This is a genomic window from Agrobacterium sp. 719_389 (assembly GCF_900188475.1).
In the GTDB taxonomy this organism is placed as follows: domain Bacteria; phylum Pseudomonadota; class Alphaproteobacteria; order Rhizobiales; family Rhizobiaceae; genus Agrobacterium; species Agrobacterium radiobacter.
In genome coordinates, this window is sequence record NZ_FYEM01000010.1 from 114,871 (window position 1) to 171,737 (window position 56,867).

Consider the following 56,867-nt stretch of genomic DNA (forward strand, 5'->3'; position numbering starts at 1 on the left):
CCACCATGGCCGCGTCGGCGTTGCCATCGGTTACAACGAACCGCTCTCGCATCTCATGCAGGCGGGCTGCGACGCAATCATCATTCCCTCGCGTTTCGAACCCTGCGGCCTCACCCAGCTTTACGCGCTGCGTTATGGCTGCATCCCGGTCGTCGCCCGCACCGGCGGCCTTGCCGACACGGTGATCGACGCCAACCATGCCGCCATCGCCAATAAATCGGCGACAGGCGTGCAATTTTCACCCGTCACGCTTGATGGTCTGAAACAGGCGATCCGCCGGACCGTCCGTTATTACCACGACCCGAAACTGTGGACACAAATGCAGAAACTCGGAATGAAATCCGATGTTTCCTGGGAAAAGAGCGCCGGCCTTTACGCCGCGCTATATAGCCAGCTTATTTCGAAAGGCCATTGAAACAATGATCAAGACCATCAAGACGACCCCCTTTCAGGACCAGAAGCCGGGCACATCCGGCCTGCGCAAGAAGGTGCCGGTCTTCGCCCAGGAAAATTACGCCGAGAATTTCATCCAGTCGATCTTCGACGCGCTTGAAGGCTTTCAGGGCCAGACGCTGGTGATTGGCGGCGATGGCCGTTATTACAACCGCGAAGTCATCCAGAAGGCGATCAAGATGGCCGCCGCTGCCGGTTTCGGCAAGGTTCTGGTCGGTCAGGGCGGTATTCTTTCCACACCCGCCGCCTCGAACGTCATCCGCAAATACAAGGCCTTCGGCGGCATCGTTCTTTCCGCCAGCCACAATCCCGGCGGCCCGACCGAAGATTTCGGCATCAAGTACAATATCGGCAATGGCGGCCCCGCACCTGAAAAGATCACCGATGCGATCTATGCCCGCTCGAAAGTCATCGACAGCTACAAAATCTCTGACGCCGCCGATATCGATCTCGACAAGGTGGGCAGCTTCAAGGTGGACGAGCTGACGGTCGAGGTGATCGATCCGGTCGCAGATTATGCCGCCCTGATGGAAGAGCTGTTCGACTTCGACGCCATTCGCGCGCTCATCGCCGGCGGCTTCAAGGTCGTGGTTGATTCCATGAGCGCCGTCACTGGCCCCTATGCCGTCGAGATCATCGAAAAGCGCCTCGGCGCGCCGAAGGGCTCCGTCCGCAACGCCACACCGCTGCCGGATTTTGGCGGCCATCATCCCGACCCGAACCTTGTCCACGCCAAGGAGCTTTATGACGATGTCATGAGCCCGGAAGGCCCCGATTTCGGCGCCGCTTCCGATGGCGACGGCGACCGCAACATGGTCGTCGGCAAGGGCATGTTCGTCACGCCATCAGACAGTCTGGCTATCATCGCCGCCAATGCCAAACTCGCCCCCGGTTATGCGGCCGGCATTTCCGGTATCGCCCGCTCCATGCCGACAAGTGCGGCAGCGGACCGTGTCGCCGAAAAGCTCGGCCTTGGCATGTATGAGACGCCGACCGGCTGGAAATTCTTCGGCAACCTCATGGACGCCGGCAAGGTGACGATCTGCGGCGAAGAGAGCTTCGGCACCGGCTCCAACCATGTGCGCGAAAAGGATGGCCTCTGGGCCGTGCTCTACTGGCTGAACATCGTCGCCGCGCGCAAGGAAAGCGTGAAAGACATCGTCACCAGGCACTGGGCCGAATATGGCCGCAACTATTATTCGCGCCACGACTATGAGGAAGTGGATTCGGATGCGGCGAACACGCTGGTCGCCACCCTGCGCGAAAAACTCGCGACGCTTCCCGGCACCAGCTACGGCAATCTGAAGGTCGCGGCGGCGGATGATTTTGCCTATCACGATCCGGTCGATCAGTCCGTCAGCAAAAATCAGGGCATCCGCATCCTCTTCGAAGGCGGTTCGCGCATTGTGCTGCGCCTTTCCGGCACGGGTACTGCGGGCGCAACGCTTCGCCTTTATGTCGAGCGTTACGAGGCGGATGCGGCCCGTCATGGCATCGAAACGCAGGAAGCGCTTTCCGACCTGATTGCCGTTGCCGATACGATCGCCGGCATCAAGGCCCATACCGGCCGCAACGCCCCGAGCGTTATTACGTAAGGGCTTGTCGCCCGCTCATGAGGGACGCACTGAAAGCGTCCCTCATTCGGCCTAGCCTCCCTTTTCCGTTCTGGAAGAGAAACACCATTCCCCGGAGAGACAGACCATGCAGATACCTTCCGTTTTCCCCAAAGGCGCAATCCAGATGGAAAACGGAACGGAATTCACGGTCTATTCCAGGCATGCCTCCCAGATCGATCTCTGCCTTTTTGATAAAACCGGCGAAAAAGAAACGGCGCGCCTGCCGATGGTGCGCGGCGAAGACGACATTCACAGATTAACCGTCGCCGACGCCAGCCCCGGCACGCGATACGGCTTTCGCGCTCACGGCATTTACGCCCCTGAACATGGCCTTTGGTTCGATCCTGCAAAGCTGCTGCTCGACCCCTATGCCACGGAGATCGACCGCCCCTTCCGGCACGATCCGGCGCTTTACGCCTTTGGCGCGGAGACCGGCGGGATCATGCCGAAGGCGGTCCTTTCCCAATATGAGCCGGTCAAGCGCCATCAGCCGCTTTTTGCCGAAGGCGGGCTGATTTATGAGCTTGCCGTCAAATCCTTCACGCAATTGCATCCCGATGTGCCGGAAGAGATCAGAGGCACCGTCGCGGCACTTGCCCATCCCGCCATTATCGAACACCTGAAAAAAATCGGCGTCGATGCGGTGGAATTGATGCCGATCACCGCATGGATCGACGAGCGCCACCTGCCGCCTCTCGGCCTTTCCAATGCCTGGGGTTACAATCCCGTCGGCTTCATGGCGCTCGATCCGCGCCTCTGCCCCGGCGGCGTGCGGGAATTGCGAGATACGGTTGCGATGCTGCATGCGGAAGGCATCGGCGTCATTCTCGATCTTGTCTTCAACCATACGGGTGAAAGCGATATCGAGGGCTCGATCCTGTCGTTGCGCGGGCTCGACAATCTCACCGCCTTCCGCCACCCACAGGGAAAACCGGGCGTGCTGGTCAACGATACCGGCACCGGCAATACGGTTGCCTGCGACCATCCCTATATTCGCCAGCTCATCATCGATTCCCTCAGGCATTTTGTTCTCAGCGCCGGCGTGGACGGCTTCCGTTTCGATCTCGCGCCCGTGCTCGGGAGAACGGCCGCCGGTTTCGACATGGCGAGCGAGACGCTGGCCGCCATGCATTCGGACCCGGCGCTTTACGACCGGATATTGATCGCCGAACCCTGGGATATCGGTCCCGGCGGATATCAGCTCGGCAATTTCCCTGAGAGTTTCCTCGAGTGGAACGATCGCGCCCGCGACGACATGCGCCGTTTCTGGCGTGGTGATGCCGGCACGACCGGAGCGCTGGCCAATGCGCTGTCCGGTTCCTCGCCGATCTTTTCCCGGCATGGCCGCGCCAGAAGCCGCAGCGTCAATTTCCTTGCCGCCCATGACGGCTTTACCCTGTTCGATCTCGTCAGCCATGAACGCAAGCACAACGAGAGGAACGGTGAGAGCAACCGCGACGGCCACAATGACAACCATTCCTGGAACAATGGTTTTGAAGGCCTGACCGATGATCCCGCCATTGTCGCCGCCCGGCTTGCGGATGTGAAAGCGCTGCTTTCCTCGCTTTTTGTCAGCCGCGGCGCCTTGATGCTGACGGCGGGCGACGAGGGCGGCCGCAGCCAGCAGGGCAACAACAATGCCTATTGCCAGGACAATGATATCAACTGGGTCAACTGGTCATCGCTTGTCCCCGAACTGATCGACCACACGGCCTTTCTTAGCGCATTACGCAAACGTTTCGGCGTGTTTTCTGAGACAGGCTTCTTCTCCGGCCGGGGCGACGTGACATGGCTTGCCCCCGCTGGAGAACCGATGACGACAGCAGACTGGGAAAGACCGGATGGGCAGGCCTTCGCCATGCTGCTTTCCACCCCGGACCGGGAGACCGGCGAGGATGCCGAGCTTGCCGTTCTCATCAATCGCGGCCGCGAGATCGTTCCCTTCACCCTGCCCGGCGATGGCTGGCGCGCCATCGGCACGGATTTCGGCAATCCCGCCTTCCTGCCCGCCCGCTCGGTGGTGTTTTATCTGCGCAGTTGATCCCTTCGCGTTACGAGCCGTATAAGTCGCGGGAAACAATGCGGACGAGGTAACATGACAAAAGAAATCGCGCTGGCGGAAATGAAGGATCGCGTCGGCACTGAAATGGGCGTTTCCGACTGGATCACCGTTGACCAGACGATGATTGATGCCTTCGCAAAAGCAACGCTGGACGAACAGTTCATCCACACCGACCCGGAACGCGCCAAAGCGGAAAGCCCCTTCGGCGGCACCATCGCCCATGGCTTCCTGACGCTCTCCCTGCTTTCGGCCCTGAATTATGATGCCCTGCCCCGCATTCGCGAGCAGACCATGGGCATCAATTACGGCTTCGATGCCATCCGTTTCGTCACGCCGGTCAAAAGCGGTGCGCGGGTGCGTGGCCGTTTCACGCTGGCGGAGGCACGTTTTCGCGGAGCCGCCATGCTGATGACGACTTATGACGTGACGGTGGAAATCGAAAACGAAAAAAAACCGGCGCTTACTGCACGCTGGACCACCATCAGCCAGTTCAATCCGGAGGACAGGCCGCAAGACGCCTGAAACCACCGCAAGGGAGAGAGCGCATGCATGACGACGCCGTAAGGAATGCGTTTCTCGTGCAGGCAAAAGCCTGCGACAGCCTCGGCTCGCCCTTTACCGCACGGCTATGCCGCGCGGTGGCGGCAAGGCTTGACCGCCAGACGGAGGTGGGCGAGCGGATTTTATCCTGGCCGGGCGATGTCGGCCCCTCCGGCGATTCCGTTCCCCTGCGGCTGGCGGGTGCGCTCCATGCGCTTGCCATCAAGGAAAAGATCGCGCCGCTTGTCGATGTCCCGCCGGAAGACGACGAGGCTCTCTGGCAGGCTTGCGCCAGCGCCCTGCGTTTTCATTCCGCCTTCATCCTTGAAAGGTTGAAATCACCACCGCAGACCAACGAGGCTCGCCGTTCCGCCGTTCTGCTGCCGGGCTTTCTTTCGATTGCGGCATTGACCGGTAAACCGCTGGTGCTTTCCGAAGTGGGAGCCAGCGCCGGCCTCAACCTGCAATTCGACCGTTACCAGTATCGCCTCGGCGAACTCATCTGGGGCGAACAATCCGATGTTATCCTGTCACCAGAATGGCGCGGCAATACCCCATCCCATGAGCGGATCGAGGTTATCGAGCGCGCCGGCTGCGATCTCAACCCGCTTGATCCGTCATCCGTTGAAGACCGTCTGCGGCTGATGTCATATATCTGGGCCGACCAGACCGACCGGCTGGAGCGCACCGCCGCCGCGTTACGGATCGCGGTGGAGAACGGCCTGCAGGTCGAAAAGGCCGACGCCATAGACTGGCTGAAACGCCGCCTTGCCACACAATATCCGGGTACTGCCCACGTCGTCTATCATTCCGTCGCCTGGCAATATCTCCCCGATGGCTTGAAACAGGCAGGCGAAGCCCTGATCGCCGAGGCCGGAACCCGTGCGACGCCGGAGGCCCCGCTTGCCCGCCTGCAAATGGAGACGGATACGACATCCGGCAGTGCCGCCATTACCCTGCAAATCTGGCCGGGCGGCGGAAAACAGGAAATCGGCCGCGCCGATTTCCATGGGCGATGGGTGGAATGGCGGGGCTGGATGGCGGGTTAAACCGCCACGTCCTCAGCCGCCTCCAGCAGCAGCCCGCCGACATATTCGGCAAAGGAGCGCCAGCACTCCACCCGGAACGTATCGTCCGCGGTGCGCAGCAGCACCACTTCCGCCTTGCCGAAGACGGTGCGTGAGCAAGCGCCGACAGGGAATTTTGCTTGAGAAAGGTCCTGCGGGCAGCCGGCATTGAGCGCTGCTTCCGCGCCAGCGCCGGAGACGATGACGGCCGTGTTGCGGTGGGAAACATCGGTTGCCGAAAACAGACCCGAAACATTGGCGAGTGCTGCCATCAGGTCGCTTTCGCCCTGATCGATCACCAGCCATTCATCCGGCCCGATCCACAGGGCGGAACGCAGGCCCGAGGTGACGGAACTCTTCGGGCTGGTGGGCAGCGCAAGACCGAGCGCTTCGGACAGAGCCGGTACGGCGCTTTCCCGCGCCCGCAGCGACAGCCGCGCGGCGGAAGCCGCTGGCTTCAGCGATACGAAGGGTGAGCCGCCGTGAAAATCCTCAAGCACGGATTTGCGTTTTGCGTGCAGCATGTCAGCCATTGAGACGGGCTCCTTCCTTGTCGAGGAAGACCATGTCGGTCACTTCGACGGCAATGGTTTTATCGGCAAGCGGAATGTAAAGCGTTTCGCCGATGCGCGCCCTGCCATCCGCCACCAGCGCGAATGCGATGGAATGGCCGAGATTTTCCGACCAGTAGGCTGAGGTGACATGGCCGAGCATGGTCATCGGTTTCGGCTGGTTCGGATCGGCAACGATCTGGCCGCCCTCATCCGGAACGGTCAGCCGGTCCTTCGTCTTCAGTCCCACAAGCTGCTTGCGGCCGGCGCGCATGAGATCGGGGCGTTTCAGGCCACGAATGCCGACGAAATCCGTCTTCTTTTTCGAAACGGCCCAGGCAAGCCCGGCATCGTCAGGTGTCACCGTTCCGTCCGTATCCTGTCCGACGATGATATAGCCCTTCTCGGCACGCAGGATATGCATGGTTTCGGTGCCATAAAGGCAGCCGCCGACAGCTTCCGCCCTTTCGCGGATCGCATTCCAGACGGCTGGGCCATAGTCGGCCGGCACATTGATTTCGAAGCCGAGTTCGCCGGTGAAGGAGACGCGGAAGAGGCGCGTCGGCACACCGCAGAACTTGCCTTCGGCCACCGCCATATGCGGGAAGGCCTCCGGCGACAGATCGATGCCCTCGACGAAAGGCGCAATCACGTCGCGCGCCTTCGGCCCCTGCACGGCAATGACAGCCCACTGTTCGGTTGCCGAGGTGAGCCAGACGTTGAGATCGGGGAATTCGGTCTGGAGATAATCTTCCATGTGTTGGAGAACGCGCGGCGCGCCGCCCGTCGTGGTCGTGACATGGAACCAGTCTTCGGCAAGACGGCCGACGACGCCGTCATCGTAAACGAAACCGTCTTCACGGGTCATGATGCCGTAGCGGCAGCGGCCGGGTTTCAGCGTATCCCAGGCATTGGTGTAGATGAGGTTGAGGAACTTCGCCGCATCCGGGCCAACCACCTCGATCTTGCCGAGCGTGGAGGCATCGAACACGCCGACGCCCTCACGCACCGTCTTGCATTCGCGGTTGATCGCCTCATGCATGTCCTCACCCGCCCGCGGGAAGAACCAGGCGCGTTTCCAGTTGCCGACATCCTCGAACACCGCGCCGGCCGCCAGCTCTTCCTCGTGCATCGGCGTCTTGCGGGCGGGATCAAACAGCGCGCCGCGCGAATGGTTGATGAGCGTGCCGAAGGTGACCGGTGTATAGGGCTGGCGGAAGGTGGTGAGGCCGACCTTGGGCAAATCCCGGCCAAGCGCCTCCGATGCGATGGCGAGACCATGCATGTTGGACATCTTGCCCTGATCCGACGCCATGCCATTGGTGGTGAAGCGTTTGATATGCTCGACCGAATGCATGCCCTCGCGCACGGCAAGGCGAATATCCTTGGCGCAGACATCGTGCTGGAAATCGATGAAGGCCTTGACGCCGGTGCCCTCACCCGCGCCTTCGGCCGCACCGATCATGCCGCCTGTCCAGGTCCTGGCGTTCTCGCCGGAAAACTCCACGACGCCGCCACCGGCAGCCGCAGCCTCGGCAATCAGCGCGGAAAGATCGTCCGTGCCGTTGCAGGCACCGATGGAAACACCGTTCTGCACATGGATATCCGGCAGGAAACGCTGGTTAGCCGCGTCAAACTTCAGCTTGCCGCGCGATTGCGAGAAAAGATGCACCGAAGGTGTCCAGCCGGCGGAAACGACAAGCGCATCAATGGCGATCCTGCGCTTGTTGGAGCCGCCATTGCGGCCAACGGTCATGGAAGACACGCGCAGGCGACCGGCGGTGTTGTAAACGCTGTGGCCGGCCAGCACCTCGATGCCGAGCGCCCGCGCCTCGTCCAGCAGGCGCTGATCCGGGTTCTCCCGGCAATCAACGATGGCGGCGATCTTCACCCCCGCCTTCTTGAGATCGAAGGCCGTCTCATAGGCCGAATCATGGGCGGTGTAGACCCCGACATTGTGGCCGACGGCCACACCATAATGGTTGAGATAGGTGCGGGCGGCCGCAGCCAGCATGATGCCCGGCCGGTCGTTATTGGCGAAGACCATGTGGCGCTCAATCGCCCCTGCCGCCAGCACGACTTTCTTGGCGCGCACTTGCCACAGCCGCTCACGCGGCTGGTGTCTGGCGGGCGTGGCGAGATGGTCGGTCACGCGCTCGGCCAGCGCCACGAAATTGTGGTTGTAATAACCAAAGGCGGTGGTGCGCGTCAGAACCCGCACATTGGGCAGAGATTTCAGTTCGGCGAAGACCTTCTGCGCCCATTCATAACCGGAAAGACCGTCGATGACCGCACCGGTATCGAAGCGCAGCGCACCGCCGACTTCGGCATTCTCGTCCACCAGAATGACGCTTGCGCCGGTTTTTGCAGCAGCGAGCGCCGCCGTCAGGCCGGCAACGCCGGCGCCGGCGACGAGCACATCGCAATGGGCATAACGGCCGGAATAATGATCCGCATCCGGTTCGCCCGGCGCCTTGCCGAGACCGGCGGCGCGGCGGATCAGCGGTTCGTAAATCCTGTGCCAGGCGGCCTTCGGCCACATGAAGGTCTTATAATAAAAACCGGCCGCGAACATCGGCGACAGAAGATCGTTGATAGCGCTCAGATCGAAGGACAGCGACGGGAAACGGTTCTGCGAGGCGATGATCGCGCCGTCGAAAACCTCCTGAACCGTGGCGCGCACATTGGGCTGCTTGCGCAGGCTGTCACGCGAGACGTCGATCAGGGCGTTCGGCTCTTCCGGCCCGGCAGACAGAAAGCCGCGCGGGCGGTGATATTTGAACGAGCGGCCGATCAGATGCACGCCATTGGCCAGAAGCGCTGACGCGACGGTATCGCCCTCCAGCGCCGGATAGATCTTGCCGTCGAAGGTGAAGCGTGCGGTTCTGGCTGGCGTCAGGCGGCCGGCGCCCTTGATACGATAATCGCCGCTCATTGCCCGGCTCCCTTTTCTGCGGAAAGGACCGTTTCGGTATCGGGTTTCGGTTCACCCGCCTTGTAGGTCATCAGGAATTTGTCGCTCACCGAATCACGGGCGGCGTTGAAGAAGCGGCCGCAGCCGTGAATGTGACGCCAGCGCTCGAAAACGAGGCCCTTGTCATTGTCGCGGATGAAGAAATACTCCGCGAAGGCCTCGTCGGAGATATCGGCGATGTTTTCCGGCCGGGCAATGTGAGCTTCGCCCGCCCAGCGGAATTCCAGTTCGGAACGGTCTTCCCCGCAATAGGGGCAATGGATCAGAAGCATCGTCGCTCCACCTAGAGAGAATTTTCCGGAAGCGCTGTTCCGGCGGGTTGGTCACACAGCCGTCTGCCCATCGAAACGAACGGAGAAAGCCGCTTTAAAAGTTGCTCGAAATTATCGAATGGCCGCAGCGCCGAGGCCCGGCCCATATTGACGATGGCAACCGCCATCATGTCGGTGTCGATCGCGAAGGGGTAGTCCTGCTTGCCGTCCTCCTGCTCGCCGACGAAATAAACCATCTTCGTCGTAAGGTTGGGCGCGCAGAGAAGCAGGCCTTTTTCCGCCACGAAGGGCCAGTCTTTCTCACCCTGCATTTTCGCAATCTTCTGGCTGCGAAAATCCCTGGCCTCAGGGATGAAGCTGCCGGCGGGCACGGCTGCAGCCGCGCCAGATATATTGAGCGCAAGCACAGCCGCCGCCAGCATCAATGCGCCACCGCGGCAGCGGCAGCCTCGTCGATGAGACGGCCGGTACGGAAACGGTCAAGGGTCAAACCGGCCGCCAGGCGATGCGGTTCGCCACGGGCGATGAGATGCGCGAAGAGATTGGCCGAACCCGGCGTCGCCTTGAAACCACCCGTGCCCCAGCCGCAATTGACGAAGAGGTTCTGCACCGGCGTCACGCTCTGGATAGCCGAGCGGTCGGGTGTGTTGTCGGTGATCCCGCCCCATTGGCGCATCATCTTGACGCGGCGGAAGATCGGGAACAGCTCGCAGATGGCGTCGAGCGTGTGGATGATGATCTGCAGACCGCCGGTCTGCGAATAGGAATTATATTGATCGGTGCCTGCGCCGATAACCAGCTCGCCCTTGTCGGACTGGGAGATATAGGCATGCACCGTGTTCGACATGACGACACAGGGGAAGATAGGCTTCAGCGGTTCCGACACCAGCGCCTGCAGCGGGTTGGAATGCAGGGGAACACGCACGTCAGCCATCTTCATGATGACGGAGGAATGACCGGCGGCGGAAACCCCGATTTTTTTCGCGCCGATAAAACCACGATTGGTCTCCACACCCGTCACCGCGCCATCAGGTCCGCGGCGAATGCCCGTGACCTCACAATTCTGGATGATGTGCACGCCGCGGTCTGAAGCCGCGCGCGCATAACCCCAGGCCACCGCATCATGGCGGGCCGTGCCGCCGCGGCGCTGAAGGGCAGCGCCGTTGATCGGGTAACGCGCATTGCCTGATATATCGAGCGGCGGGCAATAGGCTTTCGCCTGCTCCGGCGTCAGCCATTCATTGTCGATGCCGTAAAGACGGTTGGCGTTGATATGGCGGCTGAAGGACTGCCGGTCATGGATATTGTGCGACAGCATCATCACGCCGCGCGCCGAATACATGACGTTGTAATTGAGATCCTGGCTCAAGCCTTCCCACAGCTTCAGGGAATGCTCGTAAATATCCATGCTCTCTTCATAGAGATAATTGGAGCGGATGATGGTGGTGTTACGGCCGGTATTGCCGCCGCCGAGCCAGCCTTTTTCCAGAACGGCGACATTGGTAATGCCATGTTCCTTGGCAAGGTAATAGGCCGCTCCGAGCCCATGCCCGCCGCCGCCGATGATGATGACATCATAATCCTTGCGCGGCTCGGGTGAAGCCCATTGCGCATCCCACCCTTTATGACCCCGCAACGCCTCACGCGCCACGGCAAAAACGGAATATTTGCGCATTCGCAGTCTGCTCCTCAAGAACCGGCCAGAGGCCGTAAACATAGTCCCGGCCCGTATCATACACATGGCAAATCGGGATGGGAGGCAATATCCATTTTGCGACGCCGCAATGATTTTGTTTCGACATCGCAGGCGGAATTCCGGGTAGGCCGCATTTTGCTGGTTGATTATGCGCTAGCGGCTGGACTTGCTGCAAATGATCTGTTATTGCACGTCACCAATCGCCCAGCTCGACAGCCGGACGAACCATTTTTTGTTTGCGTGTGAATGCCTTTATTCACACAGCAAGATAACCAAACTAAAGGAACGGGTTTAACGTGCAGGTACTAGTCCGCGACAATAACGTTGATCAGGCGCTCCGCGCCCTGAAGAAAAAGATGCAGCGCGAAGGCATTTTCCGTGAAATGAAAATGCGCGATTACTACGAAAAGCCCTCCCAGAAGCGCGCCCGCGAAAAGGCTGAAGCCGTTCGCCGCGTTCGCAAGCTGGCACGCAAGCGTGCACAGCGCGAAGGTCTGGTTGCTGGCCCCCGCGCAGGCCGTTAATAGGCCGTCTTTTGGACGTTTTTGAATGCTTGTTGGGCGGGGGCGATCAATTCGCCGCCGCTCTTTGTGTTTGTGGCCGGAGAATGTTCTTGAGAACGATCGTGAGACCGGCCTGCGAGGGAACCCACACCGAATGATCGCTGTCGACGCCTGTGTTGTGAAAAACTCCGATGCCTCCACGCGCCGGGTGCCATTAAAAAACAACAGAGGGTTCCGCGCTTCTCTGGTCATCTGTACCGTCCTTGCCGGTCTTTCCGGCTGCGCGACTTCCAACCAGACGGAAGATGTGTTCAGGATCGACCGCGCCCAGGGTTCGCAGGAAAACATCGCCTCGCTCACCTCGGTCATCAACGCCAATCCGCAGGATCCCGAAGGCTACAATGTCCGTGGCTCGGCTTACGGCCGCGCCGGCGATTCGCGCCGCGCCATTGAAGATTTCAACAAGGCGCTGCAGCTCAACCCGCGCTTTTACCAGGCCTATGCCAACCGCGCGCTGGTTTACCGCAATAGCGGACAGCAGCAGCAGGCCCTGCAGGACTACAACGCCGCCCTGCAGATCAATCCGAGCTATGACGTGGCGCTGATCGGCCGTGGCAATCTTTACCGCCAGTCCGGACGCGTGAACGAAGCTTTCAACGATTTCTCCCGCGCCATCGAGCTTGAAACCACCGACGGACGCGCCTGGCACAATCGCGGCCTGATCTATCAGTTGCGCAACCAGCATGCCCAGGCCATCGAAGACTTCTCGAAGGCTATCTCGCTGTCGTCGACATCGCCGGAGCCCTATAATGGCCGCGGCCTTTCTTACGTCGCACTCAACGACGACGAAAACGCCTTCGCGGATTTCAACCACGCCATTTCGCTTGACGGTAATGTGGCAGAATCCTGGGCCAACCAGGCGCTGGTCTATGAGCGGCGCGGCGAGATGGCCAAGGCCGCCAAGTCCTATGGGCATGCGGCCCGGCTCGACCCGAAATACAAGCCGGCACTTGACGGCGTTGCCCGCACACGCGGCGCCGGCGCCTCCTGATCAAACGGGCGCACGAACAAAAAAGCCGGCGGGTCTGTCACCCGCCGGCTTTTTTTATGGAAAATGCTGAGGTTTCAATGGCTGTCGCGACGTGCTTCGGGTGTGGCGTCACCCGCCCACAATTCCGCCTGCACCGCATTTTGAAACTCCATGACTTCACGCCGCATGGCGGCGTCCTCATAACCGAGTTCCGTCAGATGGGCGGCCAGTTCACGGCACTCCCTGCGCCAGAAATCATTCGCCTCCACACCATGCAGCCGGTCAAGCATGGTTGCACATCGTTTAACGTCGGCAATACGGTTCTTTGCCGGAAAGGCGATTACTTCTGAACTCGTTGTCACGCGGGCACCTTGCTCTTACTGAGGAATCAATACCGACTTTTTAAAGGCGAGATGGTTAACGAAGTCTGCAGAGGACGAAAGACAGCGAGCAATGGCCGCAAGAGAAGGATTTTACTGCTCTTCAAAGCACGAAATCGCATGGTAAGGCAGCCCCGATCGGGGGAAGTCATCAATTACCGAGGAATTTACCAATCAAGATTACCGAAATTTCATGCCGCAACCGTTAGAAGAAGTATATGTGTGTTGAAACAGCACCGGTCTCATCGTATATTTCTTGCAAAGAAAAAAAATGCCGCAGCGCAGTCAAAAATGGAGAAATCGTTCTCGGGAGGAGAGCACCATGTATGCACCTCGTGTTTTTTTCAGCATGATCGGTGCATTGCTTGCCTTTGCGGTTGCGACATATTTCATCCACGGCTCCTTCTACACGGCATTCATCCAAACCCTCATCTGTGCAGTCATTCTGCAAGTCGGCTATTTTATTGGGATTCTCGTTCTGGTCGCCCGGGAAAAACGGCGCATGCGGGAAACCTTCGCGCGGGACCGCGGCGCCGAGGCAATACAGGCGGACGCCGTAAAAAGCCCACCGCCGCATGGCGCCAAACTGACCGATATGTGAGTTTTTACGCAGCTTCTTTTATTGCGCCGCAAAAAAATCGCTTGCATCCACACGCCTGACACTTTCTGCTGGCCAAATCCTGACGGTTGGTCAAAGCAGAAGGACAACACATGGTGAGCGGTTCACAGCCCATTTGCGTCATCATCGCTGCGAAAAATGCATCCGAAACGATTGATATAGCCATCCGCTCCGCCCTTGTGGAGCCGGAGGTCGGGGAAGTCGTGGTTATCGACGACGGTTCCACCGATACGACGAGCGATGTGGCGCATGCGGCGGATGATGGCACGGGCCGTCTGCGGGTCGTCCGATTCGATGTCAACCGCGGCCCTTCGGCTGCACGCAACCACGCCATCTCGATTTCATCCGCGCCGTTGATCAGCATTCTCGATGCGGACGACTTCTTTTTCCGGGGTCGTTTCGCCGCCATGCTGGCCGATGACGACTGGGATCTCGTCGCCGACAATATCGCCTTCATCCAGCAATCGGTTCCCGGCGCCTCCTCCATGCAGCCAACCCGTTTCGAGCCGCAGGCGCGGTTTCTGTCGCTCACGGAATTTGTGGAAGGCAATATTTCCAGGCCCGGTGTGGAGCGCGGGGAAACCGGGTTTCTGAAACCGGCGATACGCCGCGCTTTTCTCGACAGACATGCACTGCGTTACGATGACGGCCTGCGGCTTGGCGAGGACTACGAGCTTTACGTGCGGGCGCTGGCCGCCGGTGCGCGTTACAAGGTCATCCGCCATTGCGGTTACGGCGCGATCGTGCGCGGCAACTCGCTGAGCGGCCGTCACCGCACCGAAGATCTTCGCCGCCTATATGAGGCGGACAAGGCCATTCTCGCCGGTTGCCGGCTTTCGGCAGAGGAAACGGCGATCCTGCGCGAACATGAAAAACATATCCGCGCCAAATTCGAACTCCGTCATTTTCTCGATACGAAAAAGCAGAAGGGCATGGGCGGGGCGCTGAGCCACGCTCTGGCGCGGCTGCCCGCCCTGCCCGCCATCACGCGCGGCATCTGGAGCGACAAGACCGCCCGATTCCGGAAATCGCCGCCGGTGCGGGATGTGCGTTATCTGCTGGACGGTACGCCGGTTTCGTAGGGGAAAAGACGACCTCCGCCAATTCTTTGCCGTCATCCTCGGGCTTGTCCCGAGGATCTACTCACGTATCGTATGATCGGTCGGTTGCAGATGCTGCGGGACAGGCCCGAGCATAACGATAGAGATCCCAGAGGATGGCATCCTCAAGCGAAGGCGGCAGAAAATTCTCTGCCGCATCCACTCTTCGCCCTCAGAGATAGTCCCGCTTCACCGTTTCCAGAACGGCGGCGAAACGCTCCTTGCGCTCCTCCAGCCGGCCATCCGGGCTGAGACGCGGCTCCGCGCGGCTTGCCTGCCAGAGCGCCAGCGTGGAAGGCGCTGCCAGCACCTGCTTGGCCAATTTGCGCAATGACCGAGGCTGCGTTTCCTGCGGTCGCACCAGCACGTCACCCTCATGCGCCGGGCCTTCATGCGCCAGAACAGAACCGGTATCGGCAATGACGGGGCCTGGCGGCGGCGGGAAGCTCATGCCCCAGAAGCGCGAACCCTTTTTCGCTGCCTCGGCGCGGGTTGAAACCGGCACGTAGCGCGGCTGATATTCGACACCCACGCTGCCGGCCCAGTCGCTCCATTTGAAGCTGTTGATCGACGGCGACGTGCTGACCGCGACCCATGGCACGCGGAAGGCATCGGCAAGGATTGCGCCATGCATGGATTCGGCAACGATGAATTCCGACTGGGCGATAGCGCGGATGACGGCCTTCGCCTCGCCGCGCGGATCGAGATAGGTTAGCCCGGCCGGTTCGCAGACCGTTTCCCACATGCCGAATTCCGCCGATTCCCAATGGGGAACGAAGGTCTTCTTGTAGAGCTTCGGCAGGCCTTTGAAGTCAGGCATCTCGGTGACCATGACAGCCGGGTCGACAATGCCCTTTTCAGGGGCGAGCCCGAGCTTGGCGGCGGTTTTGTCGCCGCGCACACAGCGAATATCCCAGAACTCGGTGCTGGTATCCGGCACTGCGCCATAACCATAGCCGCTGCCGATCACCAGCTTGCGCTGCTTTGCGGGCAAAAGAACATCGTTCAGCACGGTGCCGACGCCGACCAGCATGACATCGTCATGCACATCGCGCAGGCCCGGAAGCAAAAAATCCCACAGCCACAGGTTGAGATCGTCACCGAAATTGCCGTGATGAGATTCCCAGTGGTAAGGTTTCATGAGGTCACTCCTGGGTGAAAAAACATATAAATTCTTGCAGGCGAGAATTCGCTCATCTCGAGCGGACGATTTTTCCGGCGCCGAGTTCGAAAGCGGCACGCAGCAGCGCCGGATCGCGCATCGCCCATTTCAGAAGCAGTCCGAATTCGGGCGTCTTACGCCGTTTCAGATTGCCCGCCTGGCTCCACAGCGCCTGTTTGCGCGCCGTATTTTTATAGGAAGCGATGGAGGCGACATCGTCCGGCCGGCGTGAAAAACGGCCCTCCAGCGTATCGAGCGCCACCCAGGTATTGAACTGCTGACGCAGGAATTCGGGCGAGGTATTGTCGATGCTGTGGAAGATATTGACGCCCATGCCGCGCATCGCGCCGGCGTCATCACACAGAAGCGTCCGCTTCGATGCGAGGATGGAATCGCAGAAAAACAGCACGTCTTCCGCTGCCAGACGCAGCGCCGGGTCGAAGCGAATCTTCTCGAAAAGAGGACGGCCGATCACCATGCAGGAGAGATGCAGGAAGCTCCAGTTGCGCAGCATGACACTTGCGAGATCCGGCAGTTCGATCACCAGCGGCTTCTCGGAAAGCCTTGCCGCACCCTCATTCTTCTCCAGCTCGGAAATGGCGAAATGATAATAAAATTCGTCACTTGCCTGCATTGAGGCCCAGTAGCACTCGCCGCCATAGGTCTGGAGCGCGAAGGCAGCATTCTGCAGATGATCGGGTGTCCAGATATCGTCGGAATCAAGGAAGGCGACGTAGTCGGTGCCATCAGGCACATTGTCCAGACCGGTATTGCGGGCGCCGCCCGGCCCGCCGTTGGACTGTTTAATGACGATAATCCGGTCTTTCTGTTCCTGCGAAATTTCCGCAAGTTCCTGATCGATCGGGTATGGCGATTCGTCATCGACGATGACAAGATCGAAGTCCTGGTAAGTCTGCGCAAAAACCGATGCGAGTGCACGTCCCAAGATACCGTGCTGCTTTTGGTAGTAGGGAATGACGACAGTAAATCTTGCCATTGTTTCGCCCCTTGCGTTGATCAAGAAGTGTCGGGCCCGATCCTAAAAGCGGCCCCGATGGTATCGGCAACTCCCAACCGGCTTCCTCCCGCCGGCCTCCAGAAACAGGATGCTTGTATGCCCCCAGCGCCAAATGTAAAGACCATCACCACGAATGTCGGCTGGAGCGTTTTATCAAAAACAGGTACATTCGGGCTTAAATTTGTCACGGTCCCCATTCTCGCACGGCTGCTTTCCCCGGAGGAATTCGGGGTGGTGGCGGTAGGACTAACGGTTGTACAGTTTCTGACCATGATCGCCGGCGCGGGGCTCACCTCCGCCCTCATCGTCGAGAAGGAAGAGGATATGGAAACGATCCATACCGTCTTCTGGGCCAATCTGGCGATCTCCTGCACCATGGCCGCCGTCCTCTACATCTGGGCGGAGTTTTTCGGCGGGTTGCTGGGGGCGGTGGAAAGCGCCTATCTGCTGCGCATCATGGCTTTCCTCATTCCGCTGCAGCTTGCCGGCGATGTCGCCTATTCGCTGCTCGCCCGGCGCATGAATTTCAGCAAGGACGCGCTTTGGAGCATGGCGTCGGAAAGCATCGCGGCGGTTGTCGCCGTGGCGCTCGCCCTTTTCGGCTTCGGCGTCTGGGCGCTCATCATCCAGCTTTTCGCCGCCGCCCTCATCAGGCTTGTCGGGCTGTATGCCGTTTCCCGCTATTGCCCGCGTTTCGTCATGAAACCGCGCCGTCTCGTGCCGCTTCTCGGCTTCAGTTCGGGGCTGATGGGATCGGAAATCGCCAATTTCGTCACCTTCCAGTCACCGATGGTGGTCATTGCCCGGCACCTCGGTCTGGCGGATGCCGGCGCCTATTCCGCTTCCAATCGTTTCGCCAGCATTCCCAATCAGGTGGTTCTGTCGGCCGTCATGGGCGTTCTGTTTCCCGCCTTCAGCCGCATGATGGACGATCCGCAGCGGCGTCGTGATGCGCTGATGTTCAGCACCCAGGTGCTGACGGTGCTCTTGGCGCCAATGATGTTCGGCCTCTGGGCCGTGGCCGAACCCGCCATGCTTGTCATTTTCGGGCAGAACTGGGCCTATGCATGGCCGGTTCTCGGCCTGCTGGCGCTATCGAAGGCCATTTTGACACCATGCAGCACCTTCATCCCCTACCTGAAGGGTGCAGGTTACGGCCGCGTATTGTTCTGGTCGGCGACCATCCGCGCCATCGTCACCACGGTGGCAGTGTGGCTCGCAGCACTTTATGGCACGCTGATCGACGCCATGGTCTGGCTCTGCATCGTTAATGCCATAACGCTGGTCGCCTATTCCTGGGCGGTGTTCAAGGCGAGCGACACACCTTTCTTCCGCGGCCTTTATGTCAGCAGCAGGCCGATGATCGCGGCACTCGTGATGGCCGTTGCGGTACGTTATCTGCTTCAGGTTCTGGCTGAGCGCATTCCCAGCGCCACCCTTCAGGTTCTCATCGGCGCAGCCGTGGGCGGCGTCATCTACGGCGTGCTGATCCTGCTCACCGAACGCGCACTGCTCGGGAAAATCCTAGGCATGGTCAAATCGCGGCGTATGCGGGACGCTGCAACCCAAGGTTAGAAATATCGCAGAAAAATGCGCCTCATTTCCGCCGTTAAGCGCCCCTGCCGCGGTGTTTTCATTCACCGCGGCAGGGGTGCGTCACCTATCTTTTTGCGATGCAACATCACGACAAATGACAAATTCACACGCTTCAGCGATTTTTAACGATGCGCGATTTTATAAAAATTATATTTATTTCAATTACTTAACCTTTTGATGCCGAAGAAATGTCGCTGACGCCAGACATTCACCCGCAAAATCTAATCTTGTGTTTTTCCCGCGTCGCCACATTTTATCCCAAAGTCGAAATCAGACTTCTCAGCGCGGGCTTAAGTTCGCTCTGGTTGCAACGCGGCGTGGGTGGACGCCGCCCAATAGGGGTGACTGATGTGACTGTCGATCAGAACCTATCCTCCCGTATCAACTTGATGCGTATATTGCTGATATCAGGGATCGTGTTCGTCCATGTGCCGCACGATGCCGAAACCAGCCCGTTTCTTGGCCTTTACGGCTTCTTTGACTGGCTGCGGGTTTTTCTGGGCGATGCGCTGTTTCGCATTGGTGTTCCCTGTCTCAGCGCCATTTCCGGCTATCTGCTGTTTCGCCGCGGCATGAGCGGGTTCGATTATCCGGCGACGATACGCTCCAAGTCGAAAACCGTGCTGCTGCCTTTCCTTCTGTGGAATGGCGCGCTGTTTGCGGCCGTATTGCTGATCCAGCTCTTCGATATCGGCATCGGATATTTCCCCGATCTGTGGAACGCCAGCCCGCGTGAAATCATCAGCCATGGAACCGCACTCGAAGAGCTGCCGGTAAATGTGCCGCTTTATTTCCTGCGCGACCTGTTCGTCTGCATCCTGCTGTCGCCGGTGCTCGCCTTTCTGATGCGCCGCTTCGCCTTGCCGACCCTCGCCATCCTGCTCTTCATCACCGCCATGCCTGACCTGACGATTTTCATCGTCCAGAAGAAATCCATTCTCTTCAGCTTCTCCCTCGGCATCGCGCTTGCCCTCCACCGTATCGACGTCAAGGCGCTCGACCCCTACGCCGTGCCGATCATGGCGCTGACCTTTGTCGCCTCGGCCATGCTGGCGACGGGACTTTATTTCACCGGGCCGGAATTCACCTTCTGGCTCAACATGTCGCGCAATCTGCTTGCCGTCTTCGGCGCGCTCGGCTTCTGGGCATCCTCCGCGCTGTTGATCCGCAGCCGGCTTGGCCAGCGGCTTGCCGAAACCGGCAGCCTGAGCTTCTGGATATTCTGCGCCCATTATCCCCTGCTGGTCATCATGTGGATGGTCTGGAACAAGGGCGGGCCGGACTTCTATCCCGCCTTCTACATCACCGCGACATTATCCGCCTTCGTCATTCTGATCATCAGCAACGCGCAGACGCGGAAATATCTACCCGCCGTCTATTCCGTGCTCACCGGAAGCCGCAACGGCAAACGCAAGACGATGACCGATTTTGCGACCAAACGGGCCTCCATGATCGGCCCGCCCACATCCGAAACGCTTTATTCGCAACGACAGAGGTGAACCAATGACAACATTTGTCACCCGCGTTCAGACACGCATTCTTCTTGCCACGGCCCTTTCGGCCGCAGCTTTTGCAACGCCGATCCACGCGCAGGAAGGCAACGGCGCGTCCTTCATCGAGAACTTCGATTCCATGGACCGATCTTTCTGGTACGTTTCCGACGGCTGGAACAACGGCGCGCACCAGAACTGCACCTGGTCGAAGAAGCTGGCGACGGTGGAAAACGGCCAGCTCACGCTCGGTTTCGAGGAAGCCAAGGCCGGTGATCGCAACTTCGCCTGCGGTGAAATCCAGACCAAGGGGCGTTATCGCTACGGCACCTATGAAACACGGATGAAGGCCGCCACCGGCTCCGGCCTGAACTCCGCCTTCTTCACCTATATCGGCCCGACCGACAAGAAGCCGCACGATGAAATCGACTTCGAGGTTCTCGGCAAGAACACGGGCAAGGTGCAGCTGAACCAGTATATTTCCGCCAAGGGCGGTAATGAGAAGCTGGTGCCTGTGGAAGGCGGCGCCGATGCCGGCTTCAATGACTATGCCTTCGTCTGGGAGCCGCAGCGCCTGCGTTATTACGTCAACGGCAAGCTCGTCCATGAAGTGACGGACGAGACAAAAATCCCCCAGAACGCCCAGAAGATTTTCTTCAGCCTGTGGGGCACCGACACGCTGAAGGACTGGATGGGCCGGTTCTCCTATGCGGGACCATCACAAATGATCGTTGACCGGTTTGCCTTCACGGCGCTCGGCGACAAATGCCAGTTTCCAGAGTCCATCGCCTGCGCCCTTAACTGACCGCATTTTTGAACCGCTCCGATTTCTTGCACCAAAACCTGAGCTGCGGCGTCTCTGACGCATGAAACCAACCGGAACCCTGCATGACCCATGTTCTTTATCTCGCGCATGATCTGTCGGACCCCGCCATTCGCCGGCGGGTGCTGACCTTGCTTGCGGGCGGGGCACGGGTCACGCTGGCCGGTTTTCGGCGCGGGCAGAACCGGCTGGCGGAGATTGAAGGCGTCGTGCCCGTTGTGCTCGGGGAAACCGCCGACGGGCAGTTTCTGCAGCGCATGGCGGCGGTGGCGAAAGCCAGCCTCTCGCTGGGCAAAACCCTGAACGACATCCCCGCGCCCGATGTCATTCTTGCCAGAAACCTGGAAATGCTGGCTTTGGCAAAGCGGGCCATGTCGATCTATGCCGGGCAGCCGGCGCTGGTTTATGAATGTCTCGACATTCACCGCCTGCTTCTCAACAAGGGCAAGCCCGGGCAGATGCTGAATGCCGCCCAGCGTTATTTCGCCCGCGACGCGAAGCTGCTGATCACCAGTTCTCCAGCCTTCGTGGAGCATTATTTCAAGCCCGTGTCGGGCCTCGACCTTCCCGTCCTGCTGCAGGAAAACAAGGTGCTGGCGCTCGACACCGCCGTTGCCGCCGCCCCGCAACCGCGCCCGCCCGCCCCCGGCGAGCCGTGGAAAATCGGCTGGTTCGGCGCGCTTCGCTGCCGCAAATCACTTGAGATCCTCGCCGAATTTGCCGGACGCATGCAAGGCAGGGTCGAAATCATCCTGCGCGGCCGACCGGCCTATTCGGAGTTTTCAGATTTCGACGGTTTCGTAGCCGCCGCCCCGCATGTGCATTTCCACGGGCCTTACAAGAACCCCGAAGACCTCGCCGCCATCTATAACGATGTGCAGTTCACCTGGGCGATCGACTTTTTCGAGGAAGGCCAGAATTCGAGCTGGCTTCTGCCCAACCGGCTTTATGAGGGCTGCCTTTATGGCACCCTGCCGATTGCGCTTGCCGGCACGGAAACCGCGCGTTTCATCGAAAAGCGCGATATCGGCTTTGTCCTGCCAAATGCCGGCGCTGACGATCTCGCCGCCCTGTTTGCGGAGATGAACCCGCAAATCTATGCGGACGCCTTCAACACCCTCTCGACAACAGACAGGAAACAATGGCTGACCGACCGCGACGATTGCCGTCAGCTGGTCCAGCACTTGTCCTCTTTCGCCAAATCCGCCTCCGGCCACGCCCGCGAAGCGCAGTTTTCACCCGTGTAGTGCGTAGGGGGCAAATCATGGAAGGTCTTGGTCATTCCGGCATCAGAACGCTGATCGTCATACCCTGCCTCAATGAGGCGAAGACGATCGAGGGGCTGCTTGTCAAATTTACCGGTGCGATGCAGGGACGTCTCTTCCGCATCGTGGTTGCTGATGGCGGCAGCACGGATGGGACCCGCGATATCGTTTCCGCCTTTGCCGCAAAGGACGATCGCGTCACGCTTCTCGCCAATCCGAAGCGCATCCAGAGCGCCGGCATCAATCTTGCCGTCGCCACCTTCGGCGAGGATTTCGATTACCTCATCCGCATCGACGCCCATGGCGATTATCCCGATGATTATTGCCAGCGGCTGATCGAGGATGCGGAACGCACCGGTGCGGATTCCGTCGTCGTCGCCATGGATACGGTCGGCCACGGCCTGTTCCAGAAGGCGACGGCCATCGCCCAGAACTCCAAGCTCGGCAATGGCGGCTCCAAGCACCGCGAGGGCGCGAAAGGCCACTGGATAGACCACGGCCACCACGCGCTGATGCGGATCGCCGCTTTCGATGCGGTGGGCGGTTATGACGAGAGCTTCAGCCATAACGAGGATGCCGAACTGGATTTCCGGCTGCGCAAATCCGGTTTCCGCATCTGGATGACCGACAAGACCCGCATGACCTATTATCCGCGCGCAAGCGTCATGCCGCTCTTCAGGCAATATCTCGCCTATGGCCGCGGCCGGGCGAAGAACCTCCTGAAACATCGCTCGATCCCGAAAATCCGCCAGATGATTCCGCTCGCCGTCCTGCCGGTTTTCATTCTCGCGCTGCTGTCGCTCGTGCATTGGGCCGCACTTATTCCGCTCGGCCTCTGGATCGCCGCATGTGTGGGTTATGGCTTGTGGATGGCAATAGGTCAGCAAAACCCATACGGCCCGCTCGCCGCCTTTTCGGCGATGGTGATGCATCTGGCCTGGTCCACCGGCTTCTGGCTGGAACTCCTGAAATTCCGGGGAAGAAAGGCTGTCTCATGACCGACAACACCGTCACCGGCACGCAAAATCTCAAGACCGTCGATATCGGCATCTGCACCTACAGACGCCCGGCGCTCGTCGCCACACTTCTGTCACTCTTCGAGCTGGACGTGCCGGAAGGCGTGAAAGTTCGCCTGATTGTGGCCGATAATGACGAGGAGCCGAGCGCCAAGGCAAGCGTCGATCGCCTGCGTGAAACCGCGCCCTTCGAGATCACCTATGTTCATTGCCCGAAATCGAATATTTCGATTGCCCGCAATGCCTGCCTGTCGGAATGCCAGGCGGACTATCTGGCCTTCATCGATGATGACGAGACCGCGCCGCCGCATTGGCTGGCCGCCCTTCTGGAAAAAGCCGACGAGACCGGTGCGGAAACCGTCCTCGGCCCCGTAACGGCGGTTTACCGGGACAATGCGCCGGGCTGGATGAAACGCGGCGATTTCCACTCGACAGTTCCGGTGTGGGTGAATGGCGAGATCATCACCGGCTATACCTGCAACACGCTGCTCAAGATGGATGCGCCTTCGGTGAAGGGCCGGCGCTTCGCGCTGGCGCTCGGCCAGAGCGGCGGCGAGGACACTCATTTCTTCTCGCATCTTCACGCCGCCGGCGGCCGCATTGTCTTTGCGGAAGAAGCCGTCTTGTCGGAACCGGTTCCGGAAAATCGGGCAAGCTTCATGTGGCTTGCCAAACGCCGCTTCCGCTCCGGCCAGACGCACGGCCGGGTGCTGGCTGAAAAGAAACCGGGTGCACGCCGTGTGGTTCAGGTGCTGAAGGCCGGTTCGAAAGTGCTGTATTGCGGCGTATTCGCCGCCTTGAGCGGTTTCAACGCCGTGCGCCGCAACCGTTATGCGCTGCGTGGCGCGCTGCATATGGGTTCGATGAGCGGCGCCTTCGGTGTGCGCGAAATCCGCCAGTATGGCGCGGTGGAGGCGACCTGATGGAAAATCTCACCTCCCCGCCCGATATCAGCTTCGTCATCGCCGCCTATAACGCCGCCGATACGATCGAAGCCGCCGTTCAAAGCGCGCTCGACCAGCAGGGTGTGACGCTGGAGGTTATCGTCGTCGATGACCGTTCCGCCGACGATACCATCCCCTTCGTTGAGGCGATTGCCGCCATCGACCCTCGCGTCCGCCTGCTTGCGCTGGAAGAAAACCGCGGTCCGGGTGGTGCACGCAATGCCGGCATCGAGGCCGCGACGGGACGCTGGATCGCCGTGCTCGATTCCGACGACGTCATCCGCCCGGAGCGTTCCGCCTGCATGATGTGCCGGGCGGACGCCGCCAATGCTGACATCGCTGTCGATAATCTCGACGTGGTCTATACCGACGGCAGACCGATGGAGACGATGTTTCCGGAAGAGTTTCTGGAGGAACGATCCGCCCTCACGCTCGAGGACTTCATTTCCTCCAACATCCTGTTCCGTTCCACCTTCAATTTCGGCTACATGAAACCGATGTTCCGGCGCGATTTCCTCAATAGCGAGGCACTGCGCTTCCGCGAGGATATCCGCATCGGCGAGGATTATATCCTGCTCGCCTCGGCGCTCGCCGCCGGCGGCCTCTGCGTCATCGAACCGAAGCCGGGTTACATCTACAATATCCGCGAAGGCTCGATTTCGCGCGTGCTTGAACTTCATCACGTCGAAGCGATGATGCGGGCGGATCAGGAATTCCTGAGCCACTACACTTTGCTGCCCGCCGCCATGGATGCGCAGCAGGCGAGAAGCCGCAGCCTGCGGCTGGCGCATAATTTTCTGACATTGGTGGAAAACATCAAGAGCCGCTCGGTACTCGGCGCCTTGAAGACCACAATTCGAGATCCGGCCGTGCTGGGGCACTTAAGAATGCCGATTGCAGTGCGGCTGAGGAGGCTGCGGGACGCGATGTTTGCGCCCGGAGCGAATACAGGGGTGAAAAGACAGATTTCGTGAAATTGACGCGTAGACGAAATCTGCGCGGGGACTGGGGACAGATCAAACCTTGATGAAGGAGAACGCGATGGACCTGAACAAAACTGTCAGAAAAGCCGTCATTCCCGTAGCTGGCAACGGCACACGGTTTTTGCCCGCCACCAAGGCGATGCCAAAGGAAATGCTGACGATCGTGGATCGTCCGGTCGTGCAATATGCCGTTGACGAAGCCATGCAGGCCGGCATCGAGCACATTATTTTCGTCACGAGCCGCAACAAGACCGCCATCGAAGACTATTTCGACAGCGCGCCGGAACTCATCAATACGCTCACCCGCTCCGGCAAGACCGTGCAGGTGCTGCAGCTTGAAAAGATGCTGCCGGTTGCCGGCACCGTCAGCTATACGCGCCAGCAGGTGCCGCTTGGTCTCGGCCACGCCGTCTGGTGTGCGCGCGAACTGGTGGGCAAGGAGCCTTTCGCGCTGCTTCTGCCTGACATGGTGTCCTATGGCGCACGCGGCTGCATTGCCGGGCTGATGGAGCTTTACGATGAAGTCGGCGGCAATATTCTCGGCGTCGAGGAATGCCTGCCCGAGGAAGTATCGTCCTATGGCGTCGTCGGCGTCGGCCAGAAGGTCAATCACGGCTTTGCGGTCACCGAAATGGTCGAAAAGCCGGAACCATCCAAGGCGCCTTCGAATTATTACCTGAATGGCCGTTACATCCTGCAGCCGGAAATCTTCGACATCCTCGCCAAGCAGGAGCGCGGCGCGGGCAATGAAATCCAGCTGACCGACGGCATGAAACGGCTTGCGGAAAAGCAGTCTTTCCATGCGCAGAAATATAGCGGGCGCACCTTCGACTGCGGCAGCAAGCAGGGCTTCATCGCCGCAAACGTCGCCTTCTCGCTGCTGCGCGCGGACATGGAGGCCCAGGTTCTCGCTTCGGTGAAGGAACTGGTGGCGAACCACGAAAGCCGCGTCCAGGCGGCCTGATTTTAATCGCGCCGCCGGGGGGAGGCGGCCGGCGCACCAATAACGGGAGGCGGGAAGGCGAGTTTGCTCGGCTTCCCGCGTACCATTTTTAATTCACAAGGTAGGTCCATGCACCACAAGACCTTTAAATCCAATATCGGTTTTCCGGAGTCCGGCAAGGATTCCGACACGTTCATCGACCTCGACCGCCTGTGGGCCGCCGTGGTGCGTCGTGCCAATGTCATTGCCGCCTCCGTCATTGCAGCCGTGGTTCTGGCCGGCCTTTATCTGGTGCTTGCGACCCCCGTTTACACCGCGATGACGCAGGTGCTGCTGGATGAAAGCCTTTCCCGTTATGCGGAAGAGGAATCGCCGGTGCCCGCCGCCCAGATCGTCGACAACCGTATCGCCAGCGCCGTGGAAATTTTGAAATCCAAGGAAATGGCGCTGACAGTGGTCGACAAGGCGAGACTCGATGAGAATGACACCATCGTCAATCCACCGATGTCGCCGGTCGAACTCGTCAAAACCTCCGTGCGTGGTATCCTTGATCTCGTCCTGCCGGGCGATCCGCCCGTCTCCGAAGCCGCAATCCGCGCCGGACGCCGCGAAAAGGCCGCCGCCGTGCTGCAGCAGTCCTTGACGGTGGAACGTGTCGGACGCAGCTCGGTCATCGCCATTTCCACCCGCTCGACCGACCGCCAGCTGGCAGCGCAGATCGCCAAGACCTATGCGCAGGCTTACCTCACCGAACAGCTGAACGCCAATTTCGACGCTAGCGAGCGCGCTTCTGTATGGTTGCAGGAACGCATGACCGACCTCAACCAGCGCGCCCAGGCCGCCGAGCTTGCAGTTCAGAAATACAGGTCTGACAACAATATCGTATCCTCACGCGGTGAGCTTATGTCGGAAAGCCAGCTTGCCGATCTTAATGGCCAACTGATTTCCGCACAGGCGGATGCAGCTACTGCCTCTGCCCGCTACAGCCAGTACAAGTCGATTATCGACCGCGGGCCGGAGACAGCTGTCGACAATGCCGTCGTGTCGGCCCGTGATACCGACAACTCGGTCATTCAGGATTTGCGCAAGCGCTACATCACCATTTCCGACAGGCAGCGCGGCATCGTCCAGCAATTCGGCGCCGACCATCCGCAGGCGGCCGCGCTCGACGCCGAGAAAAAAGAGATTTCGCAGCAAATCTTCCAGGAATTGCAGCAGCTGACCGGCAGCTTCAAGAACGAGGTCGACGTTGCCAATTCGCGCGTGCAGTCGTTGCGTGACAGTATCGACAAGGTAGCTGGTCGCAATTCTCAAGCCAACATCACCATGGTGCAGCTGCGTGAACTCGAACAGCGGGCAACGGCGTTGCGCACGCTCTACCAGTCCTATCTCGGCCGCTTCGAGGAAGCGTCGCAGAAACAGTCATTGCCGATCGCCAAGGCGCGCATCATCTCCGAAGCGGGCCTGCCGACATCGCCTTCCAGCCCGAAAAAGACCATGACCATGGCGCTTTCGGTCGTTCTCGGCCTGATGCTGGGCGGCGGTATCGCAGCGCTTCTCGAGTTCCGGGATCGCTTCTTCCACACCGGCAATGACGTGCGTGACAATCTGCGCATGCGCTTTCTCGGCTACCTGCCCTTCATCGGTGAAAGGGGTGTGGAAAACGCCAAGGCCGGCACCAGCGCCGCCACCCCCGGCGGCGAACATGCCACGCTTGACGAAAGCGGGCAGGTCTCGTTCCAGAAAATGCTGCGCCTTGCCGTCGACAGCCCGCGCTCCAGTTTCGCGGAAACGCTGCGCAACGTGAAGCTGACCGCGGATGTCGTCATTCAGGAACGTCAATGCCGGGTCATCGGCGTCATTTCCTGCCTGCCGAACGAAGGCAAGTCGGTCGTGGCGCTCAATCTCGCCGGGCTGATCGCCTCCACCGGCAAGCGCACCCTCGTCGTCGATGCGGATATCCGCAATCCCGGCCTCAGCCGCATGCTGACGACACGGCAATCCGCCGGTCTGGTGGAAGTCGTGCTCGATGAAATTCCGTGGACGCAGGCGGTAAAGGTCGATACGCGCACGAAAATGGGCATCCTGCCGGTTTCGACCAGCAACCAGTTCGCCCATTCGAGCGAGTTGCTCTCTTCCTCCGGCATGCGCAAATTCATCGATTCTGCCCGTGAGGCCTGCGATTACATCATCGTTGACCTTGCGCCCGTCGTCCCTGTCATCGACGCCAAGGCCTTTGCACCACAGGTGGACGGTTTCGTCTTCGTCACCGAATGGGGCAAGACGCCGATCCAGATGGTGCAGAACCTGATGGCCAACGAGCCGCAGATCGCCAACAAGACGCTCGGCATCGTGCTCAACAAGACCGACATGACGGAACTGCAGCGTTATGCCGGCCCCGGCGGTTCGGAGCATTATCACGAGAAGTTCTCGGCCTATTATGGCGATGCGAAGCCGCCGGTGAAGGAAGAGGCGTAATCGTGAAACGGCCCGGTGAAAACCGGGCCGTTTTATTCTGTGGAAGATTCGAACGATAAACCCATGGCATTGCCCCCCGAAATTGCGCATTGATGGCGGAAAGCCAACCGCAAGCAGGACCAATGCCATGCCATCACCCATCGCCTTTGTTTCACGGATGAATGCGGAGACGGAAGCCGTCTGGAAACAGGCGCTGCGCGCCGCCATGCCGCAGGAGAACATCCTCTCCTTCTCCGAATTGACGGGTGAACAGCGACGGGCAGTGGATTTCGCCATCGTCGCCAATCCCGATCCGGCCGACATTGCGGCACTTCCGGGCCTCACATGGATTCACAGCCTGTGGGCGGGCGTCGAGCGGCTGGTGCTGGAGCTGGGCGACAAGGCTCCCCCCATCGTCCGGCTGAAGGACCCGGAGCTTTCCCGCGTGATGGCCGAAGCCGCGCTGGCATGGACCTATTATCTGCAGCGCGACATGCCGGCCTATCGTGAAAACCAGCAAAAGGCCGTCTGGCAGGAGCTGGACTACCGCCATCCCGGCGAGATGACCATCGGTCTCCTCGGCCTTGGAGCGCTTGGCACCGCTGCAGCCGAACGCCTCATCCATGCGGGCTTCAACGTCGCCGGCTGGAGCCGCTCGGCCAAGGTGATCGAAGGCGTGGAAACGCTGACCGGCGATGCCGGGCTGCAAGCCCTGCTGGAAAAAAGCGACATTCTCGTCTGCCTCGTCCCGCTCACCGACGCGACGCGTGGCCTTCTCGATGCTGGCCGTCTCGCCGCAATGAAACAGGGGGCGGCGCTCATCAATTTCGCCCGCGGTGCGGTCATCGTCGCCAACGACCTGATCGCGGCGCTCGATGCCGGCCGCCTTTCGCATGCCGTTCTCGATGTCTTCGAACAGGAGCCGCTGCCGACGGCTTCGCCATTCTGGCAGCACCCGAAAGTCACCGTTCTCCCGCATATTTCCGCGCCGACAAGCCGGGAGAGTTCGGCCCGGATCGTCGCGGGCAATGTCCGCGTATGGCGTGAGACCGGCAGGCTGCCGGAAACGGTTGACATGATCAGAGGTTACTAAGCCGGCCACGAAGCGGCAGGCGGACTATTCCGCCACCGCGCTCTTTGCCGTGTGGGCCTGTTCGACGGCCGAGACGATCTGCTGTTCGTCATAGGGCTTGGTCAGCAGCACCGCGCTTTCGGGCGCCCCTTCCGGCAGATGGCTGTCGCCCGTCGCAAACACGATGGCAAGCCCCGGCTTGCGGCGCAGAGCCTCCACCGCTAGCTCGCCGCCCTTCATGTCTGGCAGACCGAGATCGGTGACAAGAACGTCTATGGGATCAGCCTCGATCACCTTAAGGGCCTGGGCCGCATTTTCGGCCTCGACGACCGCAAAGCCGCTATCCGACAGCATTTCCGTCGAATTCATCCGGATCAGCTCGTCATCTTCGACCAGAAGGACACGTATGGACTGGTTTTCGTTTTCGACAGTCCTCACCGGTTCGGAAGGCTTGGAATAACCCGGCGCAGCTGCCGGCCGCGCTCTCGACAGGGAAACCTGCTTGCGGTTGGCAATCACATGGCGGATGCGCCGCGCCAGCGCTTCGCGCGTATAGGGCTTGGAGAGAAGCTCCACCCCGGCATCCAGCTTGCCGCCATGCACGATGGAGTTTTCGGTGTAACCGGAGGTGAAGAGAACGGCGAGATTGGGCAGCCGTTCCTGTGCGCGGCGCGCCATTTCCCGACTTTTCAAAGGCCCCGGCATTACCACGTCGGTGAAGATGACATCGATCGGAATGCCGCTTTCCACCACCGTCAAACCGGCCTGCGCATCACGGGCGGTGAGCACGCGGTATCCGAGATCGCTCAGCGTCTCGACGACGGTGTTGCGCACTTCCTCGTCGTCTTCCACCACAAGAATGGTTTCCGTTCCGCCCTCCACCGGGCCGGTCGGCATCACTACTTCCCGGTCCTCATCGGCGGCGGAGCGCGGCAGATACATCTTCACCGTCGTGCCCTGCCCCACCTCGCTATAGATGTTGACGTGGCCGCTGGACTGTTTTGCAAAACCATAGACCATCGAAAGGCCGAGACCGGTGCCCTTGCCCTCCGGTTTGGTCGAAAAGAACGGCTCGAAGACCTTCTCAAGGATTTCCGGCGACATGCCCGAACCCGTATCGGTGACGGCGAGCATGACATATTGCCCCGCCGAAACCTCCGAATGCTTGCGGGCATAATCGCGGTCAAGCACCGCATTGCCCACTTCAATGGTCAGCTTGCCTTGCCCTTCCATGGCGTCGCGCGCATTGATGGCGAGATTGAGAAGCGCATTTTCCACCTGGTTGGGATCGGCATAGGTATTCCAGAGGCCGCCCGAGGTGATGACCTCCACCTCGATCGCCTCGCCGAGCGAGCGGCGAAGCAGATCGTCCATGCCGGTCACAAAACGGGAAATATTGATGACGCGCGGTTCCAGCGCCTGGCGGCGGCCGAAGGCCAGCAGCTGGTTGGCCAGCTTTGCGCCGCGATGGACGCCGGCCAGCGCATTTTCCAGCCGCCTTTCAGCGCGCTCATTGCCGCTCACATCCTTGGAGAGCAGTTGCAGATTGCCGCCGATCACCTGCAGCAAATTGTTGAAATCATGCGCGACGCCGCCGGTCAGCTGGCCGATGGATTCCATCTTCTGCGCCTGTTGCAGGGCCTTTTCGGTCTGGCGGCGCTCCGCCATTTCCGCTTCGACACGGGCTTCAAGGCCTTCATTCAATTGCCGAAGCTGCTCTTCCGCCCGGATGCGGTGGCGAATTTCGCGCTCGAGATTGCTGGCGTGTTCCTTGAGCGTATCCTCGGCACGCCGCTGCTCGGTTATGTCGGTGTGGACGCCGACCCATTCCGCAATCGCGCCGGACTTGCCAAAAATCGGCACGCCGCGGATCGAAAAAGTACGGTAGACGCCGTCATGACGGCGCACGCGGTGCTCCCAGACATAGGTCGACTTTTCCGCGACCGCGCTGTTCCAGCTTTCGACAGACCCCTGCCTGTCCTCCGGGTGGACGGCGTCCGCCCAGCCAAAACCCTGATATTCTTCCGGCGTCTGGCCCGTCAGCGTGGCCCAGGCAGGCTGCTCGCCCAGCATCCTGCCATCGGCGCTGTTGGTCCACAACACGCCGTGCACCGCATCCACCGCCGCACGGAAACGGTTGTTGCTGATGAGGATTTCCTGTTCCGAGCGCTTGCGGTCCTCGATATCGATGATCAGCACATAGATGCCATCGATGGAGCCATCCGTAATATAGCGCGGCACATAGCGGATTTCGGCGGCGCGCATGGTGCCGTCTGGCCTGTGGATCACGGTGTCGGAAACGATCTTTTCACCGGCGAGCGCGCGGTCCAGATAGGCCCTGCGCGCCTCGAAAAACGCCTCGCCGACGATTTCGGGAACGCTGCGGCCAATCACCTCGTCGGCGCGGCGGCCAAACCATTCCAGATAGCCGTCATTGGCGAATTTATAAACGTAATCACGATCGACATATCCGACCAGAATGGGCAGGGCATTGGTGAGCCGGCTTAGTTCCTTGCGGCTCTGCTCCAGCGCCTCCACGGCCTTCACCTTGTCGGTATTTTCAAGCACGGTGCATAAAACGCCGTCCACCGTGCCGCCCTCATTGTAGATCGGCGTGTAGAACAGATCGAAGATCACCTCTTCCGGCAGGCCATGTCGCATCAGCGTCATCGGCTGGTCGCGATAGGCCATGACCTCACCGCGAAAACCGGCTTCGAGAATACGGCTGTTCCAGTCCCATATTTCCGGCCAGATGCCGGGCACCGTTCCGCCCAGTGCCTGCGGGTGATAATTGCCGGCGATCTCCGCATAGCCGTCATTGTAGATCATCACATGATCCTTGCCCCACATCAGCACCTGCGGAATGGGGGAATTGACGACTGAATTGGCTTTTTGCCTCAGATTTTGCGGCCATTCGCAAATAGGACCGAGCGATGTCTTCGACCAGTCGAAGCGGCGCACAAGCTCACCCGTTTCACCACCACCGATCGGCCATACCGGGGCAGCACGAAGATTGGTCATTCAACATCACCACAAAAACCGAGAGAAAATCTCCCGTAATACAGAACAGGATAAAAGTCCAAGAAAACAGAAACTTCCGCTTATTGTTCCCAAGCTTTTGAGAAAATTGAAAAAGTTCCATCACTGCGTAAATGTCGCAGGACGAGTACAAAACCATCAGACATTTCAGCACCTTCGTGCCAGAACTTTCTCTAATATATCCCCGCGATCCCGCCTTCGTTTGACGATTGCCATCCTCAATACGCCAGAAATTGCCGCAAACGGGATGGCGACAAAGGAATTATTAAGCCTCAATAAGGGTGCTGGCGGTCGCGGTGCCGTCGGCGCCCGGGTCTTCGCCACACCGCGACCAGAGGGAACAAAAATGAAAATACTTTTGGGTGCCACAATTCTTTCCGCCGGCTTCGCCTTTTCAGGCGGCGCAGCCTATGCCGCCGACTGCGGAAACGTGACAATCGCCAGCATGAACTGGCAATCCGCCGAAGTTGCCGCCAATCTCGATAAATTCATTCTTGAAAAGGGCTATGGTTGTTCCGCCGAAATCGTGACCGGCGACACCGTGCCGACATTGACCTCCATGGCCGAAAAAGGCCAGCCGGATATCGCGCCTGAGGCCTGGGTCAGCCTGCAGCCGGAAATCGTCAAACAGGGTCTGGAAGGCGGCAAAGTGGTCGCGGCCGCAAAAATCCTCTCCGATGGCGCTGTTCAGGGCTGGTGGATTCCGAAATACGTCGCCGAAGCCAACCCCGATCTCAAGACCATTCCTGATCTCTTCAAACACCCCGAACTCTTCCCGTCGCCCGAAGACAAGTCCAAGGGCGCTGTGTTCAACGGCCCGCAGGGCTGGGGCGGCACTGTCGTTACCGCGCAGCTGTTCAAGGCTTTCGGCGGTGAAAAGGCCGGCTTCACCCTCGTCGACACCGGTTCCGCTGCCGGCCTCGACGGTTCCATCGCCAAGGCTTACGAAGCCAAGCAGCCCTGGGTCGGCTATTATTGGGCGCCCACCTCGCTTCTCGGCAAATACGAGATGGTGAAACTCGGTTTCGGCACCGAATATGACGCGGCCGAATGGAAGCGCTGTACCTCCGTCGCCGATTGCGCTGATCCCAAGCCGAACGCCTGGCCGATAGACGACGTGCAGACACTGGTGAGCAAGACATTTGCCGATCGTGCCGGCCCCGCCATGGATTATCTCAACAAGCGCGCCTGGACCAACAGCACAGTCAACAAGCTGATCGCCTGGATGACGGATAACCAGGCGACCGGTGAAGATGGCGCCAAGCAGTTCCTGAAGGAAAACGAAGCTCTCTGGAAGGACTGGGTTTCTCCCGAGGTCGCGGAAAAGGTCAAGGCCGCCCTTTAAAAACCGGTCCTTACATACCTGCCCGGCAACCGGCGTTCGCCAGCGGCGACGCCGCACCGGCTCCGAAACGCCCAAGGCTTTCGGTGGCGATGCGCCGGTTCAGCAGAGCGTTCCGCCCTGCATCCTGAAGGATGCGCGGCGCTCTGGCGATTTTACTCCCGGAGCGCGGAGGATATCGATTCCCGCCTCCGGTTCGTCATGGAGAACAGGATATGGAATGGCTTTTCAAATTTCCGACCATGAATGACGATGCTCTGCGCGCGATGAAAAAAGTCATCGACGAGGGGTTCCGAGGTTTCACCCGAACCTATGGCGGCGCAATCGAGGGGCTGTTTACCCCCCTTCAGAGCTTCCTCATCTGGGCGGAAAGGCTTTTGATCGGCGCACCCTGGCCGGTCGTTATTCTTATTGTCGGCGCGCTCGCCTGGTTCGGCAGCCGCAGCGCCACCATTGTTTCGCTGTGTTGCGGCATTCTCTTCGCCATCGGCTGGTTCGGCATGTGGGAAGACACGATGAAGACGGTCTCGATGATCTTCGTCTGTGCGGTGCTGTCCATCGTCGTCGGCCTGCCGATCGGCATCGCCATGGCGCGCTCCAATCGCCTGCAGAGCGTGGTCAATCCCGTTCTCGACGTGATGCAGACGATGCCGAGTTTCGTCTATCTCATTCCCGTCGTCATGCTGCTCGGCATCGGCCGCGTGCCCGGCGTTATCGCCGTCGTCATCTATGCCATACCGCCGATGATCAGGCTGACCAATCTCGGCATCCGCATGGTCGACCGCGACGTGCTGGAGGCTGCCGATGCCTTCGGCTCCTCGAAGCGCCAGAAGCTTTTCAAGGTGCAGCTGCCGCTCGCACTCCCCACCATCATGGCCGGCATCAACCAGACCATCATGATGGCGCTCGCCATGGTCGTCATCGCCTCCATGATCGGTGTGCAGGGTCTTGGCCAGCCGGTGTTGAAGGCCATCGCCAACCAGTATTTCACGCTCGGCGTGTTCAACGGGCTTGCCATCGTCGGCATCGCCATCATCTTCGACCGCATCAGCCAGGCCTATGGTCTTCGCCTGCAAAAACACCGGGAAGTGGCGCATGGCTAGTCAATCGATCGAAATTCGCAGCCTTTACAAGATTTTCGGCCCCAAGGCGGCCAGCTATGTCGACCCCGTCAAGGCCGGCATGTCCAAGGCGGATCTCAATGCCAAACATGGCCACGTGCTCGGTCTGCGTGATATCAACATCACCATGCCGGGCGGGCAGATCACCGTCATCATGGGCCTGTCCGGCTCCGGCAAATCGACGCTGATCCGCCACGTCAACCGGCTGATCGACCCGACCGCTGGCGAAATCCTCTATGGCGGCACCGATGTCTGTCGCCTCAACGAAGCGGACCTGCTGGAATTTCGCCGCCACAAGACGGCGATGGTGTTCCAGAAATTCGGCCTCTTGCCGCACCGCAACGTGCTGCAGAATGTCGTCTATGGCCTTGAAGTGCAGGGCGTCGACAAGCGCGAACGGGAGGAAAGGGCGGAAGTCTGGATCAGGCGCGTGGGGCTGGAAGGCTTCTCCAACCATTATCCCAACCAGCTTTCCGGCGGCATGCAGCAGCGTGTGGGTCTGGCGCGGGCGCTCACCAACAATGCCGAAATCCTGTTGATGGACGAAGCCTATTCGGCGCTCGATCCGCTCATCCGCGTCGACATGCAGACGGTGCTCCTGGAACTGCAGAAAGAACTGAAGAAGACCGTGGTCTTCATCACCCACGATCTCGACGAGGCCCTGCGGCTGGGCGACAAGATCGCCATTCTGCGCGATGGCGAAATCATCCAGCAGGGCACGGCCGCCGAAATCGTCATGTCGCCGGCTGACAGCTATATCGAGGCCTTCGTGGAGGAGGTCAATCGCGGCAGGGTCATTCGCCTCGGCGCCATCGTCCAGCCGGAGTTTTCCGGCCAGTCGCGGCTTCAGCTCGATGCCGATATGACGGTTGAAGAGGGCCTGCGCGCGCTCGTCCGGGAAAATGTCAGCAGCGCCACGGTCGTTGGAGAAAATGGCAAGGCGCTCGGCGCCGTCACCACCGACGCCATCATGCGCTGCCTCGTCAGGACCGCTTTGGGTGAAGAAGCGGGCGCGGCGGAACGGCTCTCAGGCTGAGCCTTCAAGCCACGCGGCCATGCCTTTTGCGGCGGCCTTGCCGGTGGCGAAACAGGCGGTGAGCAGATAACCGCCGGTCGGCGCTTCCCAATCCAGCATTTCCCCGGCAGCGAATATGCCGGGGAGCTTTTTCAGCATGTAGCTTTCATCAAGGCCGCTCCAGGCGATACCGCCGGCAGACGAAATCGCCTCGGCAATCGGTCTCGCCCGCAAAAGCGGTATCTCCGCATGTTTTATTCTCGCGGCGACAAACTCGTCCGGCATGGCGGCGATGTCGGGAAATATTTCCCGCAGAAGCCCCACCTTCACCGCCGACAGGCCGGCCGCCTTGCGCATGCGGTTTGCAAAACTCTCCTTCCGGCCGAGCTTCCCCAGATCCAGGCTGAGGCGTTCCACCGTACGCGCCGGCGCAAGATCAATTACGAGTGATACTTTGCCCGCCTGTTCCAGCCGGTCGCGCAGGGCGGCGGAATGGGCATAGATCACGCTGCCCTCAATGCCATGCTTGCTTATCACGAATTCGCCCTGAAAGGCTCCTGCCGGCGAAATGGTGACCGTGGATTTCACCGCTTCACCCGCAAAACGCTCACGGAAGACATCACTCCAGTCAACGTCGAAACCGCAATTGGCCGGGCGGAACGGGGAGAGCTCGACGCCTTTGGCCACAAGCGCCGGAACCCATGCGGCATCGGAGCCGAGACGCGGCCAGCTGGCGCCGCCCAGCGCCAGCAGCACGGCATCAGTCTTGATAGTGATTTCGCCCTCCGGTGTCGAAAAAACCAGGTTCTCGCCGGAAAAACCCGTCCAGCGATGCCGCGTCCTGATGGTCACGCCCTGCGCCTCCAGCCGGGCGAGCCATGCCCGCAGCAGCGGCGAGGCTTTCATGACTGTGGGAAACACCCGGCCCGAGGTGCCGACAAAGGTTTCCTGCCCCAGCCCCTGCACCCAGTCGCGCAGCATGTCAGGCGTGAAATCATCGAGGGCCGCACGCAGCTGCGGTTCCGCCTCGCCAAACCGCTGACGGAAACTGTCATAGTCTTCGGCATGGGTGATGTTGAGGCCGGATTTTCCGGCCATCAGCAATTTGCGCGCCAGGGTCGGCATCGCCTCGAACACCGTCACGGCATGGCCCGCGGCCGAAAGCATTTCGGCCGCCATCAGCCCCGCCGGCCCGCCGCCGATAACAGCAACCTGCCTCGCCTTCCTCAAAACCTTCTCCATCGCCATCTTCGCCATTCCGAGCCTTATACCGATTTCCGCATGCGAATATATGCGTTATTGAAACGCCCATGTTCACGCTCGACTGTCCCGTTTCCTTTTCTCAGGATATCAAGAAAAGCCGCTTCATCGCCTTTGCCGCGCCGGTGACGGGCGAAGAGGATGCGAAGACCTTCCTTGCGGCACATTCCGATCCCGACGCGAACCATAATTGCTGGGCATGGCGAAACGGCCAGACCTATCGTTTCAGCGATGACGGCGAACCCTCGGGAACAGCCGGGAAACCGATCCTTCAGGCCATCGACGGGCAGGCGCTGGATAATGTCGCCGTTCTCGTCATCCGCTGGTTCGGCGGCATCCTGCTCGGCAGCGGCGGGCTCATGCGCGCCTATGGCGGCACGGCGGCGGCCTGCCTGCGGTTAGGCGAGACGTCACCGGTCATCGCTTACGTCAGCGCCACGCTGAGCTGCCCCTTCTCCGATCTGGCGCTGGTGAAATCACGCCTCTCCGCCACCCAGAACCTGCGGCTGGAAAGGGAGGATTTTACCGGCACCGGCGCGGATATGCTGCTCTCGGTTCCGGTCAAGGAAGCCGAACGTCTCACCCGGCTTCTCAGCGACCTGACCAGCGGGCGCGTCAATCTCCATATTCCCGACTAGAGTGTTTTCGCTTTTCTTCGAATTGCGAAAACACTCTAACTCTTTGTTTCGACGCATTTCCCGACGGAAAACCGGAGTCCACTTTTCCTGGAAATGCTCTAGCGCCTGTCCGAATGCGCAATTCGTGCTAAGGAAACGACATGTCACGCGAGCTTTCCAACCCCGTCTATAATCCGCCACTCGACCCCTGGCTCACCATCGTGCACCGCGACGACGACCTGCTGGTGCTCGACAAGCCGAGCGGGCTTCTCTCGGTGCCGGGGCGCGATCCGGCGCTTTCCGACAGCCTGATGACGCGCGTGCAGAAACAGTTCCCGAAAGCACTGATGATCAACCGGCTGGACAAGGACACGTCAGGCATCGTGCTGATGTCCCTGAACCGCAGGGCGCATGCGGCGATTGCGTCGCAGTTTGAAAACCGCCAGACGCGCAAATCCTATGTCGCCATTGTCTGGGGAGAGGTTGTGGGAGAAGCGGGGGAAGTGGACCTGCCGCTCGCCATCGATCCCGAAAACAAGCCACGCCACCGCGTCGACCATGAAAATGGCAAGCCGGCGCAGAGCCTTTGGCGGGTGCTGGAGCGATTGCCGCTTCCGGCAACGCGGCTGGCGCTGACCCCCCTTACCGGCCGCACCCACCAATTGCGTGTGCATATGAAGGCGCTTGGCCACCCCATTCTCGGCGATGAATTTTATGCCGAGGGCGAAGCGCTCGCCGCCGCGCCGCGTCTGATGCTGCATGCGCAGGAGGTCGGGTTCCGCCATCCCGATGGCCGTGACGTCACCTATACCGTGCCCTGCCCCTTCTGAGGCCTGCGATGAAAGAAAAAGACGAAAGCTTCGTAGTAGATTTTGTCGGCGGTGCAGTCGGACACCGTTTCCGCTCCGGCGAAGGGCGCGGACAGGCTCTGCCGAAAGCCGCGGGTTTCACAAAGGGCCGCACGCCAAAGATCGTCGATGCCACGGCCGGGCTCGGGCGGGATGCCTTTCTGCTTGCCTCACTCGGCGCGGAAGTGACCCTCATCGAACGCTCGCCGGGAATGCATGCTCACCTCGCCGATGGCATTCGCCGCGCGCTGGAGGCGGGCGGCGCCTATGCCGAGGCGGCGGCGCGCATGACGCTGCTTCACGGAGATTCACGCCAGTTGCTGAAAGAACTTTCACCGGAGGTGGTGATTGTCGACCCCATGCATCCGCCGCGCCATAACACGGCGCTGGTGAAAAAGGAGATGCGGGTGCTGAGAGAACTGGTTGGCTCCGACCCGGATCAGGTGGAGCTGATGGAGGCTGCGCTGGAGAATGCGACGAGGCGGGTGGTTCTGAAATGGCCCCTGCGCGCCGAGCCGATGCCGGGCATTCGCAAGCCTTCGCACCAGATAATGGGCAAGAACACCCGTTATGATGTCTTCATGATCTTCGGAAAATCTCTCGACCCGGAGGAGTGATCAGCGGAAGCTCGGCTTGCGCTGCGCATTCATCAGAAGCTCGTGCCGCGAGGCGAACTCGCCGAACAGCTTTCGGAGCCGGGTTTCCTCGGCCTTGTCCAGCCGGTAACGCCTGCAGAATTCCGCGACGTTGAGGATCGGCTTGGTTCTGTTCCCGTCTATGGTCTTGTTGTCGATGATCTGCATGGCGCCCTCCGTGTAACAAAGGGGAAAACGTGACCGCAGGTCGGCGGTTCCTTATCAATTCGCATGGATGAGAAAAGAGCGTGCCGCCTGCACACGGAGTGATCAAGTTTTCTTGAAACTATCGCAGGAAACGAAATCCTCCCCAAATGGTTCTCTGCTCGACGTAAACGATGGAAGGGAGCCCCATGTTCCATAACAACCGATTTCTGAGTTCGACGATCCTGTGTGCGTTGCTCGCCGTACCGCTTGCCGGTGTTGCGCAGGCCCAGGCCCCGGCCGCCGAAACGAAACGGCCGAATGCGCCGGATCAGAAGCCGGCTTTTGAGGGCCAGACACGCGCGCCGCAGGCCGCTTCCCAGCCGAATGTCAAAAAAACCATCGTCGCCGAAGGGCTGCCGCACCTGTGGTCCATGGAATTCCTGCCGGATGGCCGCATGCTTGTCGCCGCCAAGGAGGGGGCCATGCATATCATCACCGACGGCAAAGCCGGCCCGGCGATTGCCGGCGTACCGGAGGTAGCGTCCGACGGACAGGGCGGACTTCTCGACATCGCGCTCGCTCCCGATTTCGAAACATCGCGCACCGTCTTCTTCTCCTTTTCCGAACCGCGCGATGGCGGCAACGGCACCTCCGTCGCGTCAGCCAAGCTGACCGAAGATGGCGACGCCGCGAAACTGGAAAATGTCTCGGTGATTTTCCGCCAGATGCCGACCTATGACGGCGACAAGCATTTCGGCTCGCGCCTCGTCTTCGGACCTGAAAACGAGCTTTATGTTACCGTTGGCGAGCGTTCGGACTCAAAGCCGCGCGTGCAGGCGCAGGATCTGTCGAGCGGGCTCGGCAAGGTCTTCCGCATCAATGCTGAAGGCAAGGCCTTTGAAGGCAACCCCTTCGCCGGCCAGCAGAACGCCCTTCCCGAAATATGGAGCTATGGCCACCGCAATCTGCAGGCCGCGGCACTTGATGGTCAGGGCAGGCTCTGGACCGTGGAACACGGACCAAAGGGCGGCGATGAGCTGAACCTGCCCAAAGCGGGCCTGAACTACGGCTGGCCGGTCATCACCTATGGCGTCGAATATAGCGGCCGGTCGGTTGGCGAAGGCGCTACCGCCAAAGAAGGCATGGAGCAGCCGGTCTATTATTGGGACCCGGTCATCGGCCCCTCCGGCATGGCCTATTATGACGGCGACCTTATTCCCGAATGGAAGGGCACCTTCATCGTCGGCGGTCTGGTGAGCCAGGGCCTCGTCATCCTGCACATCGACGGCGACAAGGTCGCGACCGAAAGCCGTCTTCCCCTTGAGGCGCGTATCCGCGACGTGAAGGTCGGGCCTGACGGCGCGGTTTATGCCGTGACCGAGGAGCGCGGCGGTGGTGAATCGCAGATTGTGCGGATCGCCAAGGCCGGCTGAGAAAACTAACGACCGGAACGACAGGCCGCCGGAACGAAGGCGGCCTGTTTTTCGTTTGCCGCAGCGTGAAACCTGCCGGAAAAAACGATGCCACAACCAGTCACCCGCCTTCTTGCAAAAATCGGACTTGCCTATGTCAACGATCAGGAACCGGGTATTTCCCGCGAAAAACGCGGGCGCGGTTTCTGTTACCGCTTGCCAGGCGGCGAGCTTCTCTCCGACAGCGTCGAACTGAAACGCATCAAATCGCTCGGTGTGCCGCCCGCCTATAAAGACGTCTGGATCTGCATCGACCCATCAGGGCATTTGCAGGCCACCGGCTTTGATGCGCGCGGGCGAAAACAGTATCGCTATCACCCCGACTGGCACGCGCTCAGGGGCGAAACGAAGTTCTTTCAGCTCAAAAGCTTCGGCAAGGCGCTGCCCGCCATCCGCCGCCGCGCCATCGCCGATATCGAAAAGCAGGATCACGGGCAGGAGATGACGCTTGCCGCGCTCACGCTGCTGCTCGATGCCGCCTATCTGCGCGTCGGCAACCGCTCCTATCTCGAAACCAACGGCACCTATGGCGCAACCACATTGCTCAAGCGCCATGTGTCTTTCGGTGAAACCATCGAGTTGCGGTTTGCCGCAAAGGGCGGGCAGAAGGTGAAGCGCCAGCTACGCCACCCCCGCCTGCAGAAAATCCTCGAAGAAATCGCCGATCTGCCCGGCAAGGAGCTGTTTGTCTGGCAGGACAGCGAAAACCGGGTGCATTCCGTCGATTCAAGTGATCTCAACGCCTATCTTTCCCGCATCGGCGGCCAAGGCATTTCCGCCAAGACCTTCCGCACCTGGGGCGGAACGCTCGCGGCCTTCTGCAACGCGATGGAGCATGTGGCTTCAGGTGAAAAACCGAGCATAAAAGGCATGTGCCAGGCGGCGGCGGTCGAGCTTTCCAATACGCCCGCCATCTGCCGCAAGAGCTATGTGCATCCCGCCGTTCTCGATATCGCCACGGAGGAGAAAGCGCGGAAGAAGCTTGGCCGCATCCTGAAGGTCGGGGCAAAACCCGTCTCCGGCCTCAGGGCGGATGAAAGACGGCTGCTGGCCTTCCTGCCCTGAGGGTCAGCGGTTTCCCGCCCATTCCGCCAGTTCGCGCTCGGCCCTTTCCAGCGCGCTGTAATTCAAAAGCTTGCGCAGGAAGGCGACAGTGACGGCGCGGGTTCGAAGATTATACCGCCCTTCCGCATCGTCATCGCCAGCCGCCTGATGCACGTTAAGCTTCTCGTAGAGGCTTTGCAGGCGGTTCTGCACGCTGCGCAGCGACAGGTTGCGGCGGCGCGCAATCGCCTTGTCGGTGAGGCCGAGCGCGACATCGACAAGGATTTCATATTCGGAATCGGTAAAGCCATGCGCCTTGCCGAGGCTCTTTTCCTGAAGGCCGCGCACTTCCCGGTCGATCACGCATTGCGCCTCGATGAAGATGCTGCGCAACGCCAGCCGCAACCGGTCGTCGGATGCCGATTTCAGCACGTAACCGTAAGCGGCGCCCTCCGGCACGATGCGGGAGACACCACGCACATAGGCCTCGTCGGAATAGTTGGACCAGAACAGGATGCGGGTATCCGGCCGCTCCTTCCAGATGGTGCGCGCCGCCTCTATGCCGTTGCGCTCGTTCATCTGCAAATCCATGACGATGTGGGCCGCCCGGTTTTCCCGCGCCAGCTTTTCGCCGGTTCTGCCGTTGGCCGCCTCCAGCACATTGTCGCATTCCGGCAGGGCGGCTCTCACCGCCTCGTTCAGATAGGCGCGGTGCAGCGCATCGTCCTCAACGATCAGCACGTCCATGTCATAACTCCTCCCGCCGGTCGAAAGCATCTGCCGGCAAGGTCACGGTGATGCGGGTTCCCGCCCCCTTGCCATTGCCGCCAATATCGAACCTGGCTGAAATCAGCCGCGCCCGCGTCTTCATGTTGCCGATGCCGAGGCCGCCGGAGGCCCCGCCTTCGCCGCCGCCGCTGCCGTCATCACTCACCGTCACCCGCAAGCCGCCATCGATGGCGACAAGCGTTACGGCAATGGTTTCCGGCTGGGCATGGCGAATGGCATTGTTCACTGCCTCCTGTACGATGCGGAACAGCGATATCGCCACCGTCTTGTCGAGCCTTTCCACCAGCCCTTCCGTCTCATCGCTCACCGACCAGTCGATTGCCGACCCGCTATCGCGCACGGAGCGGTCCACATAGGTCTCGATGGCCTCGACAACGCCGAACAATTGCAGGATGGAGGGTTTCGCCTCCTCGATGATTTCACGCAGATCCTGCATGCAATGCTGCAGGCTGCGCACTACCGGCTCGAGCATTTCGCCCGAAACGTCCGGGGCATGGCTCATACGTTCGATGCGCCGCGCCAGCCGGGTCAGGTCCGCCAGCGTCTGGTCGTGCAAATCCATGCCGATACGCTGCCGCTCGGCCTCCAGAGCCTCGGTCAATTGCAAGGCGCCCAGCCTCAAACCCTCCTCGCGGGCATTGGCGCGCGCCTCTTCAATGGCCGAGCGTTTGGCCTGCTCGGCGGCACGGATGGCATAGAAATAGGGCGCCAGCAGATCCGCAACCGCGCGGGCATTCGTCACATCCTCCATCGTATAGGCGTTCGACTGGTGCGACGAGCAACTGAGCGCGCCAATGATGTCGCCATGCACCTTCATCGGCACATGCAGACGGCTATGCAGATTAAGTTCGATGATCGGGCTGGAAAACGCCCCTTCGAAGTGGAAGCGAGGATCGGAGCAGGCGTCACCGCTTAAGAGGTGCTCGACCTCGCCTGACAGCAGCGAACGGATCGGGCTGCCGGTGAGAAGGGCGGGCGGCTGCCGGCTCCAGGCGCTGACGAGACCGCTCTCATAGGCGATATGATATTTGTCATCCAGCTGCTTGATACAGACATCCATATGGTCATGCGGGATGATATGGCTGATCTCTGTGGCGACCGCCTGGATGATGGCATTAAATTCCAGCTGCCCGGCAAGCAGCCGCGAAATGCCCATATAATGGTGAAAAAGAGCGCTTTTCGGCGTATCCAGCATGTGCGGACGCCCTCCCAAGCGTCTGCCTCCGACCTCTGCGGCGAAGTTTGAACCCATTGGGTGCCGCATCATTCATTCTGCGCCCGGCAGTGGCGTTTCGTCCTGCGGGTTCCCGCAAGCTTTCTGCGGAAACCCGCAGGAAGATTGCCGCGATCCGCCTATACAAGCCAAATCTTCTTGGTCATTCTCGCTTCTACTGGGGAAAGGAGCTCCAGTGCAAAGGAATTCCGCCTGCCGCCGAGGAGATTTGCGGCGCGCAAGGATTCCGGGCTCGAAAAGGGCAAGCCACGAGGGAGGAAATCAAATGGCTTTCAGGAAGATGCTTTTGGCATCGGCCGCTGTCGCATGCGCAGCTCTGCCGATCACCGCTCATGCCGACACGTCGGCCAAAAAAATCGCGCTTTCAAACAATTACGCTGGCAATTCCTGGCGTCAGGCGATGCTGACCAGCTGGGACAAGATCACCAAACAGGCGGTTGCCGACAAACAGGTTGCCGCCGCAGACGCCTTCACGACCGCCGAAAACCAGGCAACCGAACAGGCGGCGCAGATTCAGAACCTCATTCTTCAGGGTTATGACGCCATCGTCATCAACGCCGCTTCGCCGACCGCGCTTAACGGCGCTGTCAAGGAAGCCTGTGACGCCGGCATCACCGTCGTGTCCTTCGACGGCATTGTCACCGAACCCTGCGCCTGGCGCATCGCCGTGGACTTCAAGGCGATGGGCGCAAGCCAGATCGACTATCTCGCCAAGGCCATGCCGAAGGGCGGAAATCTGCTCGAGATCCGCGGTCTGGCCGGCGTTTCGGTCGATGATGAAATCCATGCCGGCATCGTCGACGCCGTCGCCAAGAACCCGCAGTTCAAGATCGTCGGTTCCGTCAATGGCGACTGGGCGCAGGACGTCGCGCAGCGCGCCGTCGCCGGCATTCTGCCGAGCCTTCCCGAAGTCGCGGCCGTCGTGACGCAGGGCGGCGATGGTTACGGTGCAGCACAGGCTTTCGCCGCCGCCAAGCGCCCGACACCCACCATCGTCATGGGCAACCGTGAAGACGAGCTGCAATGGTGGAAACAGCAGAAGGACGCAAGCGGCTACGAGACCATGTCCGTCTCCATCGCTCCCGGCGTCTCGACACTCGCTTTCTGGGTGGCGCAGCAGATCCTCGACGGCAAGGACGTGAAGAAGGACCTGACCGTGCCTTTCCTGCGCATCGACCAGGGCAACCTTGAGGAAAATCTCAAGACGACCCAGAAAGGCGGCGTCGCGAATGTCGAATATTCGCAGGAAGACGCGCAGAAGGCCATCGCATCGGCCAAATAGGCCGGATCGGCTTAGAGCCTGAATATTGCGGCGCTCCCGGAACGGGCGCCGCAATAGCCACCGATATTATCCGATTTTCAGATCACTGGCGTAATTGCTCATGAATGACATCATCGAGGCGGAAGAAGTCGTCGCCGCGCGCGGCTTGAAGGTCGTGTTCGGCGCGGTAAGGGCGCTTGATGGGGCCGATCTCGTCATCCGCACGGGAGAATGCCTCGGGCTTGTGGGCCACAATGGCGCGGGCAAATCCACCATCGTCAACGTCATCAATGGCGGGCTGACACCGCATGAGGGTTCCATTTCCTATCGCGGCGAGCAAGGCCGCCACGGCATCGCGGCCGCCCGCGCCAGCGGCGTGCGCTGCGTGTTTCAGGAATTGTCGCTCTGCCCCAACCTCACAATCAGCGAAAATGTCCGCATCATGCATGCCGCAATCAGCGGGCGGAACTGGCGCGGGCGCGCGCTCATCATGATCCGGCAGACGCTGGACGAGATTTTTCCCGGCCACGGCATTGATTGCGAGCTGACGATTGCCGAACTTTCCATCGCCGAGCGGCAGATGGTGGAAATCGCCATCAATTTCTGCCGGACACCCGAAGCGCCGAGACTTGTCATTCTCGATGAGCCGACGTCCTCGCTCGATGCCGGTCTTGCCGAGCAATTGATGGATTATGTCCGCCGTTTCGTGCGCACCGGCGGCTCCGTTTTGCTGATCTCGCATATTCTCGGCGAAATTCTTTCGACGGCCACCCGCATCGTGGTGATGAAGGACGGCCGTGTGGTCGCCAATCGGCCGGCGGGCGAATTCACGACACGCACGCTGGTGGAAGCCATGGGCAGCGTCGTCAAGGAACAGGACAGGCAAAAAAGCGAAAACCGCAAGGCGGGCGAAAAAGTACTTTCCATGCCGCCGCGCCGGGGTGAAGGCCTTGCCTTCGAGGCATTTCGCGGCGAGATCATCGGCCTCGCCGGTCTCGGCGGCCATGGCCAGACCGAAGCGCTTCTCGACCTTTACCTTGCCCGTAACAGCAGCTGGCTGCCCGCGCGCAAGACCGATATCGCCTTCGTGGCGGGGGACCGCAGCCTGAACGGGACCTTCCCGCTGTGGAGCATCCTCAAAAACCTTTCCATCGCTTCGCTGCGGGATATTTCATCCGCGGGCATGGTGGACCGGAACAAAGAAGGTGAACTCGGCGCGCAATGGAAAAAGCGCATCGAAATCCGCACGCCCGACATGGGCAACAAAATTCTTTCGCTGTCCGGCGGCAACCAGCAGAAGGTTCTGTTCGCTCGCGCCCTCGCCACCACAGCCAGCACCGTTTTGATGGACGACCCGATGCGAGGCGTCGATATCGGCACCAAACAGGAGGTCTACGATATCTTGAGAACCGAAGCCTCCCACGGCCGCACCTTCATCTGGTATTCCACCGAAATGGATGAAATCCGCCTTTGCGACCGGGTCTATGTCTTTCGCGACGGCGCCATTCAGGCGGAACTCTCGGGCGAGGACATCACCGAGCAGAATGTGCTGGCCGCCTCCTTTTCCGGAGAAGACCACACATGAAACTCTCCGCCAGCGCCCTTCGCCTTATCATTCCCGCCGCCTCGCTCGCCTTCCTGCTCGCCGCCGTCTTCTACATGCAGCCGCGCGCCATGAGCTATAACGGCCTCAACCTGCTGTTCAATCTGGCCGTGCCGATTGCACTTGCCACCATTGCGCAGATGCTGATCATGTCCGTCAACGATCTCGATCTGTCGATGGGTACCTTCGTCAGTTTCTGCGCCTGCGTCACCGCCACCTTCCTGCAAACGACGCCACTGCTCGGTATCGCGATCTTCGCCGGTGCGATTGCGGTTTATGCGATGCTGGGCGCCATCATCCACATCCGCGCCCTGCCCTCAATCGTCGTCACGCTTGGCATGAGCTTTGTCTGGGGCGGCCTTGCCGTCCTCATCCTCCCCTCGCCCGGCGGTCAGGCCCCCGTCTTCATCCGGGCGCTGATGACGGCAAAACCGCCGCTCGTGCCAATAGCCATCGTTGCCAGCATCGTGATTGCGGTCGTCGCCCACTACATCGTCATGCGCTCCTCCTTCGGCGTGCTGATGCGCGGCGTCGGCGGTAACTTCCGCTCCGTCGAGCGCTCCGGCTGGTCGGTTGTCGGCATACGCGCCGCCACCTTCGCGCTGGCCGGTTTCTTCGCGGTGCTGTCGGGCATAGCGCTCGTCGGGCTGACGACATCGGCAGATGCCAATATCGCGCTGCGCTACACGCTGCTGTCGATTGCCGGCGTTATTCTGGGCGGCGGCGAATTCGTCGGCGGTCGGGTCTCGCCCATCGGTGCTGTCATCGGCGCGCTGACGCTCACCCTTGCCGGCTCGTTCCTGTCCTTCATGCGCATTTCGCCGGACTGGCAGATCGGCGCGCAAGGGGCGATCCTCATCATCGTACTGGCGCTCCGTATCCTGCTCAACCGTCTCGAAAAGCGGGAGAAAAACCAATGAACGGGCTTTCGTCTCTCTCGAAAAAACCATGGATATGGTCGTTCGCCGCAACGGCTGCGGTCTGGATCGTTACCGTCATGTTCACCGGCGGCGCCAGCTCCTTCGGCCTGTCGCACGCAGCGCTGACCTTCGCAGCCTTTTCCGTGATCGTCGGCATCGGTCAGATGTTCGTCATCACGCTCGGACCTGGTAATATCGACCTTTGCGTTCCCGCGACAATGACGCTATCAGGCACGCTGGCGCTCAAATTCATGGATGTGTCCGATGGTCTCATCCTGCCGGGATTGCTAATCGCCATCCTGATCGGCATCGCCATCGGCATCGGCAATTACACGCTGATCAAGCTCCTGCGCATCCCGCCGATCATCGCGACGCTGTCCATGAGCTTCATCGTGCAGTCCATCGCCATCTGGTCGAACCGCGGCCTGCGCATCAAACCGCCGGAAACACTGGCCACTTTCGCCACGTCCAGTTCTTTCGGCATTCCGAACGTGGCGCTTGTCGCGCTGCTGCTCTCGGTCATCGCCTGGCTGCTGCTCGACCGGACGTTTTACGGACGTTGGATTTCCGCGATCGGCCAGAGCACCTTCGCCGCGCGCATGACCGGCATTCCCGTGGATGGAACACGTTTCGTCACCTATGTGCTCTGCGCGGTGCTGGCGGCGATTGCCGGTTATCTGCTCGCCAGCTTCTCCGGCGGCGCGGCGCTCAATATGGGATCGGAATATCTGCTGATGTCCATCGCCGTGGTGGTGATCGGCGGCACGGCGGTTGCGGGCGGTGATTCCAACGTACCCGGCATCTGGGGCGCTTCGCTCTTCATGTTCCTGGTGGTTTCGATGCTGAATACCTATGGTTTCGGCGCGGGCATCCGCCTCATCCTCACCGGCCTTATCATCATCTCCGTCATCCTTCTGGCAAGCGGCCCCAAGGCCACGCGCTGAACCCCGAACGACAAGCCCTCAAGCGGACCACGCTCATGACCACAGACAAGACCTCCCCTTACGAAATTCACGATGACCGCTTCCGCCATCTGATCGTCGGCAATGCGGAACTGGAAGAGCTTTATTCCGGCTGCCGCTGGGCCGAAGGCCCGGTGTGGTTTGCCGATCTCAACTGCCTGCTGTTCAGCGACATTCCCAATGAGCGCATGCTGCGCTGGGTGCCGGATGGCGGGATTTCGGTATTCCGCCAGCCTTCCAACTTCACCAATGGCAACACCCGCGATCAACAGGGACGACTTGTCTCCTGCGAACATGGCGGCCGCCGCGTCACCCGCACCGAAGTCGACGGCTCGATCACCGTTCTTGCCGACAGCTACGGCGGCAAACGGCTGAACTCCCCCAATGACGTGGTAGTGAAATCCGATGGCAGCGTCTGGTTCACTGACCCCACCTACGGCATTCTTTCCGATTACGAGGGATACAAGGCAGAACCCGAGCAGAAGACGCGCAACGTCTACCGGCTCGATCCCGCGACTGGAAAGATCGACATCGCCATTGACGACTTCGTGCAGCCGAACGGTCTCGCGTTTTCACCTGATGAAACGAAGCTCTATGTTGCCGACAGCTCCTACAGCCACGATGTCTCCCGCCCGCGCCATATCCGCGTTTTCGACGTGGTGGACGGCGTGAAGCTTGCGAATGGCCGGGAATTCTGCAATCTCGACAATGGCTTGCCGGACGGCTTCCGTCTGGATACGGCCGGCAACCTCTGGACCAGCGCCGGCGATGGCGTTCACTGCTTTGCGCCCGATGGCACGCTCATCGGCAAGATCAAGGTGCCGCAGACGGTCGCGAACCTCACCTTCGGCGGCCCGAAAAAGAACCGCCTGTTCATCACCGCAACGAAATCGCTCTATTCAGTCTATGTCGCCGCAACCGGCGCGCAAACGCCTTGAGGTGCTGAAAAACCGGAGGACACGGGCCGGGAGGGAACTGGCAAGACGGCTTCCCCGCGCTATAAAAGCGGAATGAACGATGATTCCAGCCCCTTCCTGACCGACGATATGGCCCTGGATGGTGAACCGCCGGCCGTTGAGCCCACCAGCCGCATGCTGTCCTGGGCGCGCAATTCCGCTCTCTACCGGCTGGAACAGCGCATGATGACGGAAAAGCAGCTGCGCGACGCCATCACACGCAAGGCGCGGGAAAAATTCGAGGATATCAGCACCGCACAGGTGAAGGCGCTCGGCGAATTTGCCGTCACTTTTGCTTATGGCATCAAGGCGCTTGATGACACCGCCTATGCAGAAATTGCCGTGCGGAGCGGCCAGCGCAGCGGCAAGTCGAAACGCGGCCTTGCGCAAAAACTTCAGATCAAGGGTATCGACCGGGAAACGGCAGCAATCGCGCTTGAGGAAACCAACGATCTGGTTGCGGCCGTCATCTTTGCGCGCAAGCGCGCCTTTGGACCTTTCCGTCGTGTCGAACTCGATGAAAAACGCAAATCGAAGGAGTTTTCCGCCTTCGCCCGCAACGGTTTCGGCTTCGAGATTGGCTCAAAGGTCATGGCGATGACGGTGGAGGATGCCGAGGAGATTCTTGCGGATGCGCCGCTCTGAAGGTTATTGCGGCATCGGATGCGTTTTCAGATAGGCGATCAGATCGTCGATATCCGTTTCGCTCCAAAGCCCAAAAAAGCGCATCGAGGTCCCCGGCATTGCCTTCTTCGGGCTGGATATGAATTTTTGCAGTTCCTCTTCCGTCCAGACCCGGCCCGCCGCACCCGCATCTTTCAGCGCCTGCGAATAATGGCCGTAATCCGTCACTTCAGCCATCGGCCTGCCCACCACGCCCATCAGATGCGGGCCCATGCGGGTACGCGGTGCGTCAACGCTGTGACAGGTGGAGCAGCGGCTGAACACCTTTTCCCCGTGAACCGCATCGCCTTCGGCAAAGGCCGTCGAAGAAAGACAGAGAAAAATAGCCAGTAAAGCCGGGAGAGGTTTTGATGCGGAGATCGTCATGACCTGCATAATACAACGCCCTCTTCGTCTGACAACGAAGAGGGCGCTTTTTGACATGCGACAGAATGCCCGGTGCAATACACCGGACGCGCTTGCCAATCAGTTCATGGCCGTGAGCGTCACGGAAGTACCGGTCGCTGCGAGGTTGAGGCCAACCTGGCCGGTCACGCTGACCGTCTGAAGCTGGATCGAGCCCGAAGTGCCGCCAACGAGAACGTTGGTGCCAACGCCGAGACCGACGGTGACTTCAGCCGTTGCGCCCTGATAAAGGCCGCCGAGCGAACCGCGATGGTAACCGGCTGTCGGGGCGAAAACGGCCCAGACCAGACGGCCCTGCGTGGTGAAGCCAAGGTCAACGCCCATCTTGCGGATGGCGCCGGTGTAATGGTCGGTGCGGCGCGCGCCCATGGTGGACTGGAACGTGCAATCCAGTTCCTTGGCCGAGCCGAGAACGTAACCGACACCACCGCCGATATCGCAGGTGAGGTAACCGATCTTGACGCCGTTGCGATCGTCCTGCTCCTGCGGAGCCGGCTCATATCTTGCAAGGTCGGCAGCGAGTGCGGACACGGGTCCGCCGAGGCCCATCGTCAATGCGGCAAAAGTTACGGCAACAGCCTTTTTCATCTGATTTTCTCCTGTTTTATTCCTACCCGCAGCAGCCCTTCTTGCCCTCTCCGGATATTGAATTCCGCACTGTTAACGTTTGTTCCCTGAAATCGATCCAAAACAACTTAATTGGAGGCGATGAAAGCGGAACGGTTAACAATGTCTGATGGCGGTAGGATGCCATTAAGACATTGTTAGGGCGGGAAATGCTTGCGGAATCGCCATCAACAGCCAGTGTTGCCGGCCGTTGTTTTGCTGCAACAACTCAAAGCGGCAGGGCGACGGGAAAGCCGGTGGCGGCATGGGTCATGACATCCATGCGAACACCATAGATGCGCTGCAACGTCTCCGGCGTCATGATCTCCTGCGGCGTTCCCCGTGCGATCAGTTGGCCGGAATGAAGCGCAACGATCTCATCGCAGAACCGGGCTGCCATGTTGACGTCGTGCAGCACCACGACGACGCCAAGACCTTTTTCCCGCGACAGTCTCTGAACCAGCGAAAGCACTTCGATCTGGTGCGCCATGTCGAGTGCGGAGATGGGTTCATCCAGAAGCAGGCTTTCGGCATTCTGGGCCACCAGCATCGCAAGCCACACGCGCTGACGCTCGCCGCCGGAAAGCGTATCCACCAGCCTGTCGCGGAAGGCGATGGTATCGGTAAGCTCAATCGCCTCGTCCACCTTCTCCTGATCCGTCTTGCTGAATTGCCCGAGCGCCCCGTGCCAGGGATAGCGGCCAAGCGCCACGAGCTCCTTGGCCAGCATGCCGGAAGCAGCCGGCGTATATTGCGGCAGATAGGCGAGCTTTCGCGCAAATTCACGATTGCCCCAGGCGCCGAGCGATTTTCCCTCGAACGAGACCTTGCCCGCCGTCGGCTCCTGAATGCGTGCGAGAATCTTGAGCAGCGTCGATTTTCCCGAACCATTATGACCGATCAGACCGATGGTCTTGCCGGCCGCAAAACTTGCCGTCAGCGGGTGCAGCAATGTCCTGCCCGGCACTTCCATCGTGACGCCATCAAGAGAAAAAAGCGGGATATCGTCGTAATCGACGGCAAGTGCTGCCTCACCCATGGTCTTCATCTCCGTAAATGTTCAAATAAATCATTGGCGTCTGCCCGAAAGCCAGATGAGATAGGGCGCGCCGGCCAGAGCCGCAAAAAGTCCGAGCGGCAGTTCATAGGGAAAGGTCACCGTTCGCGCCCCGAGATCGGAAAGCGCCATCAGCACCGCGCCGAACAGGAAGGAAGCCAACAGGTGATCGCGCGGCGTGGTGAAGCCGGCGCGAAGCGCAATATGCGGCGCCATCAGCCCGACGAAACTCAAGGGACCGACGAGCAGCGAGGCGGCCCCCGTGGCGATGCCGGCCACCGCGATGACGGCGATACGCGCCAGGCCGAGCGGCAGCCCGAGCGAGAGCGGCACATCCCGGCCGAGCGGCAGGATCGTCAGCCAGCGCGTCGCCGACAGGGCAGCCGCCAGAAGCACGACGGAAAGAATGGCGAGAAAGATGGCCGAAGCCGGTGTCGCGGTCGAACCCGAGCCGCTCAGCCAGGAGAGAATCTGCCATGCCCGCTGGTCGCCAATGGCAAGCAGCGCCGAAAGCACCGCCGAGCAGAGCGAACTGATAGCAATGCCGGCGAGCAGGATTTTTTCTGGCGCCAGATGCCGGCGCACGGAAAAGAACAGGACGAGGATCATGACGGCCGCCGAGCCGATGCCTGCGCCGCAAAACAGCTCGAACAGACCGGCCGCCGGAAAAATCGTGATCGCAGCGGCAAAACCGAGACCCGCGCCGCCGCTGACGCCGATGACCTCCGGGCTCGCCATGGGATTGCCGGTGAGTCGCTGCAAAAGAGCACCCGCCATGGCGAGAAGACCGCCGGCGGCGATGGCCGCCACCAGCCGTGGCCAGCGGAAAGGCAGAAGGCTTTGCAGGTCACTCGCCCCCAGCATCGTCCAGCCCTGAGGCCCCCTGCCGATGGCGAGTGCTGCAAAGATCAGCGCGGCCATGACGATGAGCATCGGCAGCAGGGCCGTAAACCCACGTCTTGTCATGAGGTCGACGCCTTCGCCGCGATGCACGTCGGTCGGCCGGATTTTCGGCAGCAGCCACAGAAGCAGCGGCCCGCCGATCAGGGCCGTCACCGCGCCGGTCGGAAAAACTTCCGCCGTCTTGCTTGCCAGAAGCTGCACGAGACCATCGCAGAACCAGAGCAACAGGCCGCCCAGAAGCGGGGAAACGAAGAGCACCGAAGAGGAGCGCCGCACGCCGAGCGCCCGGGTGAGCGCAGGGGCGGCAAGGCCGATGAAGCTGACGAGGCCAACCGCCGAAGCAACGAAGGCGGCCAGCATGACAGCGACGGCGGCGACGGCGAGCCTGATCGAAAACAGCGATACGCCGAGCGATCGCGCGCCGGAATCGCCGAGACCGAGAACCGTCAGCGGCCTAACCAGCAGGCCCGTCAGGACAAGCCCCACGAGAAGCTGAAAGGTGAGAGACAGGGCGTTCGACCAATCCTGCTGGCTGAGCGAGCCGCCGTTCCAGACCACGAGCGACATCAGATATTCGCCCTGCGCGAGCGTCAGCGCCGCGGAAATGGATGCGGCGGTGATGCCGACCAGGAGCCCTGCCACCACCATGGTTACCGGTTCGAAGGAGCGTCGCCAGCCAAGCAGGAAGACAATACCGGCGGCGGCGGCAGCGCCGGCAAGCGCCACCAAAGCGCGGTTGCCATCCAGCACCGAGGGAAAGAACAGCGTGGCGATGACGATGGCGAGCTGCGCGCCAGCCGAGACGCCGAGAGTCGAGGGATCGGCGATCGGGTTGCGCAGCAATTGCTGGAAAAGCGCCCCCGAAAGGCCCAGCATCGCGCCCGCCAGAATGGCGACCGCCATACGCGGCATCAGGCTGAAGGCGAAAATGACCTGATCCATCGACATGACGGCGGCATCGAAAGGCAGGCCGGGCCACGCACCGAAAGGCAGCCGCAGCAGCCCGGCATGCAGGGAAAGACCGCAGGCCAGAATGAACAAAAGCCCGAAGAAAAGCGGGAGAGGCCGCACCGTCACAGGGATTCTCCCCGCGCTGTGAGCGCCTCGGTCAGAAGCCGTGCGAAACGCATGCCGGCGGTGATGCCGCCATAGGGGCCGACATTGGCAAGCGTCACCACCCGATTTTCCCGAACGGCAGGCAGCGCGCGCCAGATGGCGCTGTTGCGCAACGTTTCCCGCGCCTCCACCGGAATATCGGAGACGATGACGATGCACGCATCGGGTGAAGCAGCGAGGTTTTCAAGCGGAACGGGGGCCGCGAAGGTAAATTGCGACCGATCCACCCAGGCATTGGTCAGCCCCAGACGGCCAAGAACATCCCCGAACATGCTATCCGCACCAAAGGCACGAAAATGCCGGGCGTCGCCTATGTTGATGACATAGGTCGGCCGTGCGGAAAAACCGGCAAGGCGGGCCCGCATGGCTTGCAGCGCCGCTTCCGTTTCACCCAGGACCTTGCGCGCCTCTTCGGCCCGCCCGAGCTTTTCACCAAGCGCGGTGACCGCCGCCAGCGCCTTTTCGAAAGGCGGCTCCCCCTTCACGTAAAAGGGCAGCGAAAAGACGGGGGCGATCGCTTCCAGCCTGCCGGTATAACGCGTGTAGAAAGGCGAAATCAGAATGAGCTCCGGCCGGGTGAGCTGCAGAAGCTCGAAATTCGGCGCGCCGCGCAGGCCGAGATCGGCGACGCTGTCAGGGATATCAGGCTCGACCGCGCCGGCCCGGAACTGGATGAGTTCGGTCGCCGCCACCGGCATGACGCCGAGCGCCACAGATGTTTCCAGCATGGCCCAGTCGATGGCGGCGATGCGCGGCGTCACCGCTGCCCGCGCCTTGCCCGCAAGAGCCGACGCGGCAAGCAGGCCTAAAAATTCCCGCCGCCCCCAGAGGGAGGAAATCCATCGATCCTTACGCGTCATGCCCCTGCTGCTTCACTTTGATATGGCGTTACCAACGGTAGGTCAGCTTGCCCATAACGGTCCTGCCGTCACCGTAATAGCATCCGAAAGTGGAGCAACTAGAAATATATTCTTTATCAGTCAAGTTTTGCACCAGAAGCGAGGCGCGGTAGCCGTTCTTCTCGTAATGCACGCCGAGATCGAGCAGGGCGAGGCCCTTCATCTCGAAGGCATTGGCGGCATCGCCATAACGTTTTCCGACATAACGGACACCGCCGCCGATACCGAAGCCCTCAAGCACCGTATCTTCCGGGAAGGTATAATCCAGCCAGAGGCTGGCGGCGTGCCGGGGCGTGCTGTCCAGTTCCTTGCCGTTATTCACACGGCCGGAGACTTCGCTGTCCATGTATGTATAGGCCGCACGCAGGTCGAGCCCGTCGGCAAGGCTTGCGACGCCTTCCAGTTCGAGGCCTTTCACATGCGCCTCGTCCATCTGCTGCGTCACCCCGCCCACCGTCGTCGTGACGTTCTTCTGTTTCAGATCGTAGATCGCCGCCGAGAAGAACCCGTCGAAGTCCTCGGGCTGGTATTTGACGCCGGCTTCCCATTGTTCGCCTGTGGTCGGCTTCGGCGCATCACCGACAGCCGGCTGCGGCACCGGCTCGAAGGAGGTGGCATAACTGACATAGGGCGCGATGCCGCCATCGAAGAGGTAACTGACGCCGACACGGCCCGTCAGCTTGTGATCGTCCTTGTCGAGCGCGCGGTAGGTCGTTCCGTTGAACGTCGTGCCGCCGGTGCTTGCCCAATCCTGCCGCAGGCCGGCGGTGATCCGCCAGTTCTCAAAAGCCATCTCGTCCTGCGCATAAAGACCGATCTGGGAAATATCCGTCTTCACATCGGCATAAAGCGTGCGCGAGGTGAGGCTGATCGGCCCGCCATAAACAGGATTGAGGGGATTGAGCGGCGTCGCGGTCCAGAACTCGGTTTTGACGTTATTGTCGAAATAGCGGTAATCCAGCCCGACAAGCAGGGTGTGGTCGACTGGCCCCGTGGAAAAATCCGCCTGCAGGCTGTTGTCGATGTTGAAGGTGTTTAGCAATTCATCCTGGAACGTCGCATTGCGGCGGATGAGATTGCCGATCATGCCGCCGCTGGTCGAAGACATGCCGAGCGCCCGGTAGGACCAGTCAAAATTGGAATAACGCGCATTCTGCCGGAAGGTGAAGGTCTCGTCGAAACGGTGTTCGAATTCATAGCCGATAGTGGTGAACTTGCGGTTTGAGGTATCGAAAGAGGGATCGCCGACAGAAAAGCTGCGATCCAGCATATTGCCTGGTCTCAGATAGGTCAGCGCCGG

Annotated in this window: 52 protein-coding genes (2 of these 52 only partly in view); 33 read left to right on the forward strand and 19 right to left on the reverse strand. The window is 60.4% G+C overall.

Annotation, left to right across the window (positions count from 1 at the left end):
- The 5 genes from glgA to CFB10_RS18685 all read left to right on the forward strand — a co-directional run.
- Positions 1-415, forward strand: partial view of a glycogen synthase GlgA gene (glgA, locus tag CFB10_RS18665; RefSeq protein WP_020010024.1) — the 3' end only. Its footprint begins 1,028 nt before the window's first position; 415 of the gene's 1,443 nt are visible here — the last part of the coding sequence; its start codon lies off the left edge, out of view; it ends in the stop codon at positions 413-415.
- Positions 416-419: 4 nt separating this feature from the next.
- Positions 420-2,048, forward strand: coding sequence for an alpha-D-glucose phosphate-specific phosphoglucomutase (locus CFB10_RS18670; RefSeq protein WP_020010025.1), 1,629 nt, complete (start codon positions 420-422; stop codon positions 2,046-2,048).
- A gap of 106 nt (positions 2,049-2,154) precedes the next feature.
- Entirely contained in the window at positions 2,155-4,110 is a 1,956-nt protein-coding gene (gene glgX / locus CFB10_RS18675; protein WP_026363570.1) for a glycogen debranching protein GlgX, read from the forward strand.
- A 54-nt stretch (positions 4,111-4,164) separates the two neighbouring features.
- Complete coding sequence (locus CFB10_RS18680; protein WP_020010027.1) at positions 4,165-4,653, forward strand: MaoC family dehydratase; 489 nt, start codon at positions 4,165-4,167, stop codon at positions 4,651-4,653.
- Between the two features lie 23 nt (positions 4,654-4,676).
- Complete coding sequence (locus CFB10_RS18685) at positions 4,677-5,720, forward strand: DUF2332 domain-containing protein (RefSeq protein ID WP_026363571.1); 1,044 nt, start codon at positions 4,677-4,679, stop codon at positions 5,718-5,720.
- On the opposite strand, the gene CFB10_RS18690 is transcribed toward CFB10_RS18685, so the two are convergent.
- Genes CFB10_RS18690 through CFB10_RS18710 form a run of 5 tightly spaced genes read right to left on the reverse strand, consistent with a single transcriptional unit; the run spans position 5,717 to position 11,210 of the window.
- A complete protein-coding gene (locus CFB10_RS18690; RefSeq protein WP_020010029.1) occupies positions 5,717-6,271 on the reverse strand; it encodes a sarcosine oxidase subunit gamma in 555 nt (184 codons plus the stop codon). The two genes, CFB10_RS18685 and CFB10_RS18690, sit on opposite strands and share 4 nt — an antisense overlap.
- Positions 6,264-9,224: a sarcosine oxidase subunit alpha gene (locus CFB10_RS18695; protein ID WP_020010030.1), complete on the reverse strand. Its 2,961-nt coding sequence runs from the start codon at positions 9,222-9,224 to the stop codon at positions 6,264-6,266. The genes CFB10_RS18690 and CFB10_RS18695 overlap by 8 nt, the downstream gene beginning before the upstream one ends.
- Positions 9,221-9,535, reverse strand: a complete 315-nt coding sequence (locus CFB10_RS18700; protein ID WP_003508553.1) for a sarcosine oxidase subunit delta — start codon at positions 9,533-9,535, stop codon at positions 9,221-9,223. The genes CFB10_RS18695 and CFB10_RS18700 overlap by 4 nt, the downstream gene beginning before the upstream one ends.
- Positions 9,536-9,546: 11 nt before the next feature.
- Entirely contained in the window at positions 9,547-9,957 is a 411-nt protein-coding gene (locus CFB10_RS18705; protein ID WP_020010031.1) for a hypothetical protein, read from the reverse strand.
- Positions 9,957-11,210, reverse strand: coding sequence for a sarcosine oxidase subunit beta family protein (locus CFB10_RS18710; RefSeq protein ID WP_020010032.1), 1,254 nt, complete (start codon positions 11,208-11,210; stop codon positions 9,957-9,959). Before CFB10_RS18710 ends, CFB10_RS18705 begins: the two co-directional genes overlap by 1 nt.
- Before the next feature lie 317 nt (positions 11,211-11,527).
- Between CFB10_RS18710 and rpsU the strand changes: the two genes are divergently transcribed.
- Complete coding sequence (rpsU, locus tag CFB10_RS18720; RefSeq protein ID WP_003508541.1) at positions 11,528-11,755, forward strand: 30S ribosomal protein S21; 228 nt, start codon at positions 11,528-11,530, stop codon at positions 11,753-11,755.
- Between the two features lie 133 nt (positions 11,756-11,888).
- Positions 11,889-12,785, forward strand: a complete 897-nt coding sequence (locus CFB10_RS18725) for a tetratricopeptide repeat protein (protein ID WP_020010033.1) — start codon at positions 11,889-11,891, stop codon at positions 12,783-12,785.
- A 74-nt stretch (positions 12,786-12,859) separates the two neighbouring features.
- On the opposite strand, the gene CFB10_RS18730 is transcribed toward CFB10_RS18725, so the two are convergent.
- On the reverse strand, positions 12,860-13,126 hold the full coding sequence (locus tag CFB10_RS18730) for a DUF6074 family protein (protein WP_026363572.1): 267 nt from the start codon (positions 13,124-13,126) through the stop codon (positions 12,860-12,862).
- A gap of 340 nt (positions 13,127-13,466) precedes the next feature.
- On the opposite strand from CFB10_RS18730, the gene CFB10_RS18735 reads away from it, so the two are divergent.
- Both CFB10_RS18735 and CFB10_RS18740 read left to right on the forward strand, forming a co-directional pair.
- The gene (locus tag CFB10_RS18735) at positions 13,467-13,745 is read left to right on the forward strand and encodes an exopolysaccharide production repressor protein (protein ID WP_020010035.1); all 279 of its coding nucleotides are present in this window, start codon (positions 13,467-13,469) and stop codon (positions 13,743-13,745) included.
- A gap of 110 nt (positions 13,746-13,855) precedes the next feature.
- Positions 13,856-14,845 carry a glycosyltransferase family 2 protein gene (locus CFB10_RS18740; protein WP_020010036.1) on the forward strand — a complete coding sequence of 330 codons (990 nt, stop codon included), beginning with the start codon at positions 13,856-13,858 and terminating at the stop codon, positions 14,843-14,845.
- A 190-nt stretch (positions 14,846-15,035) separates the two neighbouring features.
- Here the strand turns inward: CFB10_RS18740 and CFB10_RS18745 are convergent, their stop codons facing one another.
- On the reverse strand, positions 15,036-16,004 hold the full coding sequence (locus CFB10_RS18745; protein WP_020010037.1) for a polysaccharide pyruvyl transferase family protein: 969 nt from the start codon (positions 16,002-16,004) through the stop codon (positions 15,036-15,038).
- A 52-nt stretch (positions 16,005-16,056) separates the two neighbouring features.
- A complete protein-coding gene (locus CFB10_RS18750) occupies positions 16,057-17,022 on the reverse strand; it encodes a glycosyltransferase family 2 protein (protein ID WP_003508524.1) in 966 nt (321 codons plus the stop codon).
- A 117-nt stretch (positions 17,023-17,139) separates the two neighbouring features.
- Here CFB10_RS18750 and CFB10_RS18755 point away from each other — a divergent pair, with 117 nt between their 5' ends.
- From CFB10_RS18755 to CFB10_RS18800, 10 genes are all read left to right on the forward strand, one after another.
- The gene (locus CFB10_RS18755; RefSeq protein ID WP_026363573.1) at positions 17,140-18,618 is read left to right on the forward strand and encodes a lipopolysaccharide biosynthesis protein; all 1,479 of its coding nucleotides are present in this window, start codon (positions 17,140-17,142) and stop codon (positions 18,616-18,618) included.
- A gap of 410 nt (positions 18,619-19,028) precedes the next feature.
- The gene (locus CFB10_RS18760; RefSeq protein WP_026372536.1) at positions 19,029-20,138 is read left to right on the forward strand and encodes an acyltransferase; all 1,110 of its coding nucleotides are present in this window, start codon (positions 19,029-19,031) and stop codon (positions 20,136-20,138) included.
- 4 nt (positions 20,139-20,142) lie between these two features.
- On the forward strand, positions 20,143-20,934 hold the full coding sequence (locus CFB10_RS18765; protein WP_020010040.1) for a glycoside hydrolase family 16 protein: 792 nt from the start codon (positions 20,143-20,145) through the stop codon (positions 20,932-20,934).
- Between the two features lie 83 nt (positions 20,935-21,017).
- Positions 21,018-22,199 carry a glycosyl transferase family 1 gene (locus CFB10_RS18770; protein WP_020010041.1) on the forward strand — a complete coding sequence of 394 codons (1,182 nt, stop codon included), beginning with the start codon at positions 21,018-21,020 and terminating at the stop codon, positions 22,197-22,199.
- Positions 22,200-22,216: 17 nt separating this feature from the next.
- Positions 22,217-23,215: a glycosyltransferase family 2 protein gene (locus CFB10_RS18775; protein WP_020010042.1), complete on the forward strand. Its 999-nt coding sequence runs from the start codon at positions 22,217-22,219 to the stop codon at positions 23,213-23,215.
- Positions 23,212-24,156 carry a glycosyltransferase family 2 protein gene (locus CFB10_RS18780; RefSeq protein ID WP_020010043.1) on the forward strand — a complete coding sequence of 315 codons (945 nt, stop codon included), beginning with the start codon at positions 23,212-23,214 and terminating at the stop codon, positions 24,154-24,156. The genes CFB10_RS18775 and CFB10_RS18780 overlap by 4 nt, the downstream gene beginning before the upstream one ends.
- The gene (locus tag CFB10_RS18785) at positions 24,156-25,151 is read left to right on the forward strand and encodes a glycosyltransferase family 2 protein (RefSeq protein ID WP_020010044.1); all 996 of its coding nucleotides are present in this window, start codon (positions 24,156-24,158) and stop codon (positions 25,149-25,151) included. The genes CFB10_RS18780 and CFB10_RS18785 overlap by 1 nt, the downstream gene beginning before the upstream one ends.
- A gap of 67 nt (positions 25,152-25,218) precedes the next feature.
- Positions 25,219-26,124, forward strand: a complete 906-nt coding sequence (locus tag CFB10_RS18790; RefSeq protein ID WP_026363575.1) for a UTP--glucose-1-phosphate uridylyltransferase — start codon at positions 25,219-25,221, stop codon at positions 26,122-26,124.
- A gap of 108 nt (positions 26,125-26,232) precedes the next feature.
- Positions 26,233-28,581 (forward strand): polysaccharide biosynthesis tyrosine autokinase, encoded by a 2,349-nt coding sequence (locus CFB10_RS18795; protein WP_020010046.1) that lies wholly within the window; start codon positions 26,233-26,235, stop codon positions 28,579-28,581.
- Between the two features lie 127 nt (positions 28,582-28,708).
- Positions 28,709-29,653, forward strand: coding sequence for a glyoxylate/hydroxypyruvate reductase A (locus CFB10_RS18800; RefSeq protein ID WP_026363576.1), 945 nt, complete (start codon positions 28,709-28,711; stop codon positions 29,651-29,653).
- A gap of 24 nt (positions 29,654-29,677) precedes the next feature.
- Here the strand turns inward: CFB10_RS18800 and CFB10_RS18805 are convergent, their stop codons facing one another.
- Complete coding sequence (locus CFB10_RS18805) at positions 29,678-32,653, reverse strand: PAS domain-containing protein (RefSeq protein ID WP_020010048.1); 2,976 nt, start codon at positions 32,651-32,653, stop codon at positions 29,678-29,680.
- Positions 32,654-33,017: 364 nt separating this feature from the next.
- On the opposite strand from CFB10_RS18805, the gene CFB10_RS18810 reads away from it, so the two are divergent.
- The 3 genes from CFB10_RS18810 to CFB10_RS18820 all read left to right on the forward strand — a co-directional run bounded on the left by CFB10_RS18810 (position 33,018) and on the right by CFB10_RS18820 (position 36,170).
- Entirely contained in the window at positions 33,018-34,016 is a 999-nt protein-coding gene (locus tag CFB10_RS18810) for an ABC transporter substrate-binding protein (protein WP_020010049.1), read from the forward strand.
- Between the two features lie 212 nt (positions 34,017-34,228).
- Positions 34,229-35,116 (forward strand): proline/glycine betaine ABC transporter permease, encoded by an 888-nt coding sequence (locus CFB10_RS18815; protein WP_020010050.1) that lies wholly within the window; start codon positions 34,229-34,231, stop codon positions 35,114-35,116.
- Entirely contained in the window at positions 35,109-36,170 is a 1,062-nt protein-coding gene (locus tag CFB10_RS18820) for a glycine betaine/L-proline ABC transporter ATP-binding protein (protein WP_026363577.1), read from the forward strand. Before CFB10_RS18815 ends, CFB10_RS18820 begins: the two co-directional genes overlap by 8 nt.
- Here CFB10_RS18820 and CFB10_RS18825 read toward each other — a convergent pair.
- On the reverse strand, positions 36,162-37,406 hold the full coding sequence (locus CFB10_RS18825; protein WP_020010052.1) for a TIGR03862 family flavoprotein: 1,245 nt from the start codon (positions 37,404-37,406) through the stop codon (positions 36,162-36,164). The two genes, CFB10_RS18820 and CFB10_RS18825, sit on opposite strands and share 9 nt — an antisense overlap.
- A gap of 53 nt (positions 37,407-37,459) precedes the next feature.
- Between CFB10_RS18825 and CFB10_RS18830 the strand changes: the two genes are divergently transcribed.
- The 3 genes from CFB10_RS18830 (at position 37,460) to CFB10_RS18840 (ending at position 39,491) form a co-directional block, all read left to right on the forward strand.
- Positions 37,460-38,047 (forward strand): YigZ family protein, encoded by a 588-nt coding sequence (locus CFB10_RS18830; protein ID WP_020010053.1) that lies wholly within the window; start codon positions 37,460-37,462, stop codon positions 38,045-38,047.
- 140 nt (positions 38,048-38,187) lie between these two features.
- Positions 38,188-38,856 (forward strand): pseudouridine synthase, encoded by a 669-nt coding sequence (locus CFB10_RS18835; protein WP_020010054.1) that lies wholly within the window; start codon positions 38,188-38,190, stop codon positions 38,854-38,856.
- An 8-nt stretch (positions 38,857-38,864) separates the two neighbouring features.
- The gene (locus tag CFB10_RS18840) at positions 38,865-39,491 is read left to right on the forward strand and encodes a class I SAM-dependent methyltransferase (protein WP_020010055.1); all 627 of its coding nucleotides are present in this window, start codon (positions 38,865-38,867) and stop codon (positions 39,489-39,491) included.
- Here the strand turns inward: CFB10_RS18840 and CFB10_RS18845 are convergent, their stop codons facing one another.
- The gene (locus CFB10_RS18845; protein ID WP_003508485.1) at positions 39,492-39,677 is read right to left on the reverse strand and encodes a hypothetical protein; all 186 of its coding nucleotides are present in this window, start codon (positions 39,675-39,677) and stop codon (positions 39,492-39,494) included.
- 185 nt (positions 39,678-39,862) lie between these two features.
- On the opposite strand from CFB10_RS18845, the gene CFB10_RS18850 reads away from it, so the two are divergent.
- Both CFB10_RS18850 and CFB10_RS18855 read left to right on the forward strand, forming a co-directional pair.
- Positions 39,863-41,089 (forward strand): PQQ-dependent sugar dehydrogenase, encoded by a 1,227-nt coding sequence (locus CFB10_RS18850; protein ID WP_026363579.1) that lies wholly within the window; start codon positions 39,863-39,865, stop codon positions 41,087-41,089.
- Between the two features lie 87 nt (positions 41,090-41,176).
- On the forward strand, positions 41,177-42,193 hold the full coding sequence (locus tag CFB10_RS18855; protein ID WP_020010057.1) for a DNA topoisomerase IB: 1,017 nt from the start codon (positions 41,177-41,179) through the stop codon (positions 42,191-42,193).
- Positions 42,194-42,196: 3 nt separating this feature from the next.
- On the opposite strand, the gene CFB10_RS18860 is transcribed toward CFB10_RS18855, so the two are convergent.
- On the reverse strand, positions 42,197-42,919 hold the full coding sequence (locus CFB10_RS18860; protein ID WP_020010058.1) for a response regulator transcription factor: 723 nt from the start codon (positions 42,917-42,919) through the stop codon (positions 42,197-42,199).
- Between the two features lies 1 nt (position 42,920).
- Complete coding sequence (locus tag CFB10_RS18865) at positions 42,921-44,156, reverse strand: GAF domain-containing sensor histidine kinase (RefSeq protein ID WP_020010059.1); 1,236 nt, start codon at positions 44,154-44,156, stop codon at positions 42,921-42,923.
- A gap of 304 nt (positions 44,157-44,460) precedes the next feature.
- Here CFB10_RS18865 and CFB10_RS18870 point away from each other — a divergent pair, with 304 nt between their 5' ends.
- The 6 genes from CFB10_RS18870 to recX all read left to right on the forward strand — a co-directional run bounded on the left by CFB10_RS18870 (position 44,461) and on the right by recX (position 50,542).
- Positions 44,461-45,477, forward strand: coding sequence for an ABC transporter substrate-binding protein (locus tag CFB10_RS18870; protein ID WP_003508476.1), 1,017 nt, complete (start codon positions 44,461-44,463; stop codon positions 45,475-45,477).
- Positions 45,478-45,577: 100 nt separating this feature from the next.
- On the forward strand, positions 45,578-47,041 hold the full coding sequence (locus CFB10_RS18875; protein WP_020010060.1) for an ATP-binding cassette domain-containing protein: 1,464 nt from the start codon (positions 45,578-45,580) through the stop codon (positions 47,039-47,041).
- Complete coding sequence (locus CFB10_RS18880; RefSeq protein ID WP_020010061.1) at positions 47,038-47,979, forward strand: ABC transporter permease; 942 nt, start codon at positions 47,038-47,040, stop codon at positions 47,977-47,979. Before CFB10_RS18875 ends, CFB10_RS18880 begins: the two co-directional genes overlap by 4 nt.
- Positions 47,976-48,923 (forward strand): ABC transporter permease, encoded by a 948-nt coding sequence (locus CFB10_RS18885; protein WP_026363580.1) that lies wholly within the window; start codon positions 47,976-47,978, stop codon positions 48,921-48,923. Before CFB10_RS18880 ends, CFB10_RS18885 begins: the two co-directional genes overlap by 4 nt.
- A gap of 35 nt (positions 48,924-48,958) precedes the next feature.
- Entirely contained in the window at positions 48,959-49,879 is a 921-nt protein-coding gene (locus CFB10_RS18890; RefSeq protein WP_020010063.1) for an SMP-30/gluconolactonase/LRE family protein, read from the forward strand.
- A 72-nt stretch (positions 49,880-49,951) separates the two neighbouring features.
- Complete coding sequence (gene recX / locus CFB10_RS18895) at positions 49,952-50,542, forward strand: recombination regulator RecX (RefSeq protein WP_020010064.1); 591 nt, start codon at positions 49,952-49,954, stop codon at positions 50,540-50,542.
- Between the two features lie 3 nt (positions 50,543-50,545).
- Here recX and CFB10_RS18900 read toward each other — a convergent pair whose 3' ends face one another.
- The 6 genes from CFB10_RS18900 to CFB10_RS18925 all read right to left on the reverse strand — a co-directional run.
- Positions 50,546-50,956, reverse strand: a complete 411-nt coding sequence (locus CFB10_RS18900; RefSeq protein WP_020010065.1) for a cytochrome c family protein — start codon at positions 50,954-50,956, stop codon at positions 50,546-50,548.
- Between the two features lie 90 nt (positions 50,957-51,046).
- Positions 51,047-51,574: a DUF992 domain-containing protein gene (locus CFB10_RS18905; protein ID WP_020010066.1), complete on the reverse strand. Its 528-nt coding sequence runs from the start codon at positions 51,572-51,574 to the stop codon at positions 51,047-51,049.
- Positions 51,575-51,821: 247 nt separating this feature from the next.
- Entirely contained in the window at positions 51,822-52,631 is an 810-nt protein-coding gene (locus CFB10_RS18910) for an ATP-binding cassette domain-containing protein (protein ID WP_026363581.1), read from the reverse strand.
- Between the two features lie 30 nt (positions 52,632-52,661).
- Positions 52,662-54,629, reverse strand: coding sequence for a Fe(3+)-hydroxamate ABC transporter permease FhuB (gene fhuB, locus CFB10_RS18915; protein ID WP_020010068.1), 1,968 nt, complete (start codon positions 54,627-54,629; stop codon positions 52,662-52,664).
- Positions 54,626-55,528, reverse strand: a complete 903-nt coding sequence (locus tag CFB10_RS18920) for an iron-siderophore ABC transporter substrate-binding protein (protein WP_020010069.1) — start codon at positions 55,526-55,528, stop codon at positions 54,626-54,628. The genes fhuB and CFB10_RS18920 overlap by 4 nt, the downstream gene beginning before the upstream one ends.
- Positions 55,529-55,556: 28 nt before the next feature.
- On the reverse strand, positions 55,557-56,867 hold the 3' portion of the coding sequence (locus tag CFB10_RS18925; protein WP_020010070.1) for a TonB-dependent siderophore receptor. Its footprint extends 852 nt past the window's final position; only the last 1,311 of its 2,163 coding nucleotides appear in the window; the start codon falls outside the window, past its right edge; the stop codon is at positions 55,557-55,559.

Bases quoted from the DNA above. Each gene is read 5' to 3' on its own strand.
- CFB10_RS18670 (WP_020010025.1), top strand. From the start codon at position 420: ATGATCAAGACCATCAAGACGACCCCCTTTCAGGACCAGAAGCCGGGC.
- glgX (WP_026363570.1), top strand. From the start codon at position 2,155: ATGCAGATACCTTCCGTTTTCCCCAAAGGCGCAATCCAGATGGAAAAC.
- CFB10_RS18680 (WP_020010027.1), top strand. From the start codon at position 4,165: ATGACAAAAGAAATCGCGCTGGCGGAAATGAAGGATCGCGTCGGCACT.
- CFB10_RS18685 (WP_026363571.1), top strand. From the start codon at position 4,677: ATGCATGACGACGCCGTAAGGAATGCGTTTCTCGTGCAGGCAAAAGCC.
- CFB10_RS18690 (WP_020010029.1), bottom strand. From the start codon at position 6,271: ATGGCTGACATGCTGCACGCAAAACGCAAATCCGTGCTTGAGGATTTT.
- CFB10_RS18695 (WP_020010030.1), bottom strand. From the start codon at position 9,224: ATGAGCGGCGATTATCGTATCAAGGGCGCCGGCCGCCTGACGCCAGCC.
- CFB10_RS18700 (WP_003508553.1), bottom strand. From the start codon at position 9,535: ATGCTTCTGATCCATTGCCCCTATTGCGGGGAAGACCGTTCCGAACTG.
- CFB10_RS18705 (WP_020010031.1), bottom strand. From the start codon at position 9,957: ATGCTGGCGGCGGCTGTGCTTGCGCTCAATATATCTGGCGCGGCTGCA.
- CFB10_RS18710 (WP_020010032.1), bottom strand. From the start codon at position 11,210: ATGCGCAAATATTCCGTTTTTGCCGTGGCGCGTGAGGCGTTGCGGGGT.
- CFB10_RS18725 (WP_020010033.1), top strand. From the start codon at position 11,889: ATGATCGCTGTCGACGCCTGTGTTGTGAAAAACTCCGATGCCTCCACG.
- CFB10_RS18735 (WP_020010035.1), top strand. From the start codon at position 13,467: ATGTATGCACCTCGTGTTTTTTTCAGCATGATCGGTGCATTGCTTGCC.
- CFB10_RS18740 (WP_020010036.1), top strand. From the start codon at position 13,856: ATGGTGAGCGGTTCACAGCCCATTTGCGTCATCATCGCTGCGAAAAAT.
- CFB10_RS18745 (WP_020010037.1), bottom strand. From the start codon at position 16,004: ATGAAACCTTACCACTGGGAATCTCATCACGGCAATTTCGGTGACGAT.
- CFB10_RS18750 (WP_003508524.1), bottom strand. From the start codon at position 17,022: ATGGCAAGATTTACTGTCGTCATTCCCTACTACCAAAAGCAGCACGGT.
- CFB10_RS18755 (WP_026363573.1), top strand. From the start codon at position 17,140: ATGCCCCCAGCGCCAAATGTAAAGACCATCACCACGAATGTCGGCTGG.
- CFB10_RS18760 (WP_026372536.1), top strand. From the start codon at position 19,029: ATGCGTATATTGCTGATATCAGGGATCGTGTTCGTCCATGTGCCGCAC.
- CFB10_RS18765 (WP_020010040.1), top strand. From the start codon at position 20,143: ATGACAACATTTGTCACCCGCGTTCAGACACGCATTCTTCTTGCCACG.
- CFB10_RS18770 (WP_020010041.1), top strand. From the start codon at position 21,018: ATGACCCATGTTCTTTATCTCGCGCATGATCTGTCGGACCCCGCCATT.
- CFB10_RS18775 (WP_020010042.1), top strand. From the start codon at position 22,217: ATGGAAGGTCTTGGTCATTCCGGCATCAGAACGCTGATCGTCATACCC.
- CFB10_RS18780 (WP_020010043.1), top strand. From the start codon at position 23,212: ATGACCGACAACACCGTCACCGGCACGCAAAATCTCAAGACCGTCGAT.
- CFB10_RS18785 (WP_020010044.1), top strand. From the start codon at position 24,156: ATGGAAAATCTCACCTCCCCGCCCGATATCAGCTTCGTCATCGCCGCC.
- CFB10_RS18790 (WP_026363575.1), top strand. From the start codon at position 25,219: ATGGACCTGAACAAAACTGTCAGAAAAGCCGTCATTCCCGTAGCTGGC.
- CFB10_RS18795 (WP_020010046.1), top strand. From the start codon at position 26,233: ATGCACCACAAGACCTTTAAATCCAATATCGGTTTTCCGGAGTCCGGC.
- CFB10_RS18800 (WP_026363576.1), top strand. From the start codon at position 28,709: ATGCCATCACCCATCGCCTTTGTTTCACGGATGAATGCGGAGACGGAA.
- CFB10_RS18805 (WP_020010048.1), bottom strand. From the start codon at position 32,653: ATGACCAATCTTCGTGCTGCCCCGGTATGGCCGATCGGTGGTGGTGAA.
- CFB10_RS18810 (WP_020010049.1), top strand. From the start codon at position 33,018: ATGAAAATACTTTTGGGTGCCACAATTCTTTCCGCCGGCTTCGCCTTT.
- CFB10_RS18815 (WP_020010050.1), top strand. From the start codon at position 34,229: ATGGAATGGCTTTTCAAATTTCCGACCATGAATGACGATGCTCTGCGC.
- CFB10_RS18820 (WP_026363577.1), top strand. From the start codon at position 35,109: ATGGCTAGTCAATCGATCGAAATTCGCAGCCTTTACAAGATTTTCGGC.
- CFB10_RS18825 (WP_020010052.1), bottom strand. From the start codon at position 37,406: ATGGCGAAGATGGCGATGGAGAAGGTTTTGAGGAAGGCGAGGCAGGTT.
- CFB10_RS18830 (WP_020010053.1), top strand. From the start codon at position 37,460: ATGTTCACGCTCGACTGTCCCGTTTCCTTTTCTCAGGATATCAAGAAA.
- CFB10_RS18835 (WP_020010054.1), top strand. From the start codon at position 38,188: ATGTCACGCGAGCTTTCCAACCCCGTCTATAATCCGCCACTCGACCCC.
- CFB10_RS18840 (WP_020010055.1), top strand. From the start codon at position 38,865: ATGAAAGAAAAAGACGAAAGCTTCGTAGTAGATTTTGTCGGCGGTGCA.
- CFB10_RS18845 (WP_003508485.1), bottom strand. From the start codon at position 39,677: ATGCAGATCATCGACAACAAGACCATAGACGGGAACAGAACCAAGCCG.
- CFB10_RS18850 (WP_026363579.1), top strand. From the start codon at position 39,863: ATGTTCCATAACAACCGATTTCTGAGTTCGACGATCCTGTGTGCGTTG.
- CFB10_RS18855 (WP_020010057.1), top strand. From the start codon at position 41,177: ATGCCACAACCAGTCACCCGCCTTCTTGCAAAAATCGGACTTGCCTAT.
- CFB10_RS18860 (WP_020010058.1), bottom strand. From the start codon at position 42,919: ATGGACGTGCTGATCGTTGAGGACGATGCGCTGCACCGCGCCTATCTG.
- CFB10_RS18865 (WP_020010059.1), bottom strand. From the start codon at position 44,156: ATGCTGGATACGCCGAAAAGCGCTCTTTTTCACCATTATATGGGCATT.
- CFB10_RS18870 (WP_003508476.1), top strand. From the start codon at position 44,461: ATGGCTTTCAGGAAGATGCTTTTGGCATCGGCCGCTGTCGCATGCGCA.
- CFB10_RS18875 (WP_020010060.1), top strand. From the start codon at position 45,578: ATGAATGACATCATCGAGGCGGAAGAAGTCGTCGCCGCGCGCGGCTTG.
- CFB10_RS18880 (WP_020010061.1), top strand. From the start codon at position 47,038: ATGAAACTCTCCGCCAGCGCCCTTCGCCTTATCATTCCCGCCGCCTCG.
- CFB10_RS18885 (WP_026363580.1), top strand. From the start codon at position 47,976: ATGAACGGGCTTTCGTCTCTCTCGAAAAAACCATGGATATGGTCGTTC.
- CFB10_RS18890 (WP_020010063.1), top strand. From the start codon at position 48,959: ATGACCACAGACAAGACCTCCCCTTACGAAATTCACGATGACCGCTTC.
- recX (WP_020010064.1), top strand. From the start codon at position 49,952: ATGAACGATGATTCCAGCCCCTTCCTGACCGACGATATGGCCCTGGAT.
- CFB10_RS18900 (WP_020010065.1), bottom strand. From the start codon at position 50,956: ATGCAGGTCATGACGATCTCCGCATCAAAACCTCTCCCGGCTTTACTG.
- CFB10_RS18905 (WP_020010066.1), bottom strand. From the start codon at position 51,574: ATGAAAAAGGCTGTTGCCGTAACTTTTGCCGCATTGACGATGGGCCTC.
- CFB10_RS18910 (WP_026363581.1), bottom strand. From the start codon at position 52,631: ATGGGTGAGGCAGCACTTGCCGTCGATTACGACGATATCCCGCTTTTT.
- CFB10_RS18920 (WP_020010069.1), bottom strand. From the start codon at position 55,528: ATGACGCGTAAGGATCGATGGATTTCCTCCCTCTGGGGGCGGCGGGAA.